The sequence below is a fragment of the Spongiactinospora rosea genome, assembly GCF_003315795.1.
Classification (GTDB): domain Bacteria; phylum Actinomycetota; class Actinomycetes; order Streptosporangiales; family Streptosporangiaceae; genus Spongiactinospora; species Spongiactinospora rosea.
Genome location: NZ_QMEY01000036.1, coordinates 1 through 56,631, shown reverse-complemented (window position 1 = coordinate 56,631; position 56,631 = coordinate 1). Strand labels below are relative to the sequence as shown.

General features: G+C 70.6%; 56 protein-coding genes, 1 CRISPR repeat array and 1 riboswitch (1 of these 58 only partly in view). Of the genes, 35 read left to right on the top strand and 21 right to left on the bottom strand.

The features are described from left to right. Positions 1–757 carry the 3' portion of an LCP family protein gene (locus DP939_RS41855; protein ID WP_225878860.1) on the top strand. 500 nt of this gene lie to the left of the window's left edge, so 757 of the gene's 1,257 nt are visible here — the last part of the coding sequence; its start codon lies beyond the left edge, outside the window; it ends in the stop codon at positions 755–757. A gap of 54 nt (positions 758–811) precedes the next feature. Continuing rightward, positions 812–1,459: a DNA alkylation repair protein gene (locus DP939_RS41850; RefSeq protein ID WP_113986425.1), complete on the top strand. Its 648-nt coding sequence runs from the start codon at positions 812–814 to the stop codon at positions 1,457–1,459. Here the strand turns inward: DP939_RS41850 and DP939_RS41845 are convergent. From DP939_RS41845 to DP939_RS41835, 3 genes are read right to left on the bottom strand one after another with little or no spacing between them, the layout of a single operon-like run. Beyond that, the gene (locus DP939_RS41845; protein WP_113986408.1) at positions 1,447–1,830 is read right to left on the bottom strand and encodes a VOC family protein; all 384 of its coding nucleotides are present in this window, start codon (positions 1,828–1,830) and stop codon (positions 1,447–1,449) included. The genes DP939_RS41850 and DP939_RS41845 overlap by 13 nt on opposite strands. Positions 1,831–1,857: 27 nt before the next feature. Next, positions 1,858–3,057, bottom strand: coding sequence for a sensor histidine kinase (locus DP939_RS41840; RefSeq protein ID WP_113986407.1), 1,200 nt, complete (start codon positions 3,055–3,057; stop codon positions 1,858–1,860). A 2-nt stretch (positions 3,058–3,059) separates the two neighbouring features. Next, positions 3,060–3,725: a response regulator transcription factor gene (locus tag DP939_RS41835; protein ID WP_113986406.1), complete on the bottom strand. Its 666-nt coding sequence runs from the start codon at positions 3,723–3,725 to the stop codon at positions 3,060–3,062. Positions 3,726–3,857: 132 nt separating this feature from the next. Between DP939_RS41835 and DP939_RS41830 the strand changes: the two genes are divergently transcribed. Next, positions 3,858–4,106, top strand: coding sequence for a hypothetical protein (locus DP939_RS41830; RefSeq protein WP_113986405.1), 249 nt, complete (start codon positions 3,858–3,860; stop codon positions 4,104–4,106). 4 nt (positions 4,107–4,110) lie between these two features. On the opposite strand, the gene DP939_RS41825 is transcribed toward DP939_RS41830, so the two are convergent. The 7 genes from DP939_RS41825 to DP939_RS41795 form a co-directional block, all read right to left on the bottom strand. Continuing rightward, positions 4,111–4,977, bottom strand: coding sequence for a hypothetical protein (locus DP939_RS41825; protein ID WP_113986404.1), 867 nt, complete (start codon positions 4,975–4,977; stop codon positions 4,111–4,113). Positions 4,978–5,065: 88 nt separating this feature from the next. Beyond that, positions 5,066–6,328, bottom strand: coding sequence for a cytochrome P450 (locus tag DP939_RS41820; RefSeq protein ID WP_147268345.1), 1,263 nt, complete (start codon positions 6,326–6,328; stop codon positions 5,066–5,068). A 14-nt stretch (positions 6,329–6,342) separates the two neighbouring features. Further along, positions 6,343–7,032: a hypothetical protein gene (locus DP939_RS41815; RefSeq protein ID WP_113986402.1), complete on the bottom strand. Its 690-nt coding sequence runs from the start codon at positions 7,030–7,032 to the stop codon at positions 6,343–6,345. A gap of 38 nt (positions 7,033–7,070) precedes the next feature. Next, positions 7,071–7,400, bottom strand: coding sequence for a DMT family transporter (locus DP939_RS41810; protein ID WP_113986401.1), 330 nt, complete (start codon positions 7,398–7,400; stop codon positions 7,071–7,073). Further along, positions 7,397–7,777, bottom strand: coding sequence for a DMT family transporter (locus DP939_RS41805; RefSeq protein WP_113986400.1), 381 nt, complete (start codon positions 7,775–7,777; stop codon positions 7,397–7,399). Before DP939_RS41805 ends, DP939_RS41810 begins: the two co-directional genes overlap by 4 nt. Beyond that, positions 7,774–8,322 (bottom strand): TetR/AcrR family transcriptional regulator, encoded by a 549-nt coding sequence (locus DP939_RS41800; protein WP_113986399.1) that lies wholly within the window; start codon positions 8,320–8,322, stop codon positions 7,774–7,776. The genes DP939_RS41805 and DP939_RS41800 overlap by 4 nt, the downstream gene beginning before the upstream one ends. Before the next feature lie 389 nt (positions 8,323–8,711). Further along, complete coding sequence (locus DP939_RS41795; RefSeq protein WP_113986398.1) at positions 8,712–9,386, bottom strand: ankyrin repeat domain-containing protein; 675 nt, start codon at positions 9,384–9,386, stop codon at positions 8,712–8,714. 111 nt (positions 9,387–9,497) lie between these two features. On the opposite strand from DP939_RS41795, the gene DP939_RS41790 reads away from it, so the two are divergent. Continuing rightward, positions 9,498–10,886, top strand: a complete 1,389-nt coding sequence (locus DP939_RS41790) for an alpha/beta hydrolase (RefSeq protein ID WP_113986397.1) — start codon at positions 9,498–9,500, stop codon at positions 10,884–10,886. Positions 10,887–11,847: 961 nt separating this feature from the next. Then, positions 11,848–12,729: a CRISPR direct-repeat array (repeat unit 28 nt; unit sequence GTGCTCCCCGCACGCGCGGGGATGGTCC). A gap of 339 nt (positions 12,730–13,068) precedes the next feature. Here the strand turns inward: DP939_RS41790 and DP939_RS41785 are convergent. The 3 genes from DP939_RS41785 to DP939_RS41775 form a co-directional block, all read right to left on the bottom strand. Further along, positions 13,069–13,323: a hypothetical protein gene (locus tag DP939_RS41785; RefSeq protein WP_113986396.1), complete on the bottom strand. Its 255-nt coding sequence runs from the start codon at positions 13,321–13,323 to the stop codon at positions 13,069–13,071. An 86-nt stretch (positions 13,324–13,409) separates the two neighbouring features. After that, positions 13,410–14,540: a PP2C family protein-serine/threonine phosphatase gene (locus tag DP939_RS41780; protein WP_147268344.1), complete on the bottom strand. Its 1,131-nt coding sequence runs from the start codon at positions 14,538–14,540 to the stop codon at positions 13,410–13,412. Between the two features lie 117 nt (positions 14,541–14,657). Beyond that, complete coding sequence (locus DP939_RS41775; RefSeq protein ID WP_113986394.1) at positions 14,658–15,551, bottom strand: LysR family transcriptional regulator; 894 nt, start codon at positions 15,549–15,551, stop codon at positions 14,658–14,660. Between the two features lie 86 nt (positions 15,552–15,637). Here DP939_RS41775 and DP939_RS41770 point away from each other — a divergent pair, with 86 nt between their 5' ends. The 5 genes from DP939_RS41770 to DP939_RS48355 all read left to right on the top strand — a co-directional run bounded on the left by DP939_RS41770 (position 15,638) and on the right by DP939_RS48355 (position 22,340). Beyond that, the gene (locus DP939_RS41770; RefSeq protein ID WP_113986393.1) at positions 15,638–16,972 is read left to right on the top strand and encodes an FAD-dependent oxidoreductase; all 1,335 of its coding nucleotides are present in this window, start codon (positions 15,638–15,640) and stop codon (positions 16,970–16,972) included. A gap of 36 nt (positions 16,973–17,008) precedes the next feature. Beyond that, positions 17,009–18,619 (top strand): ABC-F family ATP-binding cassette domain-containing protein, encoded by a 1,611-nt coding sequence (locus tag DP939_RS41765; protein WP_113986392.1) that lies wholly within the window; start codon positions 17,009–17,011, stop codon positions 18,617–18,619. Positions 18,620–18,717: 98 nt separating this feature from the next. Continuing rightward, positions 18,718–19,524, top strand: a complete 807-nt coding sequence (locus tag DP939_RS41760; protein WP_113986391.1) for a hypothetical protein — start codon at positions 18,718–18,720, stop codon at positions 19,522–19,524. Positions 19,525–19,664: 140 nt separating this feature from the next. Further along, a complete protein-coding gene (locus DP939_RS41755) occupies positions 19,665–21,071 on the top strand; it encodes an RNA polymerase sigma factor (protein WP_113986390.1) in 1,407 nt (468 codons plus the stop codon). A gap of 63 nt (positions 21,072–21,134) precedes the next feature. Further along, entirely contained in the window at positions 21,135–22,340 is a 1,206-nt protein-coding gene (locus DP939_RS48355) for a C40 family peptidase (RefSeq protein WP_113986389.1), read from the top strand. 22 nt (positions 22,341–22,362) lie between these two features. Here DP939_RS48355 and DP939_RS41745 read toward each other — a convergent pair whose 3' ends face one another. Next, positions 22,363–22,857: an inorganic diphosphatase gene (locus DP939_RS41745; protein WP_113986388.1), complete on the bottom strand. Its 495-nt coding sequence runs from the start codon at positions 22,855–22,857 to the stop codon at positions 22,363–22,365. Positions 22,858–22,943: 86 nt separating this feature from the next. Here DP939_RS41745 and dacB point away from each other — a divergent pair, with 86 nt between their 5' ends. The 11 genes from dacB to DP939_RS41695 all read left to right on the top strand — a co-directional run bounded on the left by dacB (position 22,944) and on the right by DP939_RS41695 (position 32,952). After that, positions 22,944–24,350, top strand: coding sequence for a D-alanyl-D-alanine carboxypeptidase/D-alanyl-D-alanine endopeptidase (gene dacB / locus DP939_RS41740; RefSeq protein ID WP_113986387.1), 1,407 nt, complete (start codon positions 22,944–22,946; stop codon positions 24,348–24,350). A 55-nt stretch (positions 24,351–24,405) separates the two neighbouring features. Then, entirely contained in the window at positions 24,406–25,572 is a 1,167-nt protein-coding gene (locus DP939_RS41735) for a zinc-dependent metalloprotease (RefSeq protein WP_199565756.1), read from the top strand. 6 nt (positions 25,573–25,578) lie between these two features. Beyond that, positions 25,579–26,580: a tRNA lysidine(34) synthetase TilS gene (gene tilS, locus DP939_RS41730; protein ID WP_113986386.1), complete on the top strand. Its 1,002-nt coding sequence runs from the start codon at positions 25,579–25,581 to the stop codon at positions 26,578–26,580. A 46-nt stretch (positions 26,581–26,626) separates the two neighbouring features. After that, entirely contained in the window at positions 26,627–27,208 is a 582-nt protein-coding gene (hpt, locus tag DP939_RS41725; protein WP_113986385.1) for a hypoxanthine phosphoribosyltransferase, read from the top strand. Positions 27,209–27,524: 316 nt separating this feature from the next. Beyond that, a complete protein-coding gene (gene ftsH, locus DP939_RS41720) occupies positions 27,525–29,501 on the top strand; it encodes an ATP-dependent zinc metalloprotease FtsH (RefSeq protein WP_113986384.1) in 1,977 nt (658 codons plus the stop codon). A 2-nt stretch (positions 29,502–29,503) separates the two neighbouring features. Beyond that, positions 29,504–30,100: a GTP cyclohydrolase I FolE gene (gene folE / locus DP939_RS41715; protein WP_113986383.1), complete on the top strand. Its 597-nt coding sequence runs from the start codon at positions 29,504–29,506 to the stop codon at positions 30,098–30,100. A gap of 205 nt (positions 30,101–30,305) precedes the next feature. Then, on the top strand, positions 30,306–31,160 hold the full coding sequence (gene folP, locus DP939_RS41710) for a dihydropteroate synthase (RefSeq protein ID WP_225878857.1): 855 nt from the start codon (positions 30,306–30,308) through the stop codon (positions 31,158–31,160). After that, positions 31,157–31,597 carry a nuclear transport factor 2 family protein gene (locus tag DP939_RS41705; RefSeq protein ID WP_113986382.1) on the top strand — a complete coding sequence of 147 codons (441 nt, stop codon included), beginning with the start codon at positions 31,157–31,159 and terminating at the stop codon, positions 31,595–31,597. Before folP ends, DP939_RS41705 begins: the two co-directional genes overlap by 4 nt. Further along, complete coding sequence (folB, locus tag DP939_RS47335; RefSeq protein ID WP_199565755.1) at positions 31,594–31,965, top strand: dihydroneopterin aldolase; 372 nt, start codon at positions 31,594–31,596, stop codon at positions 31,963–31,965. The genes DP939_RS41705 and folB overlap by 4 nt, the downstream gene beginning before the upstream one ends. Continuing rightward, entirely contained in the window at positions 31,962–32,462 is a 501-nt protein-coding gene (folK, locus tag DP939_RS47330) for a 2-amino-4-hydroxy-6-hydroxymethyldihydropteridine diphosphokinase (RefSeq protein WP_199565754.1), read from the top strand. The genes folB and folK overlap by 4 nt, the downstream gene beginning before the upstream one ends. Before the next feature lie 25 nt (positions 32,463–32,487). After that, the gene (locus DP939_RS41695; RefSeq protein ID WP_113986380.1) at positions 32,488–32,952 is read left to right on the top strand and encodes a DUF3180 domain-containing protein; all 465 of its coding nucleotides are present in this window, start codon (positions 32,488–32,490) and stop codon (positions 32,950–32,952) included. A gap of 13 nt (positions 32,953–32,965) precedes the next feature. Here the strand turns inward: DP939_RS41695 and DP939_RS41690 are convergent, their stop codons facing one another. Next, positions 32,966–34,123, bottom strand: a complete 1,158-nt coding sequence (locus tag DP939_RS41690; RefSeq protein ID WP_225878856.1) for an NADH-quinone oxidoreductase subunit D — start codon at positions 34,121–34,123, stop codon at positions 32,966–32,968. Positions 34,124–34,140: 17 nt separating this feature from the next. Next, positions 34,141–35,427 (bottom strand): aminotransferase class V-fold PLP-dependent enzyme, encoded by a 1,287-nt coding sequence (locus tag DP939_RS41685; RefSeq protein ID WP_404828634.1) that lies wholly within the window; start codon positions 35,425–35,427, stop codon positions 34,141–34,143. A gap of 85 nt (positions 35,428–35,512) precedes the next feature. After that, positions 35,513–35,628: riboswitch (SAM riboswitch) on the bottom strand. A gap of 140 nt (positions 35,629–35,768) precedes the next feature. Here DP939_RS41685 and DP939_RS41680 point away from each other — a divergent pair. Continuing rightward, complete coding sequence (locus DP939_RS41680) at positions 35,769–36,527, top strand: TerC family protein (protein ID WP_113986378.1); 759 nt, start codon at positions 35,769–35,771, stop codon at positions 36,525–36,527. Positions 36,528–36,542: 15 nt separating this feature from the next. On the opposite strand, the gene DP939_RS41675 is transcribed toward DP939_RS41680, so the two are convergent. From DP939_RS41675 to DP939_RS41665, 3 genes are all read right to left on the bottom strand, one after another. Then, on the bottom strand, positions 36,543–37,646 hold the full coding sequence (locus tag DP939_RS41675) for a cation:proton antiporter (protein WP_404828633.1): 1,104 nt from the start codon (positions 37,644–37,646) through the stop codon (positions 36,543–36,545). Positions 37,647–37,708: 62 nt separating this feature from the next. After that, positions 37,709–38,191: a cation:proton antiporter regulatory subunit gene (locus DP939_RS41670; protein ID WP_113986376.1), complete on the bottom strand. Its 483-nt coding sequence runs from the start codon at positions 38,189–38,191 to the stop codon at positions 37,709–37,711. 58 nt (positions 38,192–38,249) lie between these two features. Beyond that, positions 38,250–39,221: an SAM-dependent methyltransferase gene (locus DP939_RS41665; RefSeq protein ID WP_113986375.1), complete on the bottom strand. Its 972-nt coding sequence runs from the start codon at positions 39,219–39,221 to the stop codon at positions 38,250–38,252. A gap of 263 nt (positions 39,222–39,484) precedes the next feature. Here DP939_RS41665 and DP939_RS41660 point away from each other — a divergent pair, with 263 nt between their 5' ends. The 7 genes from DP939_RS41660 to lysX all read left to right on the top strand — a co-directional run bounded on the left by DP939_RS41660 (position 39,485) and on the right by lysX (position 49,098). Next, entirely contained in the window at positions 39,485–39,742 is a 258-nt protein-coding gene (locus tag DP939_RS41660; protein ID WP_225878855.1) for a chaplin, read from the top strand. Between the two features lie 2,020 nt (positions 39,743–41,762). Further along, positions 41,763–42,653: a Rossmann-like and DUF2520 domain-containing protein gene (locus tag DP939_RS41655; protein WP_113986373.1), complete on the top strand. Its 891-nt coding sequence runs from the start codon at positions 41,763–41,765 to the stop codon at positions 42,651–42,653. Continuing rightward, complete coding sequence (gene panC, locus DP939_RS41650) at positions 42,644–43,492, top strand: pantoate--beta-alanine ligase (RefSeq protein WP_113986372.1); 849 nt, start codon at positions 42,644–42,646, stop codon at positions 43,490–43,492. The genes DP939_RS41655 and panC overlap by 10 nt, the downstream gene beginning before the upstream one ends. Positions 43,493–43,652: 160 nt before the next feature. After that, on the top strand, positions 43,653–44,084 hold the full coding sequence (panD, locus tag DP939_RS41645) for an aspartate 1-decarboxylase (RefSeq protein WP_113986371.1): 432 nt from the start codon (positions 43,653–43,655) through the stop codon (positions 44,082–44,084). 163 nt (positions 44,085–44,247) lie between these two features. Next, entirely contained in the window at positions 44,248–46,770 is a 2,523-nt protein-coding gene (locus tag DP939_RS41640; protein ID WP_113986370.1) for an L-aspartate oxidase, read from the top strand. Beyond that, entirely contained in the window at positions 46,770–47,552 is a 783-nt protein-coding gene (locus DP939_RS41635) for a type III pantothenate kinase (RefSeq protein ID WP_113986369.1), read from the top strand. The genes DP939_RS41640 and DP939_RS41635 overlap by 1 nt, the downstream gene beginning before the upstream one ends. Positions 47,553–47,598: 46 nt before the next feature. Further along, positions 47,599–49,098: a bifunctional lysylphosphatidylglycerol synthetase/lysine--tRNA ligase LysX gene (gene lysX, locus DP939_RS41630; RefSeq protein WP_113986368.1), complete on the top strand. Its 1,500-nt coding sequence runs from the start codon at positions 47,599–47,601 to the stop codon at positions 49,096–49,098. A 6-nt stretch (positions 49,099–49,104) separates the two neighbouring features. Here lysX and DP939_RS41625 read toward each other — a convergent pair whose 3' ends face one another. Next, positions 49,105–49,713, bottom strand: coding sequence for a TetR/AcrR family transcriptional regulator (locus tag DP939_RS41625; protein ID WP_158578963.1), 609 nt, complete (start codon positions 49,711–49,713; stop codon positions 49,105–49,107). A gap of 220 nt (positions 49,714–49,933) precedes the next feature. Here DP939_RS41625 and DP939_RS41620 point away from each other — a divergent pair, with 220 nt between their 5' ends. Beyond that, a complete protein-coding gene (locus DP939_RS41620; RefSeq protein ID WP_158557798.1) occupies positions 49,934–50,134 on the top strand; it encodes a helix-turn-helix domain-containing protein in 201 nt (66 codons plus the stop codon). Positions 50,135–50,339: 205 nt separating this feature from the next. Here the strand turns inward: DP939_RS41620 and DP939_RS41615 are convergent, their stop codons facing one another. Then, on the bottom strand, positions 50,340–51,461 hold the full coding sequence (locus DP939_RS41615; RefSeq protein WP_225878854.1) for a C40 family peptidase: 1,122 nt from the start codon (positions 51,459–51,461) through the stop codon (positions 50,340–50,342). Between the two features lie 362 nt (positions 51,462–51,823). On the opposite strand from DP939_RS41615, the gene DP939_RS41610 reads away from it, so the two are divergent. The 6 genes from DP939_RS41610 to DP939_RS41590 all read left to right on the top strand — a co-directional run. Further along, positions 51,824–52,441 carry an amino-acid N-acetyltransferase gene (locus DP939_RS41610; RefSeq protein ID WP_225878853.1) on the top strand — a complete coding sequence of 206 codons (618 nt, stop codon included), beginning with the start codon at positions 51,824–51,826 and terminating at the stop codon, positions 52,439–52,441. 104 nt (positions 52,442–52,545) lie between these two features. After that, positions 52,546–53,790, top strand: coding sequence for an RDD family protein (locus DP939_RS41605; protein ID WP_113986365.1), 1,245 nt, complete (start codon positions 52,546–52,548; stop codon positions 53,788–53,790). A gap of 298 nt (positions 53,791–54,088) precedes the next feature. Then, a complete protein-coding gene (locus DP939_RS41600; protein ID WP_113986364.1) occupies positions 54,089–54,652 on the top strand; it encodes an RDD family protein in 564 nt (187 codons plus the stop codon). 288 nt (positions 54,653–54,940) lie between these two features. Next, positions 54,941–55,078, top strand: coding sequence for a hypothetical protein (locus DP939_RS46555; protein WP_158557795.1), 138 nt, complete (start codon positions 54,941–54,943; stop codon positions 55,076–55,078). 116 nt (positions 55,079–55,194) lie between these two features. After that, positions 55,195–55,530 carry a histone-like nucleoid-structuring protein Lsr2 gene (locus tag DP939_RS41595; protein WP_113986363.1) on the top strand — a complete coding sequence of 112 codons (336 nt, stop codon included), beginning with the start codon at positions 55,195–55,197 and terminating at the stop codon, positions 55,528–55,530. A gap of 357 nt (positions 55,531–55,887) precedes the next feature. Further along, positions 55,888–56,631: Clp protease N-terminal domain-containing protein (locus tag DP939_RS41590; RefSeq protein WP_318656346.1), on the top strand; the 744-nt coding region annotated here is incomplete at its 3' end.

The following is a 56,631-nucleotide window of genomic DNA, read 5'->3' as shown; positions in this document are numbered from 1 at the left end:
CGCCGACCAGCGCAGGAAGCTCGCCACCGGCCGGGCCGCGGGGCAGCGCACCGACACGATGATGCTGCTGCACATCCCGGCGAGCGGCGGCCGGCCCACGCTGGTCAGCCTGCCCCGTGACTCCTACGTGCAGATCCCCGGCAAGGGCCGCAACAAGCTCAATGCCGCATACGCGTTCGGCCGGGGCAAGCTCCTGGTCCGCACGGTGGAGCAGGCGACCGGCATCCACATCGACAACTACATGGAGATCGGTTTCGCCGGGTTCGTGGGCATCGTGGACGCGATCGGCGGGGTCGAGATCAACGTCAAGCAGAACATCAAGGACCCGAAGGCCGGGATCGACCTGAAGAAGGGCGTCCAGGTCCTCGACGGCGGCACCGCGCTGGGCTACGTCCGCACCCGCGCCACCGGGGCCCTGCCCGACCTGGACCGCACGCAGCGGCAGCGGCAGTTCTTCGGCGCGGTCGTGAAGAAGGCGGCCGGTCCGGGGGTGCTGCTCAACCCGTTCAAGTCGGTGCCGCTGGCGTCGAGCGCCGCCGACTCGGTGCTCGTGGACAACGGGACGGGCACGTTCGACCTGCTCTCCCTGGGCCTGGCGATGGGCGACGGCCCGATCACCACCAGCGTGCCGGTCGGCTCGACCCCGACCCTGCCGGGCGTCGGATCCGTCATCCAGTGGGACCGCGCCAAGGCCCTGCGCATGTTCAACGCCCTCGCCGAGGACAAGCCCGTCCCCAAGGACGTCCTCAAGAACTGACCGGAGACCGAAGTGACCCAGACGACGGCGGCCGAGACCGCGGTGGCCGAGGTGATGGCCGAGCTGGCGGGGCTTGAGGACCCGAAGATCCGCGAGGTGAACGAGAGGCACGGCGACGATCACGGCGTCAACCTCGGCAAGCTGCGCGCGATCGCGAAGCGGCTGAAGACGCAGCAGGAGCTAGCGCGCCGGCTGTGGGCGACGGGCGACACGGCGGCGCGGCTGCTGGCGCTGCTGATCTGCCGCCCGAAGGCGTTCGAGCGCGACGAGCTGGACGGCATGTTGCGCGAGGCGCGCACCCCCAAGGTGCACGACTGGCTCGTGAACTACGTCGTCAAGAAGAACCCGCACGCCGAAGAACTGCGGCTGGCCTGGTCCGCCGATCCGGACCCGGTGGCCGCGAGCGCGGGCTGGGCGCTGACCACCGAACGCGTGGCGAAAAAGCCGGAAAACCTGGACCTCACGGGATTGCTCGACGTCATCGAAACGGAGATGAAAAACGCGCCCGACCGCCTCCAGTGGGCGATGAACCATTGCCTGGCCCAAATCGGTATCGAGCACGCCGAACACCGCGCCCGCGCGATCTCCATCGGCGAACGCCTGGAAGTGCTGAAGGACTACCCGACCGCTCCCGGCTGCACCTCTCCCTTCGCGCCCATCTGGATCGACGAAATGGTGGGCCGGCGGCATCAGCGGCCGTAGGTGCTCACTTCGATCAGGTTGAGGTCGGGGTCGCGGAAGTAGACGCTCTGGATCTGGCCGATCGCCCCGGTGCGTTCGACCGGGCCCTCCTCTATCGCGACCTCGTGCTCGGCGAGCTCGTCGATCACCTGGGCCAGCGGGTCGGTGGTGATGAGGCACAGGTCGGCGCTGCCCGGCGTCGGCCGGTGGGCCTTCGGCTCGAACTCCTGGCCCGCCTCGTGCAGGTTGATCTTGCTGAGCCCGAAGGCCAGGGCGGTACGGCCATCGCCGAACGTCACCGCCTTCATCCCGAGTACGCGAGTGTAGAAGTCAACGGTGACGTCGATGTCGGCGACGGTCAGCACCAGATGGTCGAGCCGCTCGATCTGCATAGCACGTAGCTTAGGCAAACGCTTTGATCATGTAATGGGGGACCGGGGGAGCCGAAGGATGAAACAGGCGCCGGGCCGCCCGTCGGTCACCCGCAGAGTGCCGTTGTGACCAATGGCGATGGCTTTGGCGATGGCCAGTCCCAGCCCGGCTCCGCCCGTTTCCCTGTTTCGCGCATTGTCCAAACGGGTGAAGCGCTCGAAAATCCGGTCCCTGTCTTCTTCCGGGACGCCCGGCCCGTCATCGGCGACCCTCAGTATCACCTGGTCCCGGTCCGCGGTGAGCGACACGGTGATCTGAGTACGGGCGTGCCGTTCGGCATTGTCCAGCAGGTTGGTCACCAGGCGCTCCAGTTGCCCGGCGTTGCCGTTGACGACGGCGGGAACCAGCCGGGTGCGGACCATCGCCCGGCGTGCGCCCTGTCCGGCGATCAGCGCGGACAGTTCGACCGGCGCGTGCCTGGCGGGCTCCTCGGCGTCCGTGCGGGCGAGCAGGAGAAGGTCGGCCGCCAGTCGTTCCAGCCGCTCGGCGTCCTGCAGCGCCGCCCGCATGGCGGCCTGCCAGTCGGGGTCGCCGGGGTCGTTGAGGGCGAGTTCCAGTTCGGCGCGTAGCGCCGCGAGCGGGCTCCGCAGTTCGTGTGAGGCGTCGGCGGCGAAGCTGCGCTGTTGCCGCAGCGCCTGATCCAGCCGATCGAGGGTCGCGTTCATCGTGGTGGCCAGCCGGCCGATCTCGTCGCGGGTGGTGGGTTCGGGGACTCGCCGGGTGAGGTCGCGGCTGGTGATATCGGCGACGGTCGCCCGGATTCGCTCCACCGGCCGTAGTGCGCGGCCGATCGTCGTCCACAGCACCGCCGCCACCAGTGCGGACAGCGCGCAGACCGTCAGAGCCAGTATCCAGCCGAGAGTGACCAGCCTCTGGTCGATCTCGTTCAGTGAGGCGCTGACGGTGACCGTCACCCCTTGTGGGGTGGTGGCGGTGCGGAACAGGAAGTTTCCTGTGGGGATGGGTATGGGGATCGGGCGGCCGGGCACGCTGATGTGCACCGACTTGGTGATCCGGATGGATTCGCCGAGTTCGAATTGGGCGGCGACGTCGTCGGCCAGCAACTGCGCCTGTGTCCCCGCCTCCGACAGCAACGTCGCACGTACCGTCACGAACAGCGCCACGGCCGCGGCGACCAGCGCGACGGTGACGGTGGCAGAGGCGATCAGGACCAGGCGCGTGCGCATGCTCACGGTCGTTGATCCGTGAGGCGATAGCCGATCCCGCGGACCGTCTCGATCGCCATGCGCCCGATCTTGCGGCGGATACTGCTGATATAGACCTCGACGATGTTCGGTTCGCCGTCAAAGGCGACGTCCCAGACCTGATCGAGAATGTCGCGCTTGGAAACCGCCGCACCGGCCCGGCCGGCCAGGTATTCCAGAATGGCGAATTCCTTTGCGGTCAACGTGATCTCCTGGCCCGCGCGCATGCAGCGGGCCGCCGTCAGATCGACCGTCACCTCGCCCAGCCGGAGGATCTTCGGCCTGGCCCGCCCGCCACGACGTATCAGGGCGCGCAGCCGGGCCGCGAGGACCACGTACGAGAACGGCTTGGTCATGTAGTCGTCGGCGCCCTCGTCCAGGCCGTCGGCCTCGTCGTACTCCCCGTCCCTGGCGGTGAGCATCAGGATCGGGGTGTCGAGCCGATCGTGCCGGAGCTGCCTGCAGATGGCATGCCCCGACAGCCCGGGAAGCATCACGTCCAGCATGATCGCGTCGTGATCCCCCTGCCTGGCCTGCCGCAGTCCGGTGTGTCCGTCGTGGGCGAGCTCGGTGTCGAAGCCCTCGGCCTCCAGGCCGCGCTTGATCAGCCCGGCCAGCCTCAGGTCGTCCTCGACGATGAGTATCCGCATATCGCCTACGGTGCCACAGCGTTTCTGAAGGGACGCTGAAGAGCTTCAGTCTCCCTTCAGCGCCCGTCGGCCATAGTCATTTCCGGCGCCGCGGTAATCGGCCGCGGCAGCCGATAGAGAAGGAGTAGACAAATGAAGCGTGCTGTTCTGGCCGCCATCGCGCTCGCCGCCGCCGCCGGGATCGCGATCCCGGCCATCACCTCCGCCTCCGCTTCGTCCGAGCCCGCCGTCCCGTTTGAGAAGGTGACCAATGTGGGCGGCTCTCCGGGAGAGCTGCCCGACCACATCGCCATCCAGAAGAACGCCGACGGGTCGATCGATATCACCCAGGACGTCGAGCCCGACGGCGGCGAGTGGGAGAAGACGACGCCCGGCAACTGATGCCCTAAAGGGTGGCGTGAGATTCACCGGAGGGCCGCCGCTCGGCGGCCCTCCGGCCGTCGCGGAAGGCGGCCAGAAGGACGAGGGCCGCCGCCACGAGGAGGTGCCAGAGGGGTTCCGTTTCTGTGGAGAAGGGGGGCGTCCGGCCTGTTAAGGCGGTGACGGCCAGGGCAGCGGTGATCGTCAGGGCGAGGGGCCACCGGGCCCGGCGTACCAGGGTGGTGGCCAGGGCGCCGAGGACGATGAGGGCGACCGGAAGGCCGTCCACGTCCACCTTGCAGGACCAGTTGCCGCGGCCCCAGAGGCCGGACGCGAAGAAATCGGTGAAAGGGACCTCGCTCAGTGGCGTGTAGGCGAACCATCCGAAAGACGACGGTGCGCCCAACGGGATCAGCCAGTGGACGGTCGTCCAGGTGGCGGCGAGGGCGGCCAAGGTCCAGAGCAGGGTTCCGGTACGCCATGGGGACGAGGACCCGGGCCGGGCCGCGTGGGGCAGCAGGGCGAGTACGGCCGCGGCATAGCAGGCGATCGGCACCCAGAGCGGGACGGTGGCAGGCAGTGGCGGAAGGGCGAGGGCCGTCGTCACGCGGAGCGCGAGCGCGGCGCAGAGGATGATGATGGCCGTCACCGTCGTACGGCGGGACGCGCGTGCCACGAGCGCGAGAACGGACAGCGGCACCAGTAGCTCGACCAGGAAGAGGAACGTCCCCACATCGCCCGCGAACAGCGCGCCGGCCCACGGCTCCCGGCAGAGCAGGGGATTGACGTCCGCCGGTCCGGCGACGAGGGTACGGGCGAGGATCGGCCCGGTCGAGACGGCGACCGCGGTGGCGCGCAGCGCTCCGGTCGATAATCGGGTCGTGGCGGGCATGTCAGCTCCGGTGATCGTTCCAGATCGTCGCCGGGCGACGGTACAGCCGCCGGACGTACGCCGCAATCGAATCTCCGGAAGATCGAGGTCAGCCGGGCCGTACCGGGAGCCGGGCGAGACCGCGTACCGTCATCGTGGACCGGTGCTCCGGCTCACCCGCGCGCACCAGCCCAGGCAGGCGCGTCGCCACTGTCCTGAAGAAGATCTCGCCTTCGAGCCGGGCGAGCGGCGCTCCGAGGCAGTAGTGCGGGCCGGAGCCGAACGCGAGGTGGTCCGCGCCGCGCGTACGTGTGATGTCGAAGCGGTCGGGGCCGGTGAACACGGAAGGGTCGCGTCCGGTCGCGCCGATCAGGACGTACAGCGGGTCCCAGGCGGCGATCCGGCGTCCGGCCAGGTACAGGTCCTCCTGGGCGTAGCGGAGAGTGGCCTGGACCGGCGGGTCGTACCGCAGGACCTCCTCGACCACCTGGCCCGCCATGTCCGGATTCGCCCGGAGCATCGCCCACTGGTCAGGGTGGTCGAGCAGCGCCAGCATGCCGTTCCCGATGAGGTTGACGGTCGTCTCGAACCCGGCGATGAGCAGGACGCGGCACAGGCTGAGCACTTCGCGCGGGGAGACGCGCGCCGCGCCGAGGTCGGCGGCGAGCCTGCTCAGTACGTCCTGGCCGGGGCGCGCGGCGCGCTGCCTGAGCAGGTCGGCGAACAGCTCTTCCAGCGCGCGGGTCGCCGGGCCGAGCGCGCGGGCGGTCCTGAGCGACGGTACGCCGTCCAGCGACCCGGCCACGACGGCCCCGTACTCCCGGAACGGCCCCGCGTGCTCGTCCGGGATGCCGAGCAGTTCCGAGATCACCGCGATCGGCAGCGGCGCGGCCACCTTGGCCATCAGGTCGAACCTGCCGCGGGCCGCCGCGCGGTCCAGCAACTCGCGGGTGATCCGCTCGATGCCGGGCCGGTACCGGGCCATCATCTTCGGGCTGAACGCGGGGGCCGCGAGCCTGCGGACGCGTCCGTGGTCGGGAGGGTCGAGGCTCAGCAGTGAGAAATCGGCCTCGGCCCCCGGCCGGTACGCGAGCGGTTCGGAGTCATCGCGCACGTAAGGGCCGTTTCGGACACCGAACCGCCGATCGCGCAGCACCCGGCCGCACAGCCGGTGCCCGGTCACCGCCCACACCCCCGACGTACTCCGCGACAGCGGACCCTGGGCGCGCAGCCTCCGGTAGCACGCGTACGGATCGCGCCGGCCCGCGCCCGTCATCAGCAGGCTGAACGGGTCATCGCGTACCCGGCCGTGCATCCACGTCCACCCGGCGTGACCCGCGACCCGCGCGGTCTGTCGTATCGTCTCCAGCACGTTCGTCCTCCTCCTCACACGGGGATGTGGAAGATCGGCATCGACGTCATGCCGTACTCGCGCAGCCGGGCCCGCACGAACGAGCCGAACGACCGCTTGGTGAACTGCCTGAGCAGGAACCGCCGCGGCCCGGTCGGCAGCCGCGCGAAGTTGACCATCGCGAAGGGGCCGTCGTCCAGCGGGGCGAGCGCGGTCGAGTTGTCGATCCCGGTGTTGCCGGTGAACCAGCCGGTCAGCGTCTCCCACACGGCGACCGCGGTCTGCGGGTCGGGGCCGGTGAAGTGGTTGAACAGGAAGGTGCTCCCGCGCCGGCCGGCGTCGGTCTCACCGATCTTCCTGACGTTGCGGGCGGGCATCTCCAGGGCCGGGCCGATCCGCCGGTACGGCTCGGCCTCCCGCACGCCCGCGATGTCCTCCGGTGAGGTGGTCTCGATCAGCATGGCGAGGTCGCTGCCCGGCCTGCCGGGGATCGGCGGGGCGAGCACGGCGCGGTACAGGGTGATCGCCCGTACGTCGGGGCGCTCCTCCAGGCGGGCCGCCAGCTCGGACAGCCGGGCGATCTCTTGTTCGCGCTCGGGGCTTCTGCCGGGGAACGGCCCGCGGCCGAGCGGGGCGGCCTCGATGCCCAGGTACAGGAACCCGCTGGGGGAAGGCTCGGTGAACTCGGCCTTCGGGAATCGGGGGTCGGCGATGACCGTCGTCATGATCTCTCCCTTCCGGGGGGCTCGGTGCTCTTAGTGCTTCAGTGCGCTCCCTGCGCGCCGAGTTCGACCACGAGCACGCCGCCGATGATGAGCGCGATGCCGGCCGCCATCATCCAGGTCAGCGGGTCGCGGAAGATGAGTCGTCCGAGGACGGCGGTCAGCGCGACGCCGCTGGCCGCCCAGATGCCGTAGGCCACGCCCACGGACATGCCTTGCGCCAGTACCGCGCCGAGCAGGGTGAACGCGACGAGGTAGCCGATCAGGACCGGGGCGATCCAGACCTTCTTCGTGAAACCCTCGGACGCCTTCATAGAGAGGGTCGCGACGGTCTCTGTGGCGATGGCGCCGACGAGCAGTAGCCAGGTCATGATCCACTGCCTTCCACGACGTATTTCCTGGGCTCTTCGTGTTCGTGTTCGGCGCGCTGCGCGCCGAGTTCGACCAGCAGTACGCCGCCGATGATCAGCAGGACGCCCAGCCCGATCACCCAGGTCAGCACGTCCCCGAAGATGACGGCCCCGGCGACCGCGGTCAGCGCGACCCCGCCGGCCGCCCAGATCCCATAGGCCACGCCGACCGGCACGCCGGCCTTGAGCACCTGCGCGACCAGGACGAACGCGCTCAGGTAGCCCGCCACCACGCCCACCAGCCACCACGGGTGCGCGAAACCCTCCATCGCGCGCAGCGAGAGCGTCGCGACGACCTCCAGGGCGATGGCGGCCACGAGCATCGCCCACTTGTTCATTCCTCGTCCTCCTTTCCGGTGGCCAGCCGGTCGATCCTGGCGATGATCGCGGCGCGCGTCTCCGCGTCATAGCCGGAGGTGTCGCTCGCGTCGGCCAGCCACAGGCCGTCCGCGGCGAGCCGGGCGACCGCGAGGTCCACGGAGCGGGTGTCGGCGGCGGAGGGGGCGCCCAGCCAGCGGCGCAGCATGTCCTGCCACGGCTTCATCAGGGCCTCGTCGTACACGGAGTCGACGAAGATCGCCAGATCGGCCCGGCTCGTGGCCGCCCCGCTCACCACGACCGCGTACGCCCGGACCCGCTCTGCCACACCCGCCTCGGCGAGAGGCTTGCCCAACTGGGCCAGCATCCGCTCCTCCCAGCTCGCGGTGACGTACTCGACCACGGCGAGCATCAGTTGCTCCTTGCTCGCGAAGTGGTAGATCAGACCGCCCTTGCTCAGACCCGCCTCTTGCGCGGCGGCGTCGAGAGTGAGGCTGCCAATGCCACTACGCCCGGCAATCCGCTGCGCGGCTTCCAGGATCGTTGTCCTCGAACTCGGTCTCACCTGCGTAACTATACCGACTGGTTGGTGCAGTTACAAGGTTGCCTGAAGCTCGGCCCGTTTCCCAGGGCCGCGCTCCTCGCGGTCGGGCTTCGCGTCTTGGACGGACTTTGCCCGAGGGTCTGCGCTTCGCGCCCGATTGACCTCGCTGACGCTCGGCCTGTTCTTCAGGACCGGGTTCGCCCGAGGAGGTCGCGCTGCGCGCGCATTGGAGCTCGCTGATGCTCGGCCGTCTTCCTAGAAGCCGGGCGAACGGCGGCCGGGCCTCGAATCGGGCGGATGGCCGTTCTCGCGGGTGCCGCAGGGCGGTTGTTGGGAGGCGGGCGTCTCAGCGTGGTGGGAACCGGTGGCTGGGCGGACTTGGGACGAGGGATGGAACGGAAGGCCGTGCCTCACGGGTGCCGTAGGGCGGCCTCCAGCAGGCGGACGATCTCCGCGTGGCCGGTGAAAAGGTACCGCTCGGAGCGGAGCTCGCCGTCGCCGTCACGGGTTTGGGCAACGACACGACCGGGCTCGCGGCGGACGGCGACCGTGGTGCCGGGCCGCGCGATGGCCTCGGCCTCGCGGCGCAGTTCCGCCTCGATGTCGCGAACGGCCCAGTGGCGGGCCTGTTCGAGCGGAGTGACGCCGTCCGCGCCAGGGGTCGCCGGGTCCGCGCCGTGTGCGAGCAGTACGCGGACCACCTCGGCAGCGCCGTGCCCGGCGGCATGCCACAGCGCGGTGTTGCCTGCGCCACCGGGGATGTCGGGATCGGCCCCGTGGGCGAGCAGCGCGGTCACGGTCTCCGGATCGCCCTTGGCCGCCGCCCAGTGCAGGGCCGTCATCGGGTTGCGCGCGGCATCTTCCCGCAGGTCAGGGTCGGCACCCCCGGCCAACAGCGCTTGTACCGCGTCCAGGTGGCCCCAGGACGCGGCGGCGCACAGAGGCAGCCCCTCCTCGTCATGCTCCCGGTTGGGATCGGCACCCGCGGCCAGCAAGCCGCGCACGGCCTCGGCGTCGCCGTGTACAGCCGCCCTGTACAGCGCCTCCGTGGCCCGTCCGTCGGCCGGGCCGGGTCGCGTCTCCATGCCCTCAGTCTGTCCGGCTCGTCACCCTCGCTCCACTTGTTTTAGCCCCGTTGACAAATCCAGTTTTTACGTTCAAGCTTGTTTTGGCAATCAAGGAGAGGACGAGCACAGATGAGCCCCACCCGCTTCCGTGCGGCGTTAGCCGCGCTGATCGTCGCCCTGACGACGGTGACCGCACTGCCCACGCTGCCCGCACATGCGGCGTCCGCGACGCCCGCGCTGACCGACCCGCACCCATGCGCCGACGCCCCGGGGTTCACCTGCTCCACGCTCACCGTCCCGCTCGACCACAGTGGCAAGACCCCGGGTGAGCTGAAGCTCCAGGTCGCCACCGGCGACAACGCCGACGCACCCAAGGGTGTGCTGCTGCTTCTGTCCGGTGGGCCCGGCCAGCCGTCGGTGCCGTTCGTCGCCGCGATCGCCGCCAGGTTCCCCGAGCTGGCCGCCGACTACCGCTGGGTCACCATCGACCAGCGCGGCACCGGGGCCAACGCCCTCAAGTGCCCGGCGCTTCAGGCCGAGAGCGTCACATCGGACGTCGCCTCCGCGACGCCTGCCGCCGTACGGGACTGCGGCCGGATCGTCGGAGCCGACCGGGCGTTCTACCGCACCGACGACACCGTCGCCGACCTGGAGCTGCTCAGGCGGGCGCTGGGCGTCCGGCAGATGACGCTGAACGGCCTCTCGTACGGCACGCGCACCGCCGCGCACTACGCCTTCGCCAGGCCCGCCAACGTGCGGAAGATGGTGCTCGACTCCCTCATCCCCTTCGCCGACCCCGAGCACGACGACGCGCTCGGCCTGGTTTCGATGCGAGCGCACCGCCGGGTGCTGCGCGAGGCGTGCGCGCAGGTCGAGGGCTGCACGTGGGATCCCACAGAAGACCTCGCGTGGCTGGTCCGTCAGCGTGGCGACGGTGTGCGGCTGCTCGACCTGATGGTGGTGTCCGGGTTCCTTGACCCGACCTACTCGGGCGTGATCCACGCGATGCACAAGGCGCGTGCGGGCGACCCCGCCGACCTCGACCGGGTGTTGGCCGACCTGGCGGCGGCGCAGCCGCAGCCGTACGAGATGTTCAGCTGGGGGCTCCACACCGCGACGTACTGCGCGGACACGCGCCAGCCCTGGGGTGACTCGGCCACCGCGCCGCACCGGCGGCGGGCGGCACTGGAGCGCCGGATCGATCGCCTGCGCCCGCATGAGACCTACCCGTTCGACCGCGCGACCGCGGCCGGGGTGGGCTTCGTGCAGCGGTGTCTGCACTGGCCGACGTCGCGGCCCGGCAGTGAACCCCCGGCCTGGTCCCGCATCCCGGTGCCCACGCTGCTGCTGAGCGGCGACCGCGACCTCTCCACCCCGGTCGAGTGGGCCCGCGAGGTCGCCGCCCGCGCCCCGCAGGGCAAGCTGGTCGTGGTCCCCAACACCCCGCACCTCGTCCAGGTGATGGAACCGGGACAGGTGGGCCGCGACGCGATCTCCACCTTCCTCACCCAGGACTGAAGCAGCTCAACCCGTTCAAACCCCCGGGACGGACGTCGGCAGCCCCGATGTCCGTCCCGGGGCTCGGGCATATCAGCATGCGTCGACGCCGCAATGGCCAGCCGGGGCATCGGTTAGAGGTCGGCGTACTTGAGGTCCAGGGCCTTAATCCATCCATTCACACGAACGATCCGACCGCCCTGACACGGCCCCCACCCTGTCCAGGCCCTGTCCGCCCGTGGTTGCGCCCATGCTCACAGTCGCGCTTCTGCCCAAGCCCGCACTATCTGTACGGCCGGCATCCCTCTCGCCGCCCACCGCCCCCAGCACCGCCCTTGTGCCCGGCTTTCACGTGTGCCGTGGTCCCCCACCGTCCCAGCACGGGCTAACAAGGTGCCCTTCCCACCCTGGGCACCGTCAGCAAGTGGACCGCCGTTCCCCAGCCACCAACCCCCACCGCCCTCCACGCGTTATCCCCGCCCCCAGCGGTCAGCCCACTCCGCCACGCCTGACACCGCCCCGCTCCGCGCCCCCTCGAACCTCGCTTCGCTCGGCCCGTGCTTTCCCGGTGCCGCGCTACGGCGCGTCGCCTCATTGCGCGCTACCGCGTGCAGGAGGACGGGCCTCGCCCAAGGCCGCACTCCCGTGCGCAATTGACCTTACTGACGCTCGGCCTGCTTTTCCTAAGGCCGGTCTCCCGGCGCCACCGCCATCAGCACACCGACACCCACCTCAACCCACCACAGCCACCACCCATGACCACGCCCTCCAGCCACCTATCCCATACGGTCTTGATGAGCATGAATCTTCACGACACCGGGCAAGCCGCTCAGCCTGTAGGCCCTCGCGAGATATCGTTCCTGCGTATCCCACAACCAGAGAGAAGATCGTCCTCGTCGAGTCACGATCGGTCCGGTGAGCGGCCGTTTTCGAACTAAAGGAAATCGCCACCTACGCCGGGAAGACCCGCAGGTCAGCAAGTGTGCTCCCCGCACGCGCGGGGATGGTCCGGCGGGGGCGGCGGGGTGCTGCTGGGTGTCGGCGTGCTCCCCGCACGCGCGGGGATGGTCCTCTGAGTGCAATACTCCCTCGCCTCGTAGGCGAGTGCTCCCCGCACGCGCGGGGATGGTCCTCGGCCGGCTGTCGGCCCGGCCCCGGGCGGATAGTGCTCCCCGCACGCGCGGGGATGGTCCCACCACCCCGGCCGCGGCGGCCGACGTGATCACGTGCTCCCCGCACGCGCGGGGATGGTCCGCCCTGGTATGGGCCGTCGCCGTCGCGCTTGCCGTGCTCCCCGCACGCGCGGGGATGGTCCCCCCCTCGGCCCTTCGGGCCTAATAACGATTCCGTGCTCCCCGCACGCGCGGGGATGGTCCGGCCGGCACGGCGGGCGGCACGATCAGGGGGCTGTGCTCCCCGCACGCGCGGGGATGGTCCTCTCCGGAGTTCCACGAGTTCATCGAGTTCGTGGTGCTCCCCGCACGCGCGGGGATGGTCCCCCCTGATCACATGATGGACGGGCAGGTGAGTCGTGCTCCCCGCACGCGCGGGGATGGTCCCGTCTCGTTCATGACCATGACCGGGACCTCGGGGTGCTCCCCGCACGCGCGGGGGTGGTCCCGTCCCCGCTTCGCCGATCCGCTTGTCGAAGCTGTGCTCCCCGCACGCGCGGGGATGGTCCCCTGTCCTACGGTCTGTGCATGGCTCAACTCACGTGCTCCCCGCACGCGCGGGGATAGTCCTGGGTAGGAGTCCGATGCTGCCCGATCATCACGGTGCTCCCCGCACGCGCGGGGATGGTCCCCTCTGTGTCCAGGCCGCGCTCGGTGACAGCAAGTGCTCCCCGCACGCGCGGGGATGGTTCCCCCGACATCGTCAACGACATCGCGGCCAGCGCGGTGCTCCCCGCATGCGGGGAGCCCAGCGACGACACCGCTGTGATGGTCGCCCTCCCTATGCTCCCCGTGCGGGGTGGTCCCCGGTCGGCGGGGATTTCGGGCACGAAGCGTTCATGCTCTCCGCATGTGCGGGGGTGGGCCTTGGTCACCAAGCTGCAACCACTCTGGGCCGGCGTGCTTGCCGCAGGTGTGGGGGTGGGCCGATGGCTTTGGGCGTGCAGCCGGCGCGGATGTTGGGGGTGGGGGAGTGCCGCCAGGTGGGGTGTGGTGCTTCGTTTGGGCGCCTTTGGCGGGGGTTAGGGGGGTTAGGGGGGTGGGGGCATGGGGGCGGTGGTCGGGGGGCCGGGGGAGCGGCCGGGTGGGGGGTATTCGCAGTCGAGTTGGCTGACGTCGATGTCGCGGCCGGAGCCCCAGCCCTGCCCCTCGGTGGAGGTGTAGACGAAGGTGCACGCGCGGCCGTGGCTGTCGGTGATGTTGGAGACGAAGATCTGTTCGTCGATGGCGCATCCGGTGAGGAGCAGGACTCCCGCGGCCACGGTGGCGGCTTTCCAGAGCTTCATGTGATCACCCCCTTCAGCGGATGGTAAAGCCCACTGCCGGCGGTGATCCAGCGACCCTGTCGGGAAATGTTGGTGAATGGGTGGGGTCAGGTGCGCCAGATGAGGACCAGGGCGCAGTCGTCGCGTTTGCCCGCGAGGGTCTTGGCGAGGTTGCCCGCCTCCTTGTAGCCCTTGGTGACCAGGGATTCGGCCTCGCCGAGCAGGCGGTCCACGCCGCTGTCCGGGCCGAGGCGGGGGTCCCACATGCCGTCGGTGAAGAGCATCAGGGCGTCGCCCTTGGCGAGTGAGCCCTTTTCGGGGATCCACTCGGCGTCGTCGGTGACGCCGAGGGCGATGCCGTGGGCGTCGCTGAGGCGCCAGGTGCCGCTGCCGGGGGCCAGGCGGGCGGCCGGGGGGTGGCCCGCGCAGCGGATCGTGTAGCCGCCGGTGGACAGGTCGAGGCTGAGGTGCAGGGCGGTGACGATGCCCTCGTGCTCGGCGCCGTCGAGTTCGGGCTGGTCGAGCAGGTAGGCGTTGGAGGCGGGCAGGAAGCGTTCGGCGGGTACGGTGCCGAGCAGGCCGCCGAGGGCTCCGGCGATCATCAGGGCCCGGCTGGCGGCGTCGGTGCCCTTGCCGGAGACGTCCACCAGGGCGATCTCCAGCCGGTCGCCGGCCTGGTGGGAGAGGGTCAGGTCGGCGGAGAACAGCGAACCGGGGGCCTGCCGGGTGACGGCCTTGCAGCCCCAGCCGCGCGGCAGCGGGGCGATCCGGTTGATGGTCTTGAGCCGGTCGCGCAGGTCGGCGAGCAGGCGTCCGCCGCGCATGCCGCGGATGCCGACGTTGTCGCGGTAGCTGGCCAGACGTACGGCGAGGAGCACCACCACGGCGATCACCAGCAGCGGGACGACGTGGAGCCCGGTCGCGACCGTGCCCCGTACGACGGAGATCGCGGCGGCGGCCAGCAGCACCACCAGGCCGGGCGGGCGCAGTCGCAGGCCGCCGAACAGGATGATCGGCGCGAGCAGCACCAGCGGCGCCCACATCGGCCCGAACGTCGCCGACAGCGGGCCGACCGCCAGCGCGCCCGCGACCAGGGCGATCAGCAGGAAGCGCTCGCTGGCCGACCCCGGCCGCCAGATCGTGAAATGCCCCGAACTCCTGGTGCCCTCGCCCGAGTCAACGTAGAACGCGCGCTCCCGGGGCGTCCACACGCTCCGGAGGTGCTCGCTGACGGGCATCGGCATTACGGTCCCTGCTTGCCGTGTGCGAAAAGTAGTGGAAGGTAGCGGAAAGTAACCAAGAAAGCCGTAGGCGGCCGGTAGCGGATCGACCGGCCGGGCTCCGCCGCGATGAGTCTAGCCCGCCCGTCCATGCAGGGAAGCGACCTCGGCGCAGGCGTCGAGCAGATGGCGTACCTGCGGAGAGGCTGGTCCCGGCGGGACCGCGAGGTACGTGGTGACCCACACGCCGTCCAGCGGGCGGTAGACGACGGTACGCGCGGGAGGCGGTTCGCTGCCGGCGTAGAAGACCGTCCACGACGGCGGGCACGCGGCGATGCCGAGCAGCGTGTCGGGCAGGTTGACGAAGCGCGGGCCCGGCGGGGGGTCGATGCCCGCCGCCCGGCACGCGGCCCTGACGAAGTCGTGGAAGGCCGGGGCGTCCTTCCGGGCCGCCAGGCGCAGCGGCAGCTCCCCGAGCCAGGAGAGGCGCAGCACAGGCTCGGTGGCGAGCGGGTGGCAGGCGGGCAGCGCGGCGAGCAGCGGGTCCGACCAGAGCGGGATCAGTTCCAGGCCCTCGGCCGCGTCGATGATGCGGACGGTGGCGGCGTCCAGGTCGCCCGCGCGTGCGCCCGCCAGCCGTTCGGGGACGCCGACCTTGACCAGGCGGACGCGCAGCCGGGGCATGGCGGCGGCCAGTGTTTCGAGCGCGGGGTACAGCCGGTCGGCGGGGGTCTTGCCGGTGCCCAGCCGCAGCGTGGACTCGGCGTCCTCGGCCAGGCCGGCGGCCACGTGCCTGACCCGGTCGGCCGCCGCGAGCGCGGCGCGGGCCTCGCCGAGCAGCCGTTCGCCTGCCTCGGTGAGCCGTACGTGCCTGGTGCTGCGGTCGAACAGGCGGACGCCGAGGTCCCGTTCCAGCCGGGCCACCTGCTGGCTCACCGCGGGCTGCACGATGCCGAGACGTTCCGCCGCCCGCCCGAATCCGCCGGTTTCGGCGACCATGACGAAGTACGCGAGCTGCCGAAGCTCCAATATTCCCCCATTTATCACGGCTTGTGATGACTGTACGGGGCAAGTGCGTCTGGTTCGGCCGTCCCGTCCGCGATCGACTGGGCCGCATGCCACTCATCGACGCCCAAGGCCCGGTACTGCTGCCCGGCCAGGATGGATATGACAGTGAACGCCAGGGTTTCAACAGGATCGTCGATCACCGCCCGGCCGTGATCGTGGCCGCCGAGACCGCGGAGGACGTACGGCAGGCCGTCCTGCACGCCGCCGCCCGCGATCTGCCGGTCGCCGTCCAGGCCACCGGCCACGGCCCGGTCCTGCCCGCCGACGGAGCCGTGCTGATCGGCACCCGGCGGATGAACGGCGTGCGCATCGACCCCGGCGCCCGCACCGCGCGGATCGAGGCGGGGGTCCGCTGGGGGCGGGTGGTCGAGCGGGCCGCGAAGTACGGCCTGGCCCCGCTGAACGGCACGTCGCCCGGCGTGGGCGCGGTCTCCTACACCCTGGGCGGCGGTCTGCCGGTGCTCGGGCGTACGTACGGCTGGGCCGTGGACCACGTACGGTCGATCGACGTCGTCACGGCGGACGGCCGGGCGCTCACCGCGACCCCGGACCGCCACGAGGACCTGTTCTGGGCGCTGCGCGGCGGCAAGGGCAACTTCGGGGCCGTCACCGCCCTGGAGATCGGCCTGGTCCCGCTCACCCACGTGTACGGCGGCGGGCTCTACTACCCCGGCGACCGCGCCGCCGAGGTCGTGCACGCCTGGCGCGAATGGACGCTGGACCTCCCGGAGGAGACCAACTCGTCCGTGGCGCTGGTCCGGTTCCCCGACCTGCCGAGCATCCCCGGCCACCTGCGCGGACGGGCCTTCACCCACGTACGCGTCGTTCACACCGGACCGGAGACCCGCCCGCCGGCCACGCTCGGGCCGCCGGTCATGGGCGCGATCGGCGTCCAGCCGTACACGGAGGTCGCCTCGATCTTCGACGAACCGGCCGGGCCGGTGCGGACCCAGGACCACTCCATGATGCTGCGCGACCTGCCCGCCGAGGCCGTGGACACCCTGATCGCCCACACCGGAGGCGACGCCGGGCCGGTGGTCGTCGAACTGCGGCAGCTCGGCGGGGCCCTCGGGCGTACCGGGGCGGTGCCCAGCGCGACCGGGCACCGCGACGCGACCCACGCCCTCACCACGGTCTCGCCGGGGCCGGTGGGCCCGGCCCGCGCGCTGCTGGCCGCGATGCGGCCGTGGGGGACCGGGCGGGCGCTGATCAACCTGTTCAACGGACCGGACACGGCGGGGGACGCGCGCGAGGCGTACGACCCGGAGACGTACCGGCGGCTGGTGGCCCTGAAGGGCGTCCACGACCCGGCGAACCTCTTCCGAATCAACCACAACGTCCCCCCGGAAAATTGGAATGCCTCTCGGCCCGCCCCCCGGTAGCCTGCGAGAAAGGCGCTAGAGCAAAGGGGCGGTACCGTGTCGCACGTCGAGGTCGGGCACCTGACGTATGTCCTGCCCGACGGGCGGCCGCTGCTCGACGACGTCTCCTTCCGGGTCGGCGAGGGGGTCAAGGCCGCGCTGGTCGGCCCCAACGGCGCGGGCAAGACGACCCTGGTCCGGCTGATCGCGGGCGACCTCCAGCCGATCGAGGGCACCGTGGCCAGCTCCGGCGGGCTGGGCGTGATGCGGCAGTTCATCGGCAGCATCCGCGACGGCCGTACCGTCCATGACCTGCTGCTGAGCGTCGCGCCGCCGCGCGTGCGGGAGGCGGCCGACCGGCTCGCCGCCGCCGAGCTGACCATGATGGAGCGCGACGACGAGAAGACGCAGTTGCGCTACGCGCAGGCGATCACCGACTACACCGACGCGGGCGGCTACGACATCGAGGTCCTGTGGGACACCTGCACGGTGGCGGCGCTCGGCGTCCCGTACGACGGGGTGAAGTACCGCGAGGTCAACACGCTGTCCGGGGGCGAGCAGAAACGGCTGGTCCTGGAGGCGCTGCTGCGCGGCCCCGACCAGGTGCTGCTGCTCGACGAGCCGGACAACTACCTCGACGTGCCCGGCAAGCTGTGGCTGGAGCAGGTGCTGCGGGAGACGCCGAAGACCGTGCTGATGGTCAGCCACGACCGCCAGTTGCTGGCCAACGCGGTGGACCGGATCGTCACCGTCGAGTCGGGCAACGTCTGGATCCACGGCGGCGGGTTCGCCGGATACGCCGAGGCCCGCAAGGAGCGCAACGAGCGGCTGGAGGAGCTGCGCAGGCGCTGGGACGAGGAGCACGCCAAGCTCAAGCGGCTGGTCATCATGCTCAAGCAGAAGGCGAGCTACAACGACGGCATGGCCCCGGCCTACCACGCCGCCCAGACCCGGCTGCGCCGGTTCGAGGACGCGGGGCCGCCGGAGGTGCCGCCGCGCGACCAGTTGATCAGCATGCGGCTGCGCGGCGGACGCACCGGCAAGCGCGCGATCGTGTGCGAGGAGCTGGAGCTGACCGGCCTGATGCGGCCGTTCGACCTGGAGATCTGGTACGGCGAGCGGGTCGCGGTGCTCGGTTCCAACGGGTCGGGCAAGTCCCACTTCCTGCGGCTGCTGGGCGGTGAGCCGATCCGGCACACGGGGCTGGCCAAGCTCGGCGCGCGGGTCGTACCTGGCCACTTCGCGCAGACGCACGCCCGGCCCGAGCTGGTCGGCCGTACACCGTGCGAGATCGTCATGTCCGAGCACGCCAGGCTCAGGAACGAGGCGATGAAGGCGCTGTCCCGGTACGAACTGGCCGGTGACGTGGGCGACCAGCGCTTCGAGACGCTGTCCGGCGGGCAGCAGGCCCGGCTGCAGATCCTGCTGCTGGAGCTGTCCGGGGCGACGCTGCTGCTGCTCGACGAGCCGACCGACAACCTCGACCTGGCCAGCGCGGAGGCGTTGCAGGAGGGGCTGGACGCCTTCGACGGCACGGTGGTCGCGGTCACCCACGACCGATGGTTCGCCGCCGACTTCGACCGGTTCCTGATCTTCGGGGCCGACGGCCGGGTGTACGAGGCCGCCGAGCCGGTGTGGGACGAGGGACGGGTCGTCCGCCAGCGCTGAAGGGCCTGCTGAACGGCCTGGTGAAGAGCCCGCGCAAAGAGTTCGTAGCCGCGCCGCGTGTCGCCGGGAGCCCGCTCCGGCTCGCGGGTTATGACCGTATGGTGACGCAGCGTAGTGGTGTTTTCATCGTCGCCGGGTGCCTGGCCCTGGCGTCCCTCTCCGCGTGCGCGGGTGAGGAGCGGCAGGAGCGGCGACTGAAGCCGCTCACGGTGCGCGAGCAGGCGTCCTCGATCGCCAAGAGCGCCGACGGCTACGTGGTCAACTGGGCCGCCGTGCTCGGCAACCAGAACCCCTGGCACTTCGGCGAACAGGTGGTCGCCACGATCGTGGCGAGCGACGACCGGGGCGCCGAGGTCGTGCGGATGGAACAGCCGCTCGACGCGGTGCCCCCGGCGGGCACGCTGGCGTTCAGCGGGCAGGCCATCGCGGCGCAGCGCCCGGTCAAGGTCCACCTCTCCTACCGGCCCGCGCAGTGGAAGCCGGCCGGGCGGATCACCTCGGCCTTCCGGGCGTTCCCGGTCACGGACGTGTTCCAGCGGCGGCAGAAGAACGGCTCGTACCTGGTGACCGGGCGGGTCGGCAACCCGTACCGGCTGGCGGCCGGCAGCCTGGTGGTCACCGCGCTGCTGCGCGACCAGGCGGGCAAGCTGCTCGGCGGGGCGAGCACGTTCGTGGACGACGTGCGGTCCGATGGCAAGCCGAGGTTCATCCTCACCGTGGACAAGCCGCCCGCGGGGGTGGCCAGGGCCGAGGTCGTGGCGCGTACCTGGGGGACGACGAGCCGGCCGTACGAGGAGCTGGCGGCGGGCGGGGCGGTGCCGGTGCACACCAGCAGGCCCACGACGCCGCCCTTCGAGAAGGACCGCGGCAGGCAGGAAATGCCCGGAACGGCGGGACGGCCATAGCTTTTCCGGCAATATTCCGTAAACCGGGAAACCGGCGTTATCCACGTTATCAACGCCATTTTCTGGAATTCCACGGTGATCCCGACCAGCCTCGCTGAATCGGTAGAACAAGCAGTTACAATACGTTTACCATCCGTCACATGAGCGAACGCGTCCTGGTGGAAGCCCTGCGCGCCCGCGATCCGGGCGCCCTCGCCGTGCTCTATGACACCTATGCCGAGGACATCCACCGATTCTGTATTTTCGTCCTCGGCAGTCCGGATGGCGCGCAGGTCGCCCTGCGCGACACACTGATCGCGGCCGAGGCCAACATTCACGTGCTCAGCGATCCCGCGCGGCTGCGACTGTGGCTGCTCGCGCTGGCCAGGGTGGAGTGCGACCGGCGCGCGCTCCAGACCGGCCGCGGCGGCCCGGCCCCCGCGCCCGACCCGCCCCCGGCCGCCCGCGCGCCAGGGGCGGAGCTGAGCGTCATCGCCTGGCACGCCACCTGGAGCCTGCCGCCCGCCGATCGCCGGGTGCTCGGCCTGGCCACCGGGCGCGGGCTCGGCATGGAGGAGATCGCCGAGGTCACCGGGATGGCGGCGGGTTCGGTACGCGAGGCGCACGAGGCCGCGCTCGGGCGGCTGCGCGACGCCGTGACCGCCGAGTACCTGGCCCGCAAGGGCCCCAGCGACTGCCTGCGGCGGGCGCGCATCCTGGCCGGGTTCCGGGGCGAGCTGACCCCGCAGACGCGCGAGCGCCTGGTGGGCCACATCGCCCGGTGCGACGCCTGCGGGCCGCACCGGGCCAGGCAGATCTCCGCGGCCAAGGTGTTCGACCTGCTGCCCGCCACGCCGCTGCCGGAGACGCTGCGGGTGCGGGTGCTGTCCTGCTTCACCGACCCCGGCCTGCTGCCCTACCGGCGATACGTGGCGGGGCGGGTGGGCATGCTCGACGCCCGCGGGTTCCCGGCCAGGGGCATCAAAGGGGGTCGCCGGGTTCCTGTCGCGGCTGCCGGGGCGGTTGCGGCGGTGGCCACGCTGATCGCGGTGATCTACGCGTTCGGGTTCGCGGGCGAGGCGCCCGGCAGGCAGGCCGCGGCCAACGCGTCCCGGCCGGCCCCGACCGGCGGCGGATGGTCCGATCCCGGCGAGCCCGGAGGGCCGGGCGCGGTGGGTCCGGTACACGAGCCGGCCTTCCCCGAGCCGATCACCGGCGAGCCGCCGTTCGTGCCGTTCGCGCCCTCCTACGACGCCACGCTGCACCCGCTGGGGGCCGAACCGACGCCATTCTCCCCGCCACGCGAGAGCCCGGCGCCGGAGCCTCCGCGAAGGCCGCGCCCATCGGTCGTCCGTCCGCCTGCCCCCACATCAGAGCCGCCGCTGACCATGCGGCCCGACCACCCCCGCTACGAGCAACGCCCGCGCCCGCGACCCACCCGCAGGCCGACTCGCCCGCCGTCCCCCACGCCGCCGTCCAGCCCCACCGCGCCGAAGACCGGCGAGTCGCCCGACCCCACGCCGACGCCCGAGCCGACCAGCCCTGAGCCGACACCCTCCGTGACATAGGTGTGCAGAGAGTTACATGGGGGAAGTAAGTGCATGTTGTGAGCCCTGGTGAAAGGGGGAAGCATGCACTCGGCCGGCACCACCCCGCGGCCTGCCCGCGGTGTCCGGCGTCTCGTGCCGGTCCTGACCACGCTGACGGCGCTGACGGCCCTGACGTCGTTGACGGCGGCCGGGGCGGTCCCCGCCACCGCGCGGCCCGACCCGTCCGCGGGTGACGTGGCCGACGCCCGGCGCGCGGTCGACACACAGGCGCAGCGGCTGAGCACGGCCACCGCGGGCCTCGCCGAGGCCAGGGCCAGGCTCGGCGAGCTGGGCGCGGCGGCCGAGCGGGCGGTCGAGGCGTACAACGGCGAGCGGGTTCGCCTGGCCGCCGCCGAGAGCGCCCACCAGGCCGCGGCCGAGCGGCAGCGCACCTCCGACGCCCACCTTGCCCAGGCCCGCGCCGACGTCGCCGCGCTGGCCGCGCAGAGCTATGGCGGGGTCGATCTGACCCGCCCGATGGCCGCCGTGGTCGCCGCGGGCGGCAACGGCGGGATGCCCGGCTACCTGCACCAGGCCAGCGTCCTGCACCACCTGAGCGGCGGGCGCGCCGAAGTGCTCAAGCGGATGCGCGACGCGCAGGAGGTCGCCACCATCCTGCGCGCCCAGGCGTCCACGGCCTACACCGAGCGCCGGGAGGCCGCCGCCAGAGCGGAGGCGGCCCGTACGGCGGCACAGGCCGCGCTCGACCGGCAGCGCGCCCAGACCGAGGCGATCGAGGGCCAGGTCCGTGACTTCGAGGACCGGCTCGACCAGGCCAGGTCCGAGGCCGACCGGCTGGCCCGCGAGCGGGCCGCCGCCCAGGAGCGCGCGGCCCTGCAACGCGACCAGGCCGCGGTCCCCGCTGTCGGGAGCGGCGGCAGTGCCGGAGGCGACCTGGCCGCCGACTGGGCGCTCGCCCAGCTCGGCAAGCCCTACGTCTGGGCGGCGGCCGGCCCGGACACCTTCGACTGCTCGGGCCTGACCATGCGCGCCTGGGAGCGGGCGGGTGTCCGGCTCGACCACTGGACGGGCACCCAGTGGACCTCCGGGCCGCACATACCGCTCGACTCGCTACGCCGGGGCGACCTGCTGTTCTTCGGCCGCATCACGTCCAACCCCGGCGACATACACCATGTGGGGATGTACATCGGCAAGAACATGATGGTCCACGCGCCGCAGACCGGCGACGTCGTGCGGATCGCCCCGATGTGGCGAGATGACCTGGTCGGCGCCACCCGGCCGGGGTGAGCGGCGGGCGCCGGAGCAGAGGTCAGTGGGCGCCGCCCTGCTCCACCGCGCGCCTGATCGAGTTCTGGATCTCGGCCTCGGCCTCCACCCGGCCCACCCAGTTGGCCCCTTCGACCGACTTGCCCGGCTCCAGGTCCTTGTAGACCTCGAAGAAGTGCTGGATCTCCAGCCGGTCGAACTCCGTGACGTGGTGGATGTCCCTGATGTGCTCCATCCGCGGGTCCGTGGACGGCACGCAGAGGACCTTGTCGTCGCCGCCCTTCTCGTCGGTCATCCGGAACATCCCGACCGCCCGGCAGCGGATCAGGCAGCCGGGGAAGGTCGGCTCCTGGAGCAGGACCAGCGCGTCCAGCGGGTCGCCGTCCTCGCCCAGGGTGTTCTCGATGAAGCCGTAGTCGGCGGGATACTGAGTGGAGGTGAAGAGCAGCCGGTCCAGGCGGATGCGCCCGGTCTTGTGATCGACCTCATATTTGTTCCGTTGCCCCTTGGGAATCTCAACGACAACGTCGAAGTCCACCGCGGTTCCTCCGCTCAGCCCTCCCGGGAGCTCCGGACGGGCGTTAATGTCTCGTAAACGTCACTGTCTGGAGAGGGGCCTGCGGCGTGGAGCGGCGTGATCGGTGGACGGTCGTGGTCACCCTCGGCCTGCTCCAGGCTTTCGTGATCGCCGCCGGCGTCCATGTGATCACCAACGACGTCAACCTGAGCGCGCTGACCGGTCCGCCACGTCCGGCCCCGCCGGCCGAGCCTCCGCCCGTTCCCGTGGTCACCGCGGGTCCGGTGCTGGCCGCGGGCGGGAACGGTCCTCTCCCCGCCAAGGGTACTTTGGCGGCCAGGCTCGCCGACGCCCTGGGTGACCCCGCGCTCGGCGACAGCGTGGGCGCGTCGGTGATGGACACCGCCACAGGGGCCGTGCTCTACGGCTCCGGCTCCGACACCGGCATCACCCCGGCGTCCACCACCAAGATCGTCACTTCGGTGGCGACGCTGGCCTCGCTGGGGCCGGAGGCCAAGCTGGCGACGCGGGTCGTGACCGGCTCGGCGAAGGGGTCGATCGTGCTGGTGGGGGGCGGTGACCCGACCCTGCTCGGGCCCAAGGCGCCCCGGCATCCGGCCTATCCGAAACAGGCGTCGCTGGCGCAGCTCGCCCAGCGCACCGCCCAGGCGCTCCAGGCGAAGGGCGTGGACAAGGTCACGCTCGGGTACGACGACTCGCTGTTCACCGGGCCGCGGCTCGGGCCCGGCTGGAAGCCCGGCTACGTGCCCGAGGGCAACGTCGCGCCGGTCACCGCGCTCGCCATCGACGAGGGACGGCGCGGCCCCGACCTACGGGCCCGGGTCGCCGACCCGCCGCGGGCTGCGGCGACGGCCTTCGCGAAGCTGCTGGCCAAGTACGGCGTGACCGCCTCGGCGTCCGTCAAGCGGGTCAGGGCCGGGCGGCAGGCGGACGAGCTGGCCAGGGTGGAGTCCGCGCCGATGTACGCGCTGGTCGAGCGGGCCCTCACGATGAGCGACAACGACCTGTCCGAGGCCCTGGCCCGGCATGTGGCGATCAAGGAGGGGCGGCCCGCGTCGTTCGCGGGCGCGGCGCAGGCCGTACGCGCGGTGCTCGCACGCCTGAACGCCGGCAAGGGCGTGGAGGTCCACGACGGCAGCGGCCTCTCCACGAAGAACCGGATCAGTCCCGCCGGCCTGGCCAGGCTGCTGACCGCGGCGGCCTCCCCGGCCAACCCGCGGCTGCACGCCGTGGCGAGCGGCATGCCGATCGCCGCGTTCTCGGGCACGCTGGACGACCGGTTCGGCACCAGGGAGAGCAGGCCGGGCGCGGGTCTGGTGCGGGCCAAGACCGGCACCCTCAACGGCGTCAACACCCTGGCAGGGCTGGCCACCACGATCGACGGCAGGCTCATCGCGTTCGCCTTCATGGCCGATGACGTGCGGTCCGGGTGGGGCCAGGCGGAGGCGGCGCTCGACCGGCTCGCCGCGATCGTGTCCCGATGCGGCTGCTGACGGACCTCTCGCCCCATACGCGCGGCGGACGGCACGAGCACGTACGGTGGACGGTATGCAGGTGATCGACTGGGACCTCGCCGTCTCCACCGGAACGCGCCTGGTGCGCCCTGGCCCGCAGGTGACCCGCGAGGAGGCGCGACAGGCCGTTTCCGACCTGCGCAGGCTCTCCCGTGAGGCCGAGCGCCACGTGCGCGAGTTCACCCGGATCGACGGAGGCGCGGCCCCGCAGGCCGCGACCATCGTCGACCGCCCTGGCTGGATCAAGGCCAACGTCGAAGGCTTCCGCGTCGTCCTCGAACCGCTGACCCGGCGGATGTCGGGCGAGGGCCGGACCCAGCCCCCGGCGATCGTCGCCGCGGTCGGCTCGCGCATCACCGGCGTCGAGGTGGGCGCGGTGCTGGCCTTCCTGGCCTCCCGGGTGCTCGGCCAGTACGAGCTGTTCCTGCCGCCCGACCCGTCGGGCAAGGCCCCGACCGGGCGGCTCACGCTGGTCGCCCCCAACATCGTCAACGCCGAGCGCGAGCTGGGCGTCGATCCCGGCGACTTCCGGCTGTGGGTGTGCCTGCACGAGGAGACCCACCGGGTGCAGTTCACCGGGGTGCCCTGGCTGCGCGAGTACGTCCGGTCGCAGATGACGGAGTTCCTGCTGGCCTCCGACCTCGACCTGCCCACCCTGCTCGAACGGCTGCGCACGGCGGCCGACGCGGTCGCCGACGCGGTGCGCGGCGGCGAGGGCAACCTGATCGACGCGATCCAGACGCCCGAGCAGAAGAAGATCCTTGAGCGACTGACGGCCGTGATGACCCTGGTGGAGGGGCACGGCGACTACGTGATGGACGCGGTGGGGCCCTCGGTGGTGCCGTCGGTGTCCGAGATCCGCACGAGGTTCCAGGAGCGCAGGGAGGGCGGCTCGCGGGTCGATCGCACGGTCCGCAGGCTGCTCGGCATCGACCTGAAGATGAAGCAGTACGCCGAGGGTTCGGCGTTCGTGCGCACGGTGGTCGAGCGGGCCGGGATGGACGGCTTCAACAAGGTCTGGGGCAGCCCTTCGACGCTGCCCACCCAGGCCGAGATCGCCGACCCCGACCGCTGGATCGCCCGCGTGGTCACCGCCCCGGCCCTGGAGACCCCGCACCTCAACGGCTCCCCGAACGGCTCCGCGGAGACCGCTCCCGGGCCCGTGGACGGCGACGGCGACGGCCCCCCGCGGGAGGGGTAGCCGCCGATGGGGCCGCATCCCGCCGTGGCGGACGTCCGCCGGGCGGTGCGGACCGCGTTGGCCGGGCTCCCGCCCGGTTCGCTGACGCTGGTCGCCGCCAGCGGCGGCGCCGACTCGCTGGCGCTGGCCGCCGCGGCCGGGTTCGAGGCCCCGCGCGCGGGGCTCAAGGCCGGCCTGGTGACCGTCGATCACGGGCTCCAGGAGGGCTCGGCGGACCAGGCCGCCACAGTGGTGCGCCTGGCGTCCCGGCTCGGCCTGGATCCGGCGGAGGCGGTGCGGGTGGAGGTCGGCCGCGCCGGCGGGCCCGAGGCGGCGGCCAGAGACGCCCGCTACGCGGCCCTGGAAGGGGCCGCAGAGCGCCTGGGGGCCGCCGCGGTCCTTCTGGGGCACACCCGCGACGACCAGGCCGAGACGGTGCTCCTGGGGCTCGCGCGGGGCAGTGGCACGCGTTCGCTGTCGGGGATGTCCGCCGAGTCCGGCCTGTACCGGCGTCCGCTGCTGGAAGTGTCGCGGGCCACCACCCGCGCGGCCTGCGCCGCCCTCGGGCTCGACCCCTGGGACGACCCGCACAACGCCGACCCCCGGTTCACCCGGGTGCGCGTACGCGAGCGGGTGCTGCCGGTCCTGGAGGCCGAGCTGGGGCCGGGCGTGGCCGAGGCCCTGGCCCGTACGGCGCGTCAGTGCCGCGAGGACGCCGACGCCCTCGACGCCTGGGCCGGATCCGCTTTCGAGTCGGCCCGTGCCGCCGCCCAGGGGGATTTCGCTCGTAGCGATATCGCGCTGGATGTGGGAGAAGTGGCCGGGCTGCCCGGCGCGGTACGCCGCAGAGTGCTCAGACGCGCCGCCGTGGCGGCCGGATCGCCCGCCGGGTCGGTGTCGGCGGCGCACATCCTCGCGGTGGACCGGCTCCTGACCGGCTGGCGCGGCCAGCGCGGCATCGACCTCCCCGGGGGCGTGGCCGCCGTTCGCCGGTATGGCACCCTGATACTCGCCAGAAAGCCCGGTTGATCCGGGCCGCAGAGCCGCCATACCGCGACGCGAAGGAACACCCCAGGTGGACGCAGCCGACATGGGCAGGGACCTGGAGAGGGTCCTCATCTCCGAGGACGAGCTCCAGGCCAAGATCAAGGAAATCGCCGGGAAGATCGACGCGGACTACGCGGGCAAGGACCTGCTGATCGTCGGAGTTCTGAAGGGCGCGGTCATGATCATGGCCGACCTCGCCAGGGCGCTGCGGATCCCCGTGGAGATGGACTGGATGGCCGTCTCCTCCTACGGGGCGGGCACCCGGTCCTCCGGAGTGGTCAGGGTGCTGAAGGACCTCGACACCGACATCGCCGGCCGGCACGTCCTGCTGGTGGAGGACATCATCGACTCGGGCCTGACGCTCTCCTGGCTGGCCCACAACATGCGCTCGCGCAATCCCGCCTCGGTGGAGATCTGCGCCGCCGTGCGCAAGCCGGACGCCGTCAAGGTGCCGATCGACGTGAAATACGTGGGATTCGACATACCCAACGAGTTCGTGATCGGCTACGGTCTCGACTACGCCGAGCGATACAGGAACCTCCCCTTCATCGGAACTCTGGCGCCGCACGTCTACGGCGGCGGGACGGAAAGCGCGGCGGAAAAGCCCTAGCCGAAATCCCCGATCCGAACCCGATGTGAAGCGGCCGCGAATACGCTCTGGGCGAAGCGGAGGCCCGCACGGCCTGACATTCGTCACACCCGCCGGGAACACTGCAATGCCTGACGTACGTTGGTAGGGCAGACGGTGCCGCCTGGACAGTGACCCTGCCCGGCGCTCCGGTGTACCTTCTGACTGCCCGAGGGTGATCCGCAGTCGCCGGCGGGTAGTCAGTTGGAGCGGTTAGGGATGCCGCGACCCCGGTGAGCCTTGCCGGGGTGCCAGGACATGGTCAGGAAGGGACGGGCCCGTCGGGGTTCCGCATCGGATGGATCTCAAGCGATTTACACGTGGGCCACTCCTGTGGATCCTGGGCATTGTCGTGCTGCTCCTGCTCGTCACGACCATGTGGAACAGCGACGGCAATTTCGAGCGCGCCGACACCTCGAAGATCGAGACCTACATCGACGATGGCCAGGTCAAGCAAGCCAAGATCATCGACAAGGACCAGCGCATCGAGGTCACCCTGGCCAACGGCAAGCGCTACTACTCGTCGTGGGTGGCCGGCCAGGGAGTCCAGTTCGCCAACCAGCTGAAGCAGGCGGAGAAGGCCGGCAAGCTGCAGAACGGCTACAACGTCGAGGTGCCCGGCGAGAACTTCCTGCTCAGCCTGCTGGTGAGCCTGCTGCCGTTGATCATCATCGTGCTGATCTTCCTGTTCATCATGAACCAGATGCAGGGCGGCGGCACCCGGGTGATGAACTTCGGGAAGTCCAAGGCCAAGCTCATCACCAAGGACACCCCCAAGACCACCTTCGCCGACGTCGCGGGGGCCGACGAGGCCATCGAGGAGCTCCAGGAGATCAAGGAGTTCCTGCAGGCCCCGGCCAAGTTCCAGGCGATCGGCGCCAAGATTCCCAAGGGCGTGCTGCTGTACGGCCCGCCCGGCACCGGCAAGACCCTGCTGGCCAGGGCCGTGGCCGGTGAGGCGGGGGTCCCCTTCTACTCGATCTCCGGTTCCGACTTCGTCGAGATGTTCGTCGGCGTCGGCGCCTCCCGGGTCCGCGACCTGTTCGAGCAGGCCAAGGCCAACGCCCCGGCGATCATCTTCATCGACGAGATCGACGCCGTGGGCCGGCACCGCGGTGCCGGTCTGGGCGGCGGCCACGACGAGCGCGAGCAGACCCTCAACCAGCTCCTGGTCGAGATGGACGGCTTCGACGTCAAGGGCGGCGTGATCCTGATCGCCGCGACCAACCGGCCCGACATCCTGGACCCGGCGCTGCTGCGGCCCGGCCGCTTCGACCGCCAGGTCACCGTCGACCGGCCCGACCTTGAGGGCCGCAAGGGCATCCTGCGGGTGCACGGCCGCGGCAAGCCGTTCGCCGAAGGCGTCGACCTCGACGTGATCGCCCGCCGCACGCCGGGCTTCACCGGCGCCGACCTGGCCAACGTGATCAACGAGGCCGCGCTGCTCACCGCCCGCGCCGACCAGAAGCTCATCACGATGGACCTCCTTGAGGAGTCCATCGACCGCGTGATGGCCGGTCCGGAGCGCAAGACCCGCGTCATGTCGGACAAGGAAAAGAAGATGATCGCCTACCACGAAGGCGGTCACGCACTGGTGGCGCACGCGCTGCCCAACTCCGACCCCGTGCACAAGATCACGATCCTGTCCCGCGGGCGGGCGCTCGGCTACACGATGACGCTGCCGATGGAGGACAAGTTCCTCGCCACTCGCTCGGAGATGATGGATCAGCTCGCCATGCTGCTCGGCGGGCGCGCGGCCGAGGAGCTCGTCTTCCACGAGCCCACCACGGGCGCGTCCAACGACATCGAGAAGGCCACCGCGGTGGCCAGGCGCATGGTCACCGAGTACGGCATGAGCGAGCAGCTCGGCGCCCGCAAGTTCGGCACCGGCAACGCCGAGGTGTTCCTGGGCCGCGAGATGGGCCACGAGCGCGACTACTCCGAGAAGATCGCCTCGACGATCGACGAAGAGGTCCGCCGGATGATCGAGACGGCGCACGACCAGGCGTGGGACATCCTGGTCGAGTACCGCGACGTGCTCGACAACCTGGTGCTGGAGCTGATGGAGAAGGAGACCTTGTCCCGCGACCAGGTCCTCGGCATCTTCGCTCCGGTGGTCGTCAAGGAGCACCGCCCGTCCTACGCGGGCTACGGCAAGCGCCTGCCGTCCGACCGGCCGCCGGTGCTGACCCGCAAGGAGCTGCACGGCAACGGCGCGCTCCCCGCGGGCGCGGGCGTCGAGCCCAAGGACGCGATCCCGCGAGACGGGGCCTGAGCGTGGGTGACGCCTACCGCGAAGAGCCACTGAAGGTCGACTCGGCCCGGATCGAGGGCGCCGTACGCGAGATCCTGATCGCGATCGGCGAAGACCCGGACCGAGACGGCCTGCGCGACACCCCGGCCCGCGTGGCCCGCGCCTACGCGGAGCAGTTCGCCGGGCTGGGGCAGCGCCCCGAAGACGTGCTGACCACGGTCTTCGACGCCGACCACGACGAGATGGTGCTGGTCCGCGACATCGAGGTCTACTCCACCTGTGAGCACCACCTGGTGCCCTTCCACGGGGTGGCGCACGTCGGCTACATCCCCAACGCCAAGGGGCAGATCACCGGCCTGTCCAAGCTGGCCAGGCTGATCGACGTCTACGCCCGCAGGCCGCAGGTGCAGGAGCGGATGACCTCGCAGATCGCCGACGCGCTGATGTCGGTGCTGGAGCCGCGCGGGGTCATCGTCGTGGTCGAGTGCGAGCACCTGTGCATGACCATGCGCGGCGTACGCAAGCCGGGCGCCAAGACGATCACCTCGGCGGTGCGCGGCAGCTTCCGCGACAGCGACAAGACCCGCGCCGAGGCCATGTCGCTCATCCTGGGCCGCTGACCGGGCACCGCGGGTTCACACGCCGACCGGCCTTCGCGGGCCGGTCGGCGGCAGGAGGCTGTGATCCGGTGGCCGTGATCCGATATCCTTTCGTGGCGTTCCGTTACCAAGGCGTGGCGTTCCGTTGTCCACATGGGATGATTCGTTATCCACAAGGTGGACCCACGGCGTCGGCAGGGGGCGGCGACGACCTAGGCTTGACCGCATGACCACAAGGAGCGTCCCCGGAATGCCCGTCGAGGAGCGGTGCCTGGTCATGGGCGTGGTCAATGTCACGCCCGACTCGTTCTCCGACGGCGGGCAGTGGTTCGACGAGGGCGCCGCGATCCGGCACGGGCACGAGCTGGTGCGCCAGGGAGCCGACATCGTCGACGTCGGCGGTGAGTCCACCCGTCCAGGGGCCGTCCGGGTCTCCCTGGAGGAGGAGCTGGCCAGGGTGGTGCCGGTGATCCGGGCCCTGGCCGCCGACGGCGTCCCGGTCAGCGTCGACACCATGCGCGCCGAGGTCGCGCGGGCCGCCGTCGCGGTCGGGGCCGGCCTGGTCAACGACGTCAGCGGCGGCCTGGCCGACCCCGAGATGGCCCGCGTGGTGGCCGACACCGGTGTCCCGTACGTCGTGATGCACTGGCGTGGGCACAGTCACGACATGGACACCCGTGCCGTCTACACCGACGTGGTGACCGAGGTCCGTGAGGAGCTGGCCAAGCGGATCGGCCTGATCCTGGCCGACGGCGTGGCCGAAGAGCAGATCGTGATCGACCCCGGGCTCGGCTTCGCCAAGCGCTCCGAGCACAACTGGGCCCTGATGGCCGCCCTCGGCGACCTCGCCGAGCTGGGTCACCCGCTGCTCATCGGGGCCTCGCGAAAACGGTTCCTCGGCCGCCTGCTGGCCGGTTCCGACGGCACGCCGCGCCCGTTCGGCCGCAGCGACGACGCGACGGCCGCGGTGACCGCGCTGGCCGCCCGCGACGGCGCGTGGTGCGTGCGCGTGCACCAGGTCGCGGCCAATGCCGACGCCGTCCGCGTGGCCGCGGCGTGGACCCGTGGAGGGGGCAGATGAGCGTCGACACGGCGGCCGTCGAGACGGCCAACCAGGAGTTCTACTCCGCCATCGAGGAGGCCGACCTCGACCGGATGACCGACATCTGGGCCCATGACACCGAAGACCTGCGGGTGAGCTGCGTCCACCCCGGCTGGCCGATGCTGAGCGGGCGCGGCGAGGTGCTGCGGTCCTGGGCGCTGATCATGGCCAACACGCCCTACATCCAGTTCGTGCTGACCGACGTCAACGTCGCGGTCTTCGGCGATGTGGCGGTGCTCACCTGCGCCGAGAACATCCTGACGGCGGGCGACGAAGGTGATTCCAGCTTCGCGGCGGGCAAGGTGGTGGCCAGCAACACGTTCGTCAAGACGTCCGAGGGCTGGCGGCTGTGGATGCACCACGGCTCCCCGGTGCTGCACGGCGACGACGATGACGACCAGGAGGAACCGGGGTGACCTCGACCGACACCATCACGCTGAGCGGGCTGCGGGCCAGAGGGTTCCACGGCGTCCTCGCGCCGGAGCGGGAGCTCGGGCAGGAGTTCGTGGTGGACGCCACGCTGTTCCTGGACACCGCCCCGGCGGCGGCGGGCGACGACCTGGCCAAGACCGCCGACTACGGCGAGCTGGCCGTGCGCCTGGCCAAGGTCGTGGAGGGCGAGCCGGTGGCGCTGATCGAGACGCTGGCGCAGCGCCTGGCCGACGTGTGCCTGGCGATCTCCCCGCTGGTGGAGGCGGCCCGGATCAGCGTGCACAAACCGGCCGCCCCGGTGCCGGTGCCGTTCGGCGACGTGGTCGTCACGATCACCAGGAGGCGGTCGTGAAGGTCGTCTTCTCGCTGGGCAGCAACCTCGGCCGCCGCTTCGACACCCTCCAGGGCGCGCTCGACGCGCTGTTCGACGCGCCGGGGCTGACGTTCGTGGCGGTCTCGCCGGTGTACGAGACCGACCCGGTGGGCGGCCCCGACCAGGGCCCCTACCTCAACGCCGTGGTGGTCGCCGAGACCACGCTGCCGCCGCGCGCGGTGCTGGAGCGGGCGCAGAGCGTCGAAGACTCCTTCGGCCGCCGCCGCACCGAGCGCTGGGGGCCGCGCACCCTCGACATCGACCTGATCGTGGCGGGCGACCACGTCAGCGACGACCCCGAGCTGATCCTGCCCCATCCGCGGGCGCACGAGCGGGCCTTCGTGCTGGTGCCCTGGGCCGCCGCCGACCCCGCGGGGGTGCTCCCCGGCCACGGGCCGGTCGCGGCGCTCGCCGGCACGCTCGCCGACCAGGGCGTCCGCCGCCGCACCGACCGCACCCTCCAGGTGCCGATGTGACCGTTCCAGACCGGGAGGGGCGGCGGTGAAGCCCACCAGGCCGTTGCCGCTCGTCGGCATCTTCGTCGTCATCGGGCTGGTGACCTGGGCGCTGCTGCAGCGCTCCTACTCGATGCTGCCCACCGTCCCCTGGACCGCGATCCCGACCGTGCTGCTGCTCGCGGTCGGCGAGCTGATCAGCGGCGTCGGCACCCGCAACCGCATCAGGCGCAGGCCCGGCACCAAGCCCGTGGAGCCGCTGGCCGTGGCCCGGCTGGCCGCGCTGGCCAAGGCGTCCGCGTACGCCGGGGCGGTGTTCGGCGGCGTCTTCGCCGGGTTCGTCCTGCACGTCGCGCAGATGCTCGAACGCGCCGTCCCGCTGCGCGACTTCTACGTCACCGGCGGCTCACTGCTGGCCTGCGTGGCACTGGTCTGCGCCGCGCTGTTCCTGGAGTACTGCTGCCGCATCCCCAAGGACGAACAGGACGAACCAGGCGAGCAGCCGCACTGACACCCTCCGGCCGTCACCTGTCGATGTCGCCCACCACGAAGAACATCGAGCCCAGGATCGCCACCATGTCCGCCACCAGGTGGCCGGGCAGGATCTCGCGCAGCACCTGCACGTTGCTGTAGGACGCCGAGCGCAGCTTGAGCCGCCACGGGGTCTTCTCGCCGCGCGAGACCAGGTAGTAGCCGTTGATGCCGAGCGGGCTCTCGGTCCAGGCGTAGGTGTGGCCCTCGGGGACCTTCAGCACCTTGGGCAGCCGCTGGTTGATCGGGCCGGGCGGCAGCTCGGCGAGCCGGGCCAGGCACGCGTCGGCCAGGTCGAGCGACACCTTGAGCTGCTCGAACAGCACCTCGAAGCGTGCGTGGCAGTCGCCGGCCGTACGGGTGGCGACCTTCACCGGCAGCTCGCCGTACGCCAGGTACGGCTCGTCGCGGCGCAGGTCGAAATCGACCCCGGAGGCGCGGGCGATCGGGCCGCTCACGCCGTACTGCATGATCGTCTGCCGGTCGAGCACCCCCACGCCACGGGTGCGGGCCAGGAAGATGTCATTGCCGAGCAGCAGCCCCTCGATGTCGGGCAGCCGGCTGCGCACCTGGGCGACGGCCTGCCCGGCCCGGCCCAGCCACCCGGCGGGAAGGTCCTCCTTCAGGCCGCCGACGCGGTTGAACATGTAGTGCATCCGCCCGCCGGAGATCTCCTCCAGCACCGCCTGGATCAGCTCGCGCTCGCGGAACGCGTAGAACATCGGCGTGATCGCGCCCAGCTCCAGCGGGTAGGAGCCGAGGAACATCAGGTGGTTGAGGGCGCGGTTCAGCTCGGCCAGCAGGGTGCGCGCCCACACCGCCCGGACCGGCACCTCCATGCCCAGCATCCGCTCGGCGGCCAGGACCACGCCCAGCTCGTTGGCGAACGCCGACAGCCAGTCGTGCCGGTTGGCCAGCATGATGATCTGCCGGTAGTCGCGTACCTCGAACAGCTTCTCGGCGCCGCGGTGCATGTAGCCGATGATCGGCTCGGCCGAGCCGATCCGCTCGCCGTCGAGCATCAGCCGCAGCCGCAGCACTCCGTGCGTGGACGGGTGCTGCGGGCCGATGTTGAGGATCATGTCCTCGGTGGCGAGCTCCTTGGCTCCCGCGCCGATCCCGACCATGCGTTCGGTCATGGCTTCATGCATGCTCTCATGCTGCCACGTCAGCGGCGCGAGGCAAGGTCTCGCAGGGCGGCGGCCAGCCGGTCCACGTGCTCGGTGGTCGTGCCGAGGCCGATGGAGGCGCGTACCGCGGCCGCCGTGCCGTCGGCGCAGCCGCCGGGCACACCGTCGAGCAGGTGCGTGACCAGCGGGTGCGCGCAGAACTTCCCGTCGCGTACGCCGATGCCGTACTCCGCCGACAGCGCCTCGGCCACCTCGCGCGGCGTCCAGCCGTCCACCACGAACGACACGATGCCGACCCGCGGGTGGTCCGGCCCCCACAGCGACAGCTCGCGTACCCCCTCGATGCCCGCCAGGGCGGCGCGCAGCCGGGCCAGCAGCCGCTCCTCCTCGCGGACCAGCGGCAGCCAGCCGGTGGCGGTCAGCGCGTCGCAGGCGGCGGCGAGCGCGATGGCGCCCAGCACGTTGGGGGTGCCGGCCTCGTGCCGCTGCTCGGCGTCGTCGCTCCACTCGGCCGACTCGGCGGTGACCGCGCGGGTCGCGCCGCCGCCGCGCAGGTAGGGGTCGGCGTCGGTGAGCCAGTCCGGGCGGCCCACCAGCGCGCCCGCGCCGAACGGCGCGTACAGCTTGTGGCCGGAGAAGGCCACGTAGTCGAGGTCGAGCGCGGTGAGGTTGAGCCGCCGGTGCGGTACGAGCTGCGCGGCGTCCACCAGGATGCGCGCCCCGTGCCGGTGCGCGATGTGCGCCAGCGCCGCGATCGGCCACAGTTCGCCGGTGACGTTGGAGGCGGCGGTGACGACCAGCAGCTTCGGCCCCTCGATCGCGGCCAGCGCCTCGTCGGCGGCGCGTACGGCCGCGCCGGGGAACGCGGGCGGCGCCAGTCGTACGGCCTGCGGCCAGGGCAGCAGCGACGCGTGGTGCTCGGAGTCGAACACCACCACGGTCGTGCCCGCCGGCAGGCAGCGGGACAGCAGGTTGGTGGCGTCGGTGGTGTTCCTGGTGAACACCACGGCGTCGCCCGGCCGCGCCCCCACGAACCCGCGCACGGTCTGCCTGGCCTGCTCGTAGCGCGCGGTGGTGAGCTGCGAGGCGTAGCCCGCGCCGCGGTGGACGCTGGAGTAGGCGGGCAGCGCGGCGGCCACGGCGTCGTTCACCGGGGCCAGACAGGGGGCGCTCGCCGCGTAGTCGAGGTTCGCGTACGACACCAGCCTGCCGCCCTTCACCGGCACTTCGAGGTCGGCGCCGAGCACTTCGGGCAGCGGACGCTCGCCGGGGGCGGCGGCCTGCTGGACCGAACCGGAACGGTGCCGCTGCGACAAGATGCTCAGGCTGGTGGTGGTGGTCGTCGTGGTCACGGACACGCCATGCCTCCTCAGGGTCGTCGGACCCCTGCCCTGACATGGACGGCGACGGAGCCCGCGCTTGCCCGGCGCACCGCGCGCCGGACCAGGTCCTCACCCGGGGCACCCCGCCGCGGACGCGAGGGTTGCCGGCCAGCTAGCCGGGGCTTAGCGCTGGCACTCATGACCTACGGGGGAACTATAACCGACCACCCCGCCATGATCGCAACCAGGTAACGGCTCGCCGTGAATTCATCACGATCCCGAACTTTCGCCCTCACCCGCGCGTTGCGGCCAGCGAACTTGCGAACGAGAGCGCTGGAGGAGCGATGGACTGGGTGACCGACCCGGGCATCTGGATCGGGTTCCTGACCCTGGTCAGCCTGGAGATCGTGCTGGGCATCGACAACATCATCTTCATTTCGATCCTGGCCGGGAAGCTACCCCCCGAACAGCGCGACCGGGCCCGCGTCCTCGGCATCGCCGCCGCCCTGATCAGCCGCCTGGCGTTGCTGTTCGCGCTGTCCTGGGTGGTACGCCTGACCGCGCCGCTGTTCGAGGTCTTCGGCAACGAGATATCCGGCCGCGACCTGATTCTTCTCCTCGGCGGCCTCTTCCTGCTGGCCAAGAGCACCTTCGAGATCGGCGAGAGCTTGGAGGGCAAGTCCGGCCACGCGGGCGGCAAGGTCGCCCCCTCGTTCACCGCCGTGATCCTTCAGATCATGGTGCTCGACATCGTCTTCTCCCTCGACTCGGTCATCACCGCGGTCGGCATGGTGGACCAGCTCGGCGTGATGGTCGCCGCCGTGGTGGTCGCGGTGATCGTGATGCTGGTCGCGTCCGGCCCCATCTCCCGCTTCGTGGACGCCCACCCCAGCATCAAGATGCTCGCCCTGGCCTTCCTGATCCTGATCGGCGTGGTACTCGTCGCCGAGGGCCTCGGCCAGCACATCGAGAAGGGCTACATCTACTTCGCGATGGCCTTCTCCCTGGCCGTCGAACTCCTCAACATCCGCGTCCGCGCCAAGTCCGGCCGCCGCACCCCCGTCGAACTCCACGACCGCTACACCGGCGACAAGGAGGAATGACCTCCGCCTCGCCGGTCAGGCGCGTTTGGCGATGGCGGTGATGAGGGGCTGGATGAGGCGGGCGGCGAGGGGGCCGAAGGCGGCCAGGATCAGGACGTAGGTGGCGGAGAGCGGGCCGAGGTCGGGGTGGGCGCCCGCGCTGACGGCGAGGCCGGCGATGACGATGTTGAACTCGCCGCGGGGGATCATCGCGATGCCGGCGCGGGCCTGGCCGGCCTTGGCGATGCCCGCGCGGCGGGCGGCGTACGCGCCGGTCAGCAGCTTGGTGATCAGGCTGACCACGGCGAGGGCGGCGGCGAGGCCCGCCACCGGGGGGATCGCGCCGGGGTCGGTCTGCATGCCGAAGAAGACGAAGAAGACCGCGGCGAACAGGTCGCGGATGGGGGTGAGCAGGGCGCGGGCGTCCTCGGCGAGTTCGCCGGACAGGGCGATGCCAACGAGGAACGCGCCCACCGCCGCCGAGACCTGGAGCTGTTGGGCGATGCCCGCCACCAGCAGCGTCAGGCCGAAGACCTTGAGCAGCAGGACCTCGGAGTTCGGGCTGGCCACGAACCACTCGATCACCTTGCCGTACTTGAGCGCCACCAGCAGGACGACGCTGACCGTGGCCAGCGCGATGGCCACGGTGACGGCCCCGCCGATCAGGCTCACACCGGCCAGGATGGCGGTGAGGATCGGCAGGTAGAGGGCCATGGTGAGGTCTTCGAACACGAGCAGCGACAGGACGACGGGCGTCTCCCGGTTACCGATCCAGCCGAGGTCGGAGAGCACCTTGGCGGTGATGCCGGAGGAGGTCGCGTACGTGACGCCCGCCATGGCGACGGCGGCGACCGGGCCCCAGCCGAGCAGCAGCGCCGCCGCGGCGCCCGGGGCGGCGTTGAGCACGAGGTCGACGATTCCGCCGCGGGCGTTGCCGCGCAGGCTGCTGACGAGTTCGTCGGCGTTGTACTCCAGGCCGAGGGTGAGCAGCAGCAGGATGACGCCGAGTTCGGCGCCGACCGAGATGAACTCCTCGCTGGTCGCCAGCGGAAGGAGACCGCCGTGGCCGAACGCGAGACCGGCCACCAGGTAGAGGGGGATGGGGGAGATCCCGGCTCGCAGCGCGAGAGCGCCGAGCACGCCGAGACCGAGAATTACGCCACCGAGTTCAAGAAACAGTATGGCAGTGTGCAAAAGCGGACCTATCCGTTGGCCAGGATCTCGGCGACGGCCGCCGTGCTGTCCGGGCTGCCCACCACCACCACGACGTCATCGGCCGCCATCACGAAGTCCGGGGTCGGGCTGGCGATGACCCGGCCGCCGCGCACTATCGCGACGATGGAGGCCCCGGTGCGGGTGCGTACGCGCGCGTCACCCATGGGCCGTCCCGCGTACGGCGTGTCCGCGAGGATGGGGTACTGCAGGCTGACCAGCCCTTCGACCTGGCGGTGCAGGTCGTTGAGGCGTTGCACGATGCGTGGGGCGCCGAGGAGTTCGACGAGCGCGTCGGCCTCCTCGTCGTTGAGTTTGACCGCTTCGCAGGCTTGGTCGGGATCGTCCTTGTCGTAGATGATCAGGTCGCGCCGCCCGGTGCGGTGACTGACCACGCCCACCCGGCGTCCGGATCGGGTGGTGAACTCGTGTTTCAACCCGATTCCTGGCAGGGCGGTCTGCTCGATCTCCACCGGTTGGCCTTTCCATCCCGTCATGGCTCGTACCGCCGTTCACACTATCGCGAGTAAATCATCCGATGTCATGGCATAGCCATCCAAATCCCCCCAGACCGGCCGGGTCGATCAGTTCGGCCTCCTCGCCCGCCCTCGCCAGGGCGCGCAGGTATTCGCGGGGGGCGGTGTGGGCCAGTTCGATCGGCGGGCGGGTGCCGGTGAGGCCGAGCGCGCGCAGCGCTTCGCGCTGGGTGGTGAGGTGGGTCGCGGTACGTCCGGCGGGGGCCGCCGCGGCGCACGAGTCGAGGGCGACGTGGGCGGTGATGTCGCAGGAGCCGTCGGGGATCGGCGGCACCACGGTGCCGTCGCGATATCCACAGAGCGTCCCGCAGGGCGGGCGGTTGTCCACAGGGTGTGCATAGTCCACGGCGACGGCCCGGCCCCGCGTCAGTCTGCGCAGCACGGACGCCCACGCCTCGTCCCTGGTCCGGCCGATCTCCGCGCGGCGGCCGGGGGACAGCGGCCACCAGCGTTCCAGCCAGGCGAGGTCGGCGGGCTCGGGGGGCGGGCCGAGGCGTTCCTCGCCGGTGGCGGGATTCACCAGCACGATGCGCGGGCCCTGCGGGGTGCCCTCTGCCACGTCGAGCGGCACGTTGTCGAGCCATTCGTTGCAGATGATCAGGCCGGTCACGGACTCGGGGCAGGAATCGCGCCAGGCGATCTCGGCGGGCAGGCCGGGGGGACGGGGGGCGAGGTCCACGCCGGTCACCCGCAGGCGTGGGGCCAGGGCGTGGCCAGGTGGTTCGTGTGTCAGCGCGAGGATCTGGGCGGCCAGGGTGCCCTCGCCGGCGCCGATGTCGACCAGGTCCAGGGTGGGCGGGTGGCCCAGCCGTACGTCGAGGTCGGTCAGGACGCGCAGGACGGCTTCGGCGAAGGCCGGAGAGGCGCTCACCGATGTCCGGAAATGCCGGGAAGGGCGCTCGCGCAGGTAGAAACCATCCCTGCCGTAGAGCGCCCGCTCCATCGCGGCTCGCCAGGTGGTCCACACGTCTGCTGACGTTATATCCCCGCTGGTGGCGGGGTATTCATGCGCTGGCTGGAAGATCATGGCACTAACGTGACACGCTGAGTGACGCATTTGCTACCCGCTGTCGTCGCTTTGCGCTAACCTTGCTCTGCAGTCGAGGGGCGAAAGCCGTCCCGGCCCGGTCCCCCATCGGGCGCGGTCCGGCCACCCTGCATCGACTGGTCTGTCTGGCGAAGGCGCCACGCGAGACGGAAAGCAACGAATCTAGACAAAGGGGAGCCAGAGTGCTCAAGAAAGTCCTCATGCAGGCGGGTATCGCCGCTGGCATCGCGGGTGTGGTGTTCATGGCTTCGCCCGCCCACGCGACCATCGACAACGGCGACCGCACCAGCGGCAACGGGTCCATCCTCGGCGGCAACCAGCTCAAGGTGCCGATCACCGCGCCGATCAACCTGTGCGGCAACCAGGTCAACGTCATCGCGGTTCCGGTGCTCAACCCCACCCAGGGCAAGTGCGTCAACGGGGCCAAGGTCAACAACTGACCCTTCCGGTGACCAAGGCGGCTGGTCAGTCGGCGGATGGCCGGTCGCGCGCACCTCGCGCCTCGTGCCGGGGTGCCCAGCGGGCCCAGCCTCGTCGCGGGCCCCTCGTCAAGGACCCGCATCCCATGCGGGTCGGTGAGATCCGCGCTTACGCCGCGGATCCGATACGGACTCGCCGTCTCGCGAGTGCCCTCGCGTCCTGACCTGTGCGGCAGGATGCACCAACCCGCCTCCTAAAAGGGGTGCCCGGACCACGGGTCGCCTCGCCGGAGCCGGCCCGACCACGGGCGGCCCCGGTAGAACGGCCCGTATCGCGACCCGTTCGTGTGCAGTCTCGTGCGAAAAGCGGGTCCGACCCATGGACCGCCATCGACGGCAGATCCCCATCGCGGGACGCCTGACGGTGGTCCAAGATGACCGGCCGCCACAGACGTGGCGGGAGGTCCAGAACGACCGGCCGCCACACACGTGGCCGGCCGGGACCGCGGATCGCCGCAAGCGCGATCCGTACCCACGGTCCACCAAGCCGGTGGTCCGGCTGCCCATGGACCGCCATACGCGTGGCCCGAGTTCGCGGATCGTCCTGCTGATGATCCCGAGCCACGGGACATCGTGCCGGTGGTTCGCGCACACGGGTCACCGTGTCGTGGTCATTGGGCTCGCCGGTCGCCGTCGGGGTGGCCGTACCAACGGATCGCCTGCCGAGCGATCAGGTTCCACACGGACCGTCCACCCGGACGGTCCGGCGCAGAGCGGATCACTGTCCGGGGTGGTTCGGCCCGGTACGGGCCGTTGCCCGGAGTGGTTCTGGTTCTACCTGGGCCGCCGTCATCGGCGGCCCGGGCGGCACGACGGATCACCGTTCGGGTGGATACGGCCTGTCAGAGGCCGCCGCCTGGGTGGTTCCGGTTCTACCTGGGCTCGCCGTGACAGGCGGGCCCGGTAGAAGGCGGATCGCCGTCTGGGTGGTGCGGCCCGTGTGGGTCGTTGCCCAGGGCGGTTCGTGGGTACGGACCGCCGTCACGGATGGTTCGTGCCTGTGGGCCACTGTTCGCGGTGGTCCGGTTCCACCTGGGCCGTCATGATGGGCGGCCCGGGCGCACAGCGGATCACCACTCAGGTGGGTTCGGCCTGCCAAGGGCCGCCGCCTGGGGTGGTTCTGGTCTTACCCGGGCCGCCGTCATCGGCGGTTCGTGGTCTCGGATCACCCGCTGGGTGGTCCGGCAATGCCTGGGCCGTCGTCAGTGGCGGCCCGGGGTGCGGCGGATCGCCGCCGGGATGGTCCGAGTCAACGCGGACCGTCGCCGCAGGCGGTCTGTCGCTCACAACCTGCCGTTTCGGCAGGTCTCCTGCCCGCCGGACACCGTCCGGGAGCGGGAGGGGATCACCGCTGAGGTGGTCCGGTTCACCACGCGGGCCGCCGTATGGGCGGTCCGGGCACTACCTGGGCCGTCGTCACCCGGCGGCCTGGGGCACGTGGATCACCGCTTCGGTGGGGTCCGGTGCTCGCCGGCTGTCGTCCGGGAAGTTCAGGCTCGGCAAGAGCCGCTGTCCCGGGGCCGGTTGCTCTTCAGTACAGGCACTCTGGTGCCTCAGTACGACACGAGGGGCAGCGGGCCGTGGTCCCCATCCACGGGGCCGTCAGGCCATGCCCCCGGTACGACGGGACGCCGCGCAGGCGGCCCGTCCACATGGATCGCAACCATGCGACCCGGAACTTCGGGAGTCCGTCCTCCAGATGGGCTCAGAGGCGAGCGCCGGGCCCCTTCGCGGGGCTCGGCGCCCGTCGTTTCGATGAGTCGATCGGTAACCCTCCTCCTCATCTCTGGGGCGCCCAACTCAAGGGCTTTGTCCCACTTCGCCTTCCCTTTCCGATTTATCGGTATCTCAGGTTTCGGTAAAAACCCGAGTCGTGTGCCGATCGAGGTCCATCCCGTTCCTTTCGTTACCCTGGACCTGGGGCAGCGGAGCAGGCGTCCGGACTCGCAGGCGTCCGGCATTCTCAACGGGACGGGACGAAATGGACGCAGGGGATCGTCCGGCACGACTGGCCGTCGGGGTTCTCGGCGCCGGACGGGTCGGTTCGGTGCTCGGTGCAGCCTTGGTGACGGCAGGCCACCGCGTGGTGGCGGCGAGCGGGGTCTCCGACGCCTCACAGCGCAGGGCCGCGGAGCGGCTGGGCGTCTCGCCCGTCACTCCGGACGAGGTCGTACGCGCCTCCGAGCTGGTGCTGCTGACCGTACCGGACGACATACTGCCCGGACTGGTGTCCGGGCTCGCCGCGACCGGCGTCGATCTGCGCGGCAAGCTGCTCGCGCACACCAGCGGCGCCTACGGCCTCAGCGTGCTGGAGCCCGCCGCGCAGGCCGGCGCGCTGCCGCTGGCGCTGCACCCGGTGATGACCTTCACCGGCCGCGACGACGACCAGCGCCGCCTGGTCGGCTGCTCGTTCGGCGTGACCGCGCCGCCGACGCTGCGCCCGGTGGCCGAGGCGCTGGTCATCGAGATGAGCGGCGAGCCGGTCTGGATCGACGACGCCGACCGCGCGCTCTACCACGCGGCGCTCGCCGGGGCCGCCAACCACATGGTCACGCTGATCGCCGAGTCACAGGAGCTGCTCGGCCGGATCGGCGTGGAACACCCCGGCCGGATGCTCGGCCCGCTGCTCGGCGCGGCCCTGGACAACGTGCTGCGGCTCGGCATCGCGGGCCTCACCGGCCCGGTGGTGCGCGGCGACGCCGGTACGGTACGCAAGCACGTGGACGCGCTGATCCTGGCCGCCCCCGAGGCGGCCGACGCCTACATCGCGCTGGCCCGGCTGACCGCCGACCGGGCGCTCGCGGCGGGACTGCTCAAACCAGAGGCGGCCGAGCGCCTGCTGGACGCGCTGGGAGGCAACATATGGACGTGATCGTCGCGGGCGACCGCGCGGAGCTGGACATCGCGCGCGGCGAGCTGGGCGGCGGACGGCTGGCGCTGGTCCCGACCATGGGCGCGCTGCACGAGGGGCACCGGTCGCTGATCAGGCTGGCCAGGCAGTACGCCGACCACGTCGTGGTCAGTATCTTCGTCAACCCCCTGCAGTTCGCCCCGGACGAGGATTTCTCCCGCTATCCCCGCACCTTCCAGGCGGACCTGGACGCATGCGCCGCCGAGGGGGTGAACGTCGTCTTCGCCCCGTCCCCCGAGGCGATGTACCGCCCCGACCGCCAGGTCTCCGTCTCGGCCGGGCCGATGGGCGCGATCGTCGAGGGGACGTTCCGCCCCGGCCACTTCGACGGCGTGCTCACCGTGGTGAACAAACTGTTCAACCTGGTACGCCCGGACGTCGCGGTGTTCGGCCGCAAGGACGCCCAGCAACTGGCGATCATCCGCAGGATGGTGCTCGACCTGGACCTGCCGATCGAGATCATCGGCGGCGAGACCGTGCGCGAGCCGGACGGCCTGGCCCTGTCCAGCCGCAACCGCTACCTGTCCGAGGCCGACCGCCGTACCGCCCTCGCGCTCTCCCGCGCCCTGCGCGCGGGCGCCGCCCAACACGGCCCGGACGCCATCAAGCGGGCCGCCGGTGAGGTATTGGACGCCGCCGCCCGCGCAGAGCCCCCGCTCAAGCTGGACTATCTGGCCCTGGTCGATCCGCTGACCTTCACCGAGGTGCCCGGCGACCACCAGGGCGAGGCGGTGCTCGCGGTCGCCGCCCGGGTCGGCACGACCCGTCTGATCGACAACATCACCCTGACCGCATCCTGAGCCCTGACGGCATCCTGAGCCCTGACGGCATCCTGAGCCCTGACGGCATCCTGAGCCCTGACGGCATCCTGGGGCGCGCCGGCCGAAGCGGGAAAGTAGCCTGTAGGCCGGCGCGCACGCCGACGTGGTGGCGCGACCGAGCGAAGGGTGGAGTCAACGCATGCTCAGGACCATGCTCACGTCCAAGATCCACAGGGCCACCGTCACCCAGGCCGACCTGCACTACGTCGGTTCGGTGACCATTGACGAGGATCTGCTGGACGCGGCCGGGCTGCTGCCCGGCGAGCAGGTGCACATCGTCGACATCGACAATGGCGCCAGGCTGGTCACCTACACGCTCACCGGACCGCGCGGCTCGGGGATCATCGGGATCAACGGCGCCGCCGCCCGCCTGGTCCAGCCGGGCGATCTGGTGATCATCATCGCGTACGGGCAGATGGAGGACGCCGAGGCGCGCTCCTTCGCACCGAAGGTCGTCCACGTCGACCGGGACAACCGCGTCGTCCAGCTGGACACCGACCCGGCCGCCGCCCTCCCCGGCGGAGACCTGGGCACGCTGCGTGGCGACATGCCCTACACCTCCGATGTCTAGGTGAGACAGCGCCTCTCAGGGAGATCTCTCACCACACACCCCATACCCGGGAATGAATCACCGCAGGCCCCAGGTTATCGTCATGTTGACGAAATTCGCCGCGTAAGCGGTGGAATCACCACGTGCGTCCGGCGGTAGGAGCCGGGCCGAGAAGAGGTGGCCTGTGAGCTCCCCCGCCATCCCGACACGCCTGACCGCCCCGGACCCTGGATGGACGGTCTCCGCCGATCTCCTCGTCGTCGGTTCGGGCGTCGCGGGGCTGAGCGTCGCTCTGCGCTACGCGGAGCTGGACCCGGCCGCCTCGGTCATGGTGGTCACCAAGGACGTCCTGGCGGCCGGTTCGACGCGCTGGGCGCAGGGCGGGATCGCCGCGGTGCTCGACCCGGGCGACTCGCCGGGCGAGCATCTGGCGGACACGCTCACCGCCGGGGTCGGCCTGTGCGACGTACCGGCCGTACGGGCCCTGGTGAACGAGGGCCCGGGCGCGCTGCGGCGGCTGATGGGGCGCGGGGCCCGGTTCGACCGCGACGCCCGCGGTGAGCTGCAGCTCACCCGGGAGGGCGGCCACCGCCGCGACCGCATCGTCCACGCGGGCGGCGACGCGACGGGCGCGGAGGTGCAGCGGGCCCTGATCGAGGCCGTACGCGGCACCCGGATCGACGTCATCGAGCACGCCCTGGTCCTGGACCTGCTGACCGACGCCGACGGGCACGCCTGCGGGATCACCCTGCACGTGATGGGCGAGGGCGCGCGGGACGGCGTCGGCGCGGTGCGCGCGAACGCGGTGGTGCTGGCCACCGGCGGCATGGGCCAGGTGTACGCGGCCACCACCAACCCGGCCGTCTCCACCGGGGACGGCGTGGCGCTCGCGCTGCGCGCCGGGGCCGTGGTCAGGGATCTGGAGTTCGTGCAGTTCCATCCCACGGTGCTGTGGCTGGGCGAGGACGCCACCGGCCAGCAGCCGCTGGTCTCCGAGGCGGTCAGGGGCGAGGGCGCGTTCCTGGTGGACAAGAACGGCGAAAGGTTCATGCGGGACGTCCACGAACTCGCCGACCTCGCGCCGCGCGACGTCGTGGCCAAGGCGATCATGCAACGGATGCGTGAGACCGCCACCGGCCACGTCCACCTGGACGGCAGGCACTTCGGCGCGGACAAGTGGCGCACCCGCTTCCCGACCATCCACGCGTTCTGCCTGGAACACGGCATCGACCCGGTGACACAGCTCGTCCCGGTCGTCCCTGCCGCCCACTACGCCAGCGGCGGGGTACGCGCCGACCTGTACGGACGCACCAGCGTCCCCGGCCTGTACGCGTGCGGCGAGGTCGCCTGCACCGGCGTCCACGGCGCCAACCGGCTGGCCTCCAACTCGCTGCTGGAAGGGCTGGTCTTCGCCGACCGCATCGCGGGCGACGTCCACGCCCGGAGGCCCCGTCCCGGCCCCCCTGTGCCCCGTGCGGGCGCCGTGACCGGCCTGGTGGACCCGAGGGCCCGGGCGCGCGTGCAGGGCCACATGAGCCGCGGAGCGAGCGTGCTGCGCAGCCGCCACAGCCTCACCGAGGTGGCCCGCGCGCTGAAGGACGCCCGCTGGACCCCGGTGGCGGTCGAGCCGCGCACGGAGTCCTGGGAGGCGACGAACCTGCTGACGGTGGCCTCCGCGCTGGTCGCCGCCGCCGCGCTGCGCGAGGAGACCCGCGGCTCGCACTGGCGCGACGACCATCCGGACCGCGACGACACCCGGTGGCTGGGACACCTGGACGCCACCCTGTCCGAAGAGGGGATCACCATGACCTACCGCGCCCGTACGACGCTCCCGCAGCACGTCGAGGCCGATCTCGCCGACGCGGGCCTTGACCCGGCCGCGGTGGTGGGCCTGTACGAGACCGCGCTGGCCGAAGACCTGTCCGAGGTGGGCGACGTGACCAGCCTGGCCACCATCCCGGCCGGCCAGCGGGCCGTCGCCGACGTCGTGGCCCGCGCCGACGGCGTGGTGTGCGGCCTGGCCGTGGCCGAGGGCCTGTTCGCGCACGCGTCCGGCGGGCGGCTGACCGCCGAGCGGCACGTCAAGGACGGCGAGCGGGTGTCCAGGGGCGACGTGCTGATGACCGTCACCGGTCCCACGCGCGACCTGCTGACCGCCGAGCGGACCGCGCTCAACATCCTGACCCACCTGTCCGGCGTGGCCACCATGACCGCCCGCTGGGTCAGCGCGGTGGAGGGTACGGCGGCGCGGATCAGGGACAGCCGTAAGACCCTCCCCGGCCTCCGCGCGCTGGAGAAGTACGCCGTACGCTGCGGCGGTGGAGTCAATCATCGGATGTCCTTGTCGGCGGCGGCGTTGATCAAGGACAATCACGTGGTCGCCGCGGGTGGTGTCGCCGAGGCGTTCAGGGCGGTGCGCGAGGCGTACCCGGACCTGCCGATCGAGGTGGAGGTGGACCGCATCGACCAGCTCGAACCGCTGCTCGCCGAGGGCGCCGAGGAGATCCTGCTCGACAACTTCAGCGTCGAGGACACCGCCACCGCCGTGACATTGGTGAAAAATCGGGCACGGTTGGAGGCCAGTGGCGGATTGACCTTGGAATCGGCCCGTGATGTGGCGGAGACTGGCGTCGATTACCTTTCCGTGGGGGCTCTGACCCACTCCGCCCCCGCGCTCGACATCGCACTGGATCTGCGGGGGGCTTGATGCTGCTCACGATCGACGTCGGCAACACTCATACGGTGCTCGGGCTCTTCTCGGGGGAGGACCTGATCGAGCACTGGCGGATCGCCACCGATGCGCGCCGTACCGCCGACGAGATCGCCGTGGTCCTGCAAGGACTGCTCGGGCAGTCGCCGCTGCTCGCCAACGCCGACATCAACGGCATCGCGATCTGCTCGACCGTCCCCTCGGTGCTGAACGAGATGCGGGAGATGTGCCGCCGCTACTACGGCGACGTGGGCAACGTGGTCGTGGAGCCCGGGGTGCGGACCGGCGTGCCGGTCCGCATGGACAACCCCAAGGAGGTCGGCAGCGACCGCATCGTCAACGCGCTGGCCGCCATCCACCTGTACGGCGGGCCGTGCGTGATCGTCGACTTCGGCACCGCCACCTCCTTCGACGCGGTGTCCTCGCGCGGCGAGTACGTCGGCGCGGTGACCGCGCCGGGCATCGAGATCTCGGTGGACGCCCTGGCCCAGGCCGGTGCGCAACTGCACAAGGTCGAGCTGATCCGGCCGCGTGCGGTGATCGCCAAGAACACCGTCGAGGCCCTTCAGTCGGGCATCATCTACGGCTTCGCCGGGCAGGTGGACGGCATCGTCGAGCGGATGGCCGCCGAGCTGAGCGACGACCCCGACGAGGTCACGGTGGTGGCGACCGGCGGGCACGCGTCGCTGGTCTCGGGCGAGGCGCGGTCGGTGGACGTCCACGAGCCCTGGCTGACGCTGATCGGGCTGCGGCTGGTGTACGAGCGCAACACCCAGTAGCCGTACGCCGCCCAGACCGGCTGCCAAACCTCGGTAACCTTTGTCTGTGACCGATGACGTTACCCCGACCCCGGACCTGCCCGAGCAGATGCGCGTCCGCCGGGAGAAGCTCGACCGCCTGCGTGCCGAAGGCGTCGAGCCCTACCCGGTCAGCTTTCCGCGCACCGCGACCAACGCCGAGCTGAAGGCCAGACACGAGGGGCTCGGGGCCGACGTCGCGACCGGCGAGCGGGTGGCCGTCGCCGGCCGGGTCATGCTCAGCCGCGTCGGCGGCAAGCTGTGCTTCGCCACGCTGCGCGACGGCGGCGGAGACCTCCAGGTCATGATCTCGCTCGACAAGGTCGGCGAGGAGTCCCTGGCGGCGTGGAAGCGCGACGTCGACCTCGGCGACCACGTGGGCGTGGAGGGCGAGGTGATCACCTCCCGGCGCGGCGAGCTGTCCGTGCTCGCCGACCGCTGGCAGATCACCTCCAAGTGCCTGCGCCCGCTGCCGGAGAAGCACGTCGGGCTCACCGACCCCGAGGCGCGGGTCCGCCAGCGCTACGTCGACCTGATCGTCAACGACGAGGCCCGCCGGATGGCGCGGCTGCGCAGCGACACCGTCCGCGCGGTGCGCGACTTCTGGCACGAGGAGGGCTATCTCGAAGTCGAGACGCCCATGCTCCAGCCGATCCACGGCGGCGCGACGGCCCGGCCGTTCAAGACGCACATCAACGCGTACGGCATGGACCTCTACCTGCGCATCGCGATCGAGCTGTACCTCAAGCGGCTGGTCGTCGGCGGCATCGAGAAGGTCTTCGAGATCAACCGCAACTTCCGCAACGAGGGCGCCGACTCCACGCACAACCCCGAGTTCAGCATGCTGGAGGCGTACGGCACCTACCTCGACTACAACGACATGGCCGACCTCACCCAGCGGATGTACCAGCGGGCGGTGGTGGCCGCGCTGGGGACGACCGTGGTCCGGCGCGACGACACGGAGATCGACCTCGGCGGCGAGCGCTGGCCGCGGGTCACCCTCTACGGCGCGGTGAGCGAGGCGCTGGGCGAGGAGGTCGTCCCGGAGACGCCGCTGGAGCAGGTACGCAAGCTCGCCGACCGGCGGGAGATCCACTGGGACCCGAAGTGGGGCCAGGGCAAGCTGGTCCAGGAGATCTTCGAGGCGCTGGTCGAGCACACGCTCGTACAGCCGACCTTCGTCATGGACTACCCGCTGGAGACCTCCCCGCTCACCCGCCATCACCGCGACAACCCGCTGCTCACCGAGAAGTGGGACCTCATCGGCTTCGGCACCGAGCTGGGCACCGCCTACTCCGAGCTGGTCGATCCGGTGGAGCAGCGGCGCAGGCTGGTCGAGCAGTCGCTGCTCGCGGCGGGGGGAGACCCGGAGGCCATGCAGCTTGACGAGGACTTCTTGATCGCACTGGAATATGCAATGCCGCCGACCGGTGGCGTGGGCGTCGGGATCGACCGGATGATCATGGCGTTCACCGGTCGCAACATCCGCGAGACGATCCTCTTCCCGCTGGTCAAGCCCACCGCCTAGCTCGTCTCAGCCGCCGCCCGCCCAGGTGGGCGGCGGAAAGAACCTCCGCAGCGCCTCGGCGAACAACCCCGGCGGCACCGACGCCGGGTTCAGCCTGCGTTGCAGGATCAGCCCTTCCAACTGGGTGATCACCAGCGCCGCGTCGTCTTCGGCGCACTGGGCCGTGCCCGGCCGCCGGCAGGGCATGAGCCCGGCGATCGCCGTCTGACCGGCGGCCCGGCGTTCGGCCAGACGCGCCATGAGTTCGGGTCGTGTCATTGCGTGACGGCGAAACTCCGATTCCAGGGCCCAGCGGCAGGAGTCGTTGTCCGCGAGCGTGGCCAGATAGTCACCCAATGCGGTGAAGTCCGGGTCGCCGGTACATTGCCGGATGATTTCCTCGATGTCGCGAAGATGACCAGCGGCATGAAGGTCGAACAACGTGAGGAAAAGTTCATCCTTTCCGGAGAAATGCGAGTAGAGCGCGCCGATCGTGTAACCGGCCTGGGCGGCGATCTCGTCCACCGAGGCGCCTGCGTACCCGTGCTCTGCGAAGACCTGGGCGGCCGCGGCCAGTAGCAGCTCACGAGTACGGGCCTTGGCCGCCGCCCGGGTCAACCGTAAAGGCGGTCCCATATCGTGAGTACTCCACATAGCGAGCGCTATGTCAATAGCGTGGGCTACTCATATGACCGTCGCCGCTTGACGACCTTTCTCAATCCCGTTTACCGTTCACGACGACGACGAGAGACAGACCACACTCACGCCGGGCATCGTCGAGTTCCGTGGTTGGCTGAAGGGGGCTCCGATGGCTTATCCAAGAGTGGATTTCCTTCACGACGATGACACTACGGAGGTGCATGGGATCGGACTCAGTGACGACGACCTGCTCCTGCTCGCCGAGCTGGCGAAAGGGGTCACGGTCGACCGAGTGGGCCGCCGGCTCGACGTGAGCGGCCGCACGGTGCGGCGCCGCCTGCGCGGCATCTGCGACCGCATCGGCGTGGCCACCGCCATCGAGGCGGTCGCCTGGGCGGCACGTCGTCAGCTCATCTGATCTGGCGGAGCCGCCGGTCCCGCACTGACCGGACGTCACCGCCTGATCTTCCCGGCCGGACTCCGCACACTCGGCCGGAAACACCGCACGCGGCCGAAATCGGCCGACCGGGCCCGTACCCGACGTCAGACCCGGCGCAGACCCTCACCCGCGCCTCCGCACGACACGGCACTCGGGCCGCCCGTAAGACCCGCGGAGGAGCGCGTCAGTCGGCGATCCGCACGGCCCCGGCGAACGGCCGGTTGCCGATCGGCGCGATGTGGATGACGTCACCCGTCTGGGGGGCGTGCACCATCATCCCGCCACCGATGTAGATGCCCACGTGATGCAGGTCGCTGTAGAAGAACACCAGGTCGCCCGGGCGTAGCTCCTCCCGGGGAACATGAGCGCCGGCCGTCCACTGGTCGCCGGTGTAGTGCGGCAGGCTGATCCCTACCTTCTGGTAGGCCCACATCACCAGGCCGGAGCAGTCGAAGCCGTTGGGGCCCTCGGCGCCCCAGACGTACGGCTTGAGCTGCTGCGTGAGCGCGAAGCGCGCGGCCTGCGCGGCCTTGCCGTCGCCGGGGATGGGCACGTCGACCCTGACCCGGCTGCCCGCCGAGCTGCCGGAGCGCCGCATGGCCTCCTTGAACAGGTCGCTCTCGGTCCGCTCGACCAGCTTGGTGATCTTGTCGCGCTTGCCCTCGATCTCGTCGACCAGCTTGGTGACCTCGGTCGTGCGGGCCTTGGCGCTCTCGCGGGCCCGTTCCGCGGTCTCCATGGCCTTGGTGACCTGGGCGACCTGCTCGCCCTGCTGCTGTTCGAGCGCGTAGGTGGTGGCCGCGCGGTCGAGGAAGGCGTCGGCGTCGCCGGTCGCGCCCAGGGCCACCGCGGGGCCCATGCCGCCGCTCATGTACGCGTTCTGGGCCAGGAGCTGGGCCTTCTGGCGCTTGCCCGCGAGGTCGGACTCGCTGGTCGCGAGCGTCTTCTTGGCCAGCTCCGCGGCCCGCTTGGCCTGCGCCAGCTTGACCCGCTCGCCGTTGTAGCGCTCGGTCAGCGTGCCGATCTCCTCGTGCAGCTTCTCGACCTGAGCCGACAGCTCCTTCAGGGAGGGCTTGGGGTCGGCGGTCGCCGACATCAGCGGGGTGCCGACGCTGAGCGCCAGGAAGGCGGCCGTGACGATCGCGAGCCGGGTGAGGCCCGTACGCCTGCCCGGGGTCTTCGTGCCCTCAGAAGCCGTCTCGGCGCGTTCTCGGGGCCCCCTGGGGCGCGGCCCGCCGCTGCCGGAACGGGAACGGGCGCTGCTGACGCCCGCGTGCTTTCCCCCACGGCTGCGCGTGCGCGACACCGACCAGCTCCTCTCATCGACGCCTACCGGGTCAGCTGACGGTCCGGGCCGGAGGAGCCCTACCGGGCCGCCGCGCGGCCGGACACCGGGCTGGACATTAGTGCACATGTGGTTCCCGCTCAACCAGAACTACGAAGTCTGTAGAGCTTTCACAACCGAAGTATCACGACGAGATCACGACTTCTGATGATCATAATTACTGATTTCTCGGTGTCTAGAGGTGTTTGGGCAGCTCCGCGGCTTGTGTCGGGCGGTCGGGCCGTACGACAGAACATGTCAAAGTCTCTTGAACCTCCGCGTGACCGGCATGTCGCTCATCGTGTCTCGTTACGATCGGGGACTGAGTTACGGGGGAGCCGTAAATGGAAGGGGGAAGCCACGTACGCTGGACCTCCATGGAGCAGGTCACCGAGGGGCCCGGCGGGCCCGTCGCGCGTGGTGAGGGGCACGAGAGTGCGCGCGGCGAGATCATCGTCCGGCGGGCGCGTACGGCCGACGTACGCGCGATCCGCCGACTGGTCGACATCTACTCGGGTGCGGGGCTGCGGCTGCTGAAGAAGGCCACGGTGACCCTGTACGAAGACGTACAGGAGTTCTGGGTGGCCGAACTGAACGGCAGAGTGGTGGGGTGCGGGGCCCTGCACGTGCTCTGGGAAGACCTGGCCGAGATCCGCACGGTGGCGGTCGATCCCGCGTTCAAGGGATACGGCATCGGCCACCGCCTGGTGTCCGCGCTGATCGCCACGGCGCGCGACCTCGGACTCGAACGCGTCTTCTGCCTGACCTTTGAAGTGGACTTCTTCGCGGGACACGGATTCCGCCCGATCAACGGCACGCCGGTGGCCCCCGAGGTCTACGCGGAGCTGCTGGCCTCGTACGACGAGGGCGTGGCGGAGTTTCTCGATCTTGAACATGTCAAGCCCAACACACTGGGCAACACGCGAATGCTCCTGCACCTTGAAGCGGACCCCAGGGGCTGACCGTGGGGAAAGGTGACTGTTGATCCCTATATCGATACGTTGTGCAGCAGCCAAAGCATGTGCGCCTGACGACGCCGCATGCGCAGTCGAAGCGAGGTGACGCGGTGAGCACGGGACAACCGCCGTATCCGCAGGACGACCCCGAGCGCAACCAGGCGGCGCGATCGTCGGGGAACCCTGATTACGGCCACTACCAGGGTCAGGGCGGCCAGGCCGACCCTGACGCGACCATGGTGGGCGGCTACCGGGCCGACCCCGGATCCAACCCGCAGCAGCCCCAGTACGGGCAGCAGTACGGTCAGGACTACGGCCAGCAGCAGTACGGCCAGCAGCCCGGGTACGGGCAGCAGCAGCAGTACGGCCAGCAGGGCTACGACCAGCAGCAGTACGGTCAGCAGCAGGGCTACCCGCAACAGCAGGGCTACGGCGGGCAACAGCAGTACGAACAGCAGCAGTACGACCAACAGCAGTACGGTCAGCAGCAGTCCGGGTACGGGCAGCAGCAGGGCTATGGCCAGCAACAGGGTTACGGCCAGCAGCCCCAGTACGGCCAGCAGGGCTACGAGCAGCAGGGTTACGACCAGCAGCAGGGTTACGACCAGCAGCAGTACGGTCAGCAACAGGGCCACTCGCAGCAGCAGGGTTACGGACAGCAGTCTCAGTACGGGCAGCAACAGGGCTACCCCCAGTCCGGTTACGACCAGGGTCACGCCCAGCAGTACGGTCAGCAGGGGTACGAGCAGCAGGCGTACGGCCAGCAGGGCTACGAGCAGCAGCAGTACGCCCAGCAGGGCTACCCGCAGCAGCAGGGCTACGGCCAGCAGCAGTGGGGCGCGTCCGGCTACGGCGCGCAGACGCCCCCGCTGGCCGAGTGGTGGCAGCGGCTCGTGGCCCGGCTGATCGACGGCGTGATCTTCGGCGTCGTGAACGCCATCCTCAGCTCCATCCTGACCGCCCTCCTGGTCACCTCCTACAACGTGACGACGGGCGAGATGGGCGGTGGCTTCGTGCTGGCCGCCATCGTGACCTCGGTCATCGGCGGGCTGCTGTACATCGCCTACGAGGTCCTCATGACCAGCATGCGCGGTCAGACGATCGGCAAGATGGCCATGGGCATCCGCGTGGTCCCCGTGTCCGGTCCCACGGCCTCCGGCGGGCTGGACATGAACACGGCGCTCAAGCGGGCCGGTTCCCTGTGGGGGCCGTACGTCGTCTACGGCGTGCCCTTCGTGGGTTACCTGGCGAGCCTGGCCGTCCTGGTGAACATCCTGTGGCAGTTCTGGGACAAGCCGCTGCGGCAGACCCTCAGCGACAAGTTCGCCATGACCATGGTCGTCAAGGCCAGGTAGGCGCCAGAGCGAGCAGTGCGGTGTCCCGGCCGGTCAGTGACCGGCCGGGCCTCCATAGGGCCGGTGGATCTCCACCGGCCCTATTTCGTGTTCAGATGGAGTGTCCAGATGAAGACGGACTTGACCCGCAAAATTGGGGCAGAAACGGGACAGGCCATCATCGGGGCGGGCGTGCCCGCGCGTGCCGCCGTCGCGAACAAGCGATCCCGGGATTGGGATCGCGGACAGGTGACCATATGCGTGCCGGCAGGGGATCGCACAAGTGAGCGGGGACAGAAGAGCGGACAACGGGACGGACATGACGGCCATGCCGTCAGAGGACGACTCCGCCCGTAGTGCTTCTGTCGCGCATGATCCGCAAGATCCTTCCGAGGTTCCCGCCGAATGGTGGGAGCGGATGGCCGCGCGCATCATCGACGCCGTCCCGTTCGTGGTGCTCTATTACATTCTCTTCGCGGTGTTCTCGGCCCTCTTCGGCCCGGCGGACGTCATCGCCGCGGCCACCGTGGATGGGGCCAGGGCGCATACCTCGGTTCCCCGTCTGATCGCCTGGTTGATCTCCGGAGCCGCCTTTGCGGTCTATGACGTTGTGCTGCATTCCCGGTACGGGCGGACTCTCGGCAAGCGCGTGTTGCGGATCAGGCTGATCCCGGCGGGCGGCGGCGTTCTGACAACGGCCGCGCTGGCGAAACGCGCGGCCATGCTCCCGGGCCCGATGGCGGCGATGGACATTGCCGTGCTCAATCTCCTGGCGGGGGTCTTCCTCTTCGTCGTGGGACTCTTCATCCTGGTGGACAAGCCCTCCCAGCAGGGGCTGCACGACAAGGTCGCGGGCACGATGGTGGTCAGAAGGCCGCGCTGACCCGGGTTTGCGGGTGATCATAGTGATCATCTGCGCATGCCGCCTGATTTTTCACAGACGTTTTACAGACTCCATCCGGTAAGCGGGCTGGAGAGACAGCCATTAAGCTGTGGTAGGGAGGGGCGCCGGAGGTAGTCGCCCCTGCGGCCTACACCGGCTGACCGCCACGCTAAGGTCGTGCCCGGGAGCCGCCTTGGAGGCCCGGCCTGGCCGGTAGCGTGGCAGACCGGCACGCCTGGGAGAAAAGCGGGCGTACCCAATCTGACCAGGACCCCGACGTGAGGACGAATGATGGATGTATTGTCCGCCTTGTTACCGCCGGTCGTCGTGGGCGCGGCGTTCATCTACGGCATCGTGAAGCTCGTGCGTTCCGAAGCGGCAGCAAGGCGTGCAAACCAGCACGATGAGGCCCGCGAGCCTAACTGATCCTCTCATGCCCGGCCTCGGCCGCAAACCTCTTACCGAGTCGAATTGTGTCCGCGATCGGACGGGTATATGTTTGGCATCGAATGAAACAATGCCCAGCGAAAGGAAAGCCCTAGATGGCCAAGCAGATCCAGGAGATTCTCATCGACGACCTCGACGGGGGGGAGGCCAATGAGACGGTCGCCTTCGCGATTGACGGCACGTCGTTCGAGATTGACCTCAGCGACGTGAACGCCAAGAAGCTGAGGGACGCGCTGTCGCCTTTCGTGCAGAGCGCGCGCAGGGCGGCCGCGGTCACCGGCCGCCGCCGTGGAGGCCGGGGCAGCCAGCGGGCGATGACGCGTGAGAAGAGCTCGGAGATCCGGGCCTGGGCCAAGGCTCACGGCCTTCCGGTCAGCGAGCGCGGGCGGATCGCCTCTTCGGTGGTGGAGCAGTACGAAGCCGCCCACTAGAGGCGGTGCGGAGCTGTACTAGAGACGGCATGCCACGGCGACGCGCGTCGCCGTGCGCGGACGCGCCGGATCTCTGTCGGAGCGTGCGCTTATGACGGTCGCCTAAGGACCCCGGCGGCCGCCATAAGCGCATGATCATCGAAGTCGCCCGAAACAGTCGTTCGCTTGGGGCGTATCGGGAACACCTCACCCCCGGTCGGTAGTTTGATAGAGGGTGAACGCCCTGGTCTTGGGGAACGTCTTCCCTGGGGCACCTCTTTCGGCAACAGGGCGAGGTTCGCCGAGCCAGGGCTACCATGCGGGATGACGGGCCCGGATCTCCCGGGCACGCCTGACCGCTCTGTGAGGAGCGACGAGATGTTCGAGAGGTTCACCGACCGCGCGAGGCGGGTTGTCGTGCTGGCCCAAGAAGAGGCCAGGATGCTCAACCACAACTACATCGGCACTGAGCACATCCTTCTTGGCCTGATCCACGAGGGTGAGGGCGTTGCGGCCAAGGCTCTGGAGAGCCTGGGCATCAGCCTTGAAGGCGTGCGTCAGCAGGTCGAGGAGATCATCGGCCAGGGCCAGTCGGCGCCGTCGGGGCACATTCCGTTCACCCCGCGTGCCAAGAAGGTCCTTGAGCTGTCGCTCCGCGAGGCCTTGCAACTGGGCCACAACTACATCGGCACTGAGCACATCCTGCTCGGGCTGATCCGCGAGGGCGAGGGTGTCGCCGCGCAGGTGCTGGTCAAGCTGGGTGCCGACCTCAACAGGGTGCGCCAGCAGGTGATCCAGTTGCTGCACGGCTACCAGGGCAAGGAGCCGGCCGCGGCCGGCGGCCCGCAGGAAGCCGCTCCCTCGACCTCGTTGGTGCTCGACCAGTTCGGCCGCAACCTGACGCAGGCCGCCCGTGAGGGCAAGCTCGACCCGGTCATCGGGCGCGAGAAGGAGATCGAGCGGGTCATGCAGGTGCTGTCCCGCCGTACCAAGAACAACCCGGTCCTGGTGGGCGAGCCCGGCGTGGGCAAGACCGCCGTGGTCGAGGGGCTGTCCCAGAAGATCGTCAAGGGCGAGGTGCCCGAGACGCTGAAGGACAAGCAGCTCTACACCCTCGATCTG

Excerpts from the sequence above, each read along its gene's own strand:
- DP939_RS41850 (WP_113986425.1), top strand. The coding sequence starts at position 812 with ATGGCCGAGCTGGCGGGGCTTGAGGACCCGAAGATCCGCGAGGTGAAC.
- DP939_RS41845 (WP_113986408.1), bottom strand. The coding sequence starts at position 1,830 with ATGCAGATCGAGCGGCTCGACCATCTGGTGCTGACCGTCGCCGACATC.
- DP939_RS41840 (WP_113986407.1), bottom strand. The coding sequence starts at position 3,057 with ATGCGCACGCGCCTGGTCCTGATCGCCTCTGCCACCGTCACCGTCGCG.
- DP939_RS41835 (WP_113986406.1), bottom strand. The coding sequence starts at position 3,725 with ATGCGGATACTCATCGTCGAGGACGACCTGAGGCTGGCCGGGCTGATC.
- DP939_RS41830 (WP_113986405.1), top strand. The coding sequence starts at position 3,858 with ATGAAGCGTGCTGTTCTGGCCGCCATCGCGCTCGCCGCCGCCGCCGGG.
- DP939_RS41825 (WP_113986404.1), bottom strand. The coding sequence starts at position 4,977 with ATGCCCGCCACGACCCGATTATCGACCGGAGCGCTGCGCGCCACCGCG.
- DP939_RS41815 (WP_113986402.1), bottom strand. The coding sequence starts at position 7,032 with ATGACGACGGTCATCGCCGACCCCCGATTCCCGAAGGCCGAGTTCACC.
- DP939_RS41810 (WP_113986401.1), bottom strand. The coding sequence starts at position 7,400 with ATGACCTGGCTACTGCTCGTCGGCGCCATCGCCACAGAGACCGTCGCG.
- DP939_RS41805 (WP_113986400.1), bottom strand. The coding sequence starts at position 7,777 with ATGAACAAGTGGGCGATGCTCGTGGCCGCCATCGCCCTGGAGGTCGTC.
- DP939_RS41795 (WP_113986398.1), bottom strand. The coding sequence starts at position 9,386 with ATGGAGACGCGACCCGGCCCGGCCGACGGACGGGCCACGGAGGCGCTG.
- DP939_RS41790 (WP_113986397.1), top strand. The coding sequence starts at position 9,498 with ATGAGCCCCACCCGCTTCCGTGCGGCGTTAGCCGCGCTGATCGTCGCC.
- DP939_RS41785 (WP_113986396.1), bottom strand. The coding sequence starts at position 13,323 with ATGAAGCTCTGGAAAGCCGCCACCGTGGCCGCGGGAGTCCTGCTCCTC.
- DP939_RS41780 (WP_147268344.1), bottom strand. The coding sequence starts at position 14,540 with ATGCCCGTCAGCGAGCACCTCCGGAGCGTGTGGACGCCCCGGGAGCGC.
- DP939_RS41770 (WP_113986393.1), top strand. The coding sequence starts at position 15,638 with ATGCCACTCATCGACGCCCAAGGCCCGGTACTGCTGCCCGGCCAGGAT.
- DP939_RS41760 (WP_113986391.1), top strand. The coding sequence starts at position 18,718 with ATGGTGACGCAGCGTAGTGGTGTTTTCATCGTCGCCGGGTGCCTGGCC.
- DP939_RS41755 (WP_113986390.1), top strand. The coding sequence starts at position 19,665 with ATGAGCGAACGCGTCCTGGTGGAAGCCCTGCGCGCCCGCGATCCGGGC.
- DP939_RS48355 (WP_113986389.1), top strand. The coding sequence starts at position 21,135 with ATGCACTCGGCCGGCACCACCCCGCGGCCTGCCCGCGGTGTCCGGCGT.
- DP939_RS41735 (WP_199565756.1), top strand. The coding sequence starts at position 24,406 with ATGCAGGTGATCGACTGGGACCTCGCCGTCTCCACCGGAACGCGCCTG.
- tilS (WP_113986386.1), top strand. The coding sequence starts at position 25,579 with ATGGGGCCGCATCCCGCCGTGGCGGACGTCCGCCGGGCGGTGCGGACC.
- ftsH (WP_113986384.1), top strand. The coding sequence starts at position 27,525 with ATGGATCTCAAGCGATTTACACGTGGGCCACTCCTGTGGATCCTGGGC.
- folP (WP_225878857.1), top strand. The coding sequence starts at position 30,306 with ATGACCACAAGGAGCGTCCCCGGAATGCCCGTCGAGGAGCGGTGCCTG.
- DP939_RS41705 (WP_113986382.1), top strand. The coding sequence starts at position 31,157 with ATGAGCGTCGACACGGCGGCCGTCGAGACGGCCAACCAGGAGTTCTAC.
- DP939_RS41690 (WP_225878856.1), bottom strand. The coding sequence starts at position 34,123 with ATGCATGAAGCCATGACCGAACGCATGGTCGGGATCGGCGCGGGAGCC.
- DP939_RS41680 (WP_113986378.1), top strand. The coding sequence starts at position 35,769 with ATGGACTGGGTGACCGACCCGGGCATCTGGATCGGGTTCCTGACCCTG.
- DP939_RS41655 (WP_113986373.1), top strand. The coding sequence starts at position 41,763 with ATGGACGCAGGGGATCGTCCGGCACGACTGGCCGTCGGGGTTCTCGGC.
- panC (WP_113986372.1), top strand. The coding sequence starts at position 42,644 with ATGGACGTGATCGTCGCGGGCGACCGCGCGGAGCTGGACATCGCGCGC.
- panD (WP_113986371.1), top strand. The coding sequence starts at position 43,653 with ATGCTCAGGACCATGCTCACGTCCAAGATCCACAGGGCCACCGTCACC.
- DP939_RS41635 (WP_113986369.1), top strand. The coding sequence starts at position 46,770 with ATGCTGCTCACGATCGACGTCGGCAACACTCATACGGTGCTCGGGCTC.
- DP939_RS41625 (WP_158578963.1), bottom strand. The coding sequence starts at position 49,713 with ATGGGACCGCCTTTACGGTTGACCCGGGCGGCGGCCAAGGCCCGTACT.
- DP939_RS41610 (WP_225878853.1), top strand. The coding sequence starts at position 51,824 with ATGGAAGGGGGAAGCCACGTACGCTGGACCTCCATGGAGCAGGTCACC.
- DP939_RS41600 (WP_113986364.1), top strand. The coding sequence starts at position 54,089 with ATGACGGCCATGCCGTCAGAGGACGACTCCGCCCGTAGTGCTTCTGTC.
- DP939_RS46555 (WP_158557795.1), top strand. The coding sequence starts at position 54,941 with ATGATGGATGTATTGTCCGCCTTGTTACCGCCGGTCGTCGTGGGCGCG.
- DP939_RS41595 (WP_113986363.1), top strand. The coding sequence starts at position 55,195 with ATGGCCAAGCAGATCCAGGAGATTCTCATCGACGACCTCGACGGGGGG.